Here is a 53,577-nt window from a genome sequence, read left to right on the forward strand (position 1 = left end):
CAGGTGGGGAGGTATAAGGGATTTTAGATATCGCGGCGTTCGAAGCGCGGACGGAAGAAGGGATCTTCCAGAATGTTGCGCTCATCGTCGACGGTCGGGCTCTGGGCCGGCGTGGCGGCGGCTTCGGTTTCCGGCAGGGGGACGTCGTATTCCGCCTGAGCACGTGGCTGAGGCGCCGGTTGCGGCGCGGCCTGGGCTTTCGGCTGCTCCAGCTTTTCCTGGTAGGCGCGCAGGGCGCTCAGGTCCTCGGCAATGCTCAGGACCGCCAGGAAGAATTCGCACGCCGCACGCCACAGCATGATGCAGATGAGGACCGACAGCCAGCCAATGATCAGCAGCGGCAAGGCCAGGATCCATCCCATGACGGTGCCGTCTTTCCACGCCTGGCCAATAGCCACGCCCAGCACGCCGCAGGCCGAAATCAGCAATAGCCCCAGGCCGCACCAGTAGATGATATGAACGATCGGCTTAGACAGAAGGCGATTGAAGGTGAACAGGTCCAGCCAGATGTCGCGCGGCCGCGTGGAGCCGAAAACCTGACGGATAACCTGTTTCATAGACCTAGCCTTATACGCGAAATGGGCGAACTGTGTTCGTCTAGAAGGCGCTTTTGCCCTGAATTGTCAAGGGGTTTGCAGGCGTCGGCCGATCAGATCGGCCATTGTATCCGTCACTTCCGCCGACGCCGCGAAATCCCGCCAGCGGCAGACAGCGGCATTGACCTGGTCCAGAATCGCTTCGGCGGATTTCACCCCATGCTTTTTGGCGAGTTGACGGAGGTGGGCCATGCCCGGCGCGCGCCCTTCACCCATCACCGTTGTGCTCTGCTCGCCGCCCGGTCCTGCGGAGAAGGTCAGGTCGTAGGCCGGTGACAGCCGCCATTCCCCGCCGGCGTCCATGAGAAAGGCGAAGTTCTTGCTATGGTCGTCGCGGTTGTAAGCCAGCACATTGAAACAGGCCAGGGCAAAGGCACGTTCCATCTCACGCATATCGCGGGTCAGACCAGCGGTGACGCGCATAACCATATCGTAGTCGAGGCTTGGGATGCGATGATCGGCGTGGATCAGCCCGCACAGGGAGTGCATGTGTACGCGCCGGCCTTGCTGGCGGTCGAAGCGTTGGATTCCGAAATAGCGGCCGTTGTCCGTCAGGAACAGGTGCGTTGCCGGCATGTCGAGTCCCGCCGCACGCGCCATCAGGCTGTAAGCATATTCGATGGCGCCTATGTCATCCGGGTCGCCCTGTGCCGCGAACTTGATCAGCCAGGGCTCAAAGCCATCACCGGATTTGGCTGAAATCCTAAGGCGGTCGGGGTTGACGCCGACCGTGATCTTCGGCCGCGCCCCTTGAGAAGAGCCGTTCAACGCCAGCAGGGTTTCGATGACCGTTTCGGGCTCCCCGGAGAGCACGGCCCGGGCATCGTCAGCGAGACTGTCCAGATCGATGACCGAGGGGCGATCCGTATCGCTCAGGTCAGGTTCGTACGTCAGTGCCCCCATGCCGTCGCCGCCGACAAAGGCCAGCCGGTCCAGAGCCGTCAAAGCCCTGTGATCGATGCCTTGCGACCTTGCGCGTCGATCCAGCAGAAGCCTTCCCCAGCCGTCGGGCAGGCTGTCGTTGAATAACCCGAACAGGCCTTCGAAACCGTCTTCCGGTGCCCTTGCGGCCGGACCAAGGGCGAGTTTGTAAGGCGACAGTTCAAGACCGGTCGTCATGAAATCCGTGTCGTACTCGAACCAGATGCGCCGGTCAGCCAATGCTAGCCGGCCCATACGGCGGCGCGGCGCGGCGTCGTCAAGGAAGACATGGAGGGATCTTGCCGGCGAAAAGGTCATTTGCGCCGCCCCCGGCGGGGTTGAGTAACCGTATCGTCGAAATCGGCGAGGGTACGCTGCACAGGCTCGGCGAGCTTTTCAGAAAAACGGTGAAAGTCATCGAGGCGCCCCAGCACAAGCGCCAGCCGCAGCAGGCTTTCAAAATTAATCTGGCCTGTCGTTTCAAACCGCTTCAGCGATCCCAGACTTACACCTGAGCGCCTGGCCAATCCTTCCTGCGTCAGACCTGACTCAAGGCGCAACGCTTTGAAACCCTGGCAAATCTCGGTCAGGACATCGTTCGGCGTAAAGAGCGATAGAGCCAATATATTATCCATTATAGTCATAAATAACTATCAATAGATAACATATTATCTGTTAAATGAAAAGCCTCAGACCTGTCCGACGGTCTTCAGGCGCACCTTGGGGTGGATTTCGTTCTGGCTCATCACCACGGTGTTGGCGCGGAAGCGTTCGATGATAGAACGCACGAATGGACGAATCTGGGGCGAGGTCAGCAGCACCGCCACCTCGCCGTTCATCGACACGCGCTCAAACACATCGCGGACCGAACGGATGAACTCCTGAAGGTGCGATGGCGCCATGGTCAACTGGCGGTCCTCGCCCTGGCCGACCAGAGACACCTGGAAGGCGTTTTCCCAGTCGTGCGACAGGGTGACGATCGGCAGGGCGCCGTCGTCGCCGCGGTTCTGCCAGCACAGCTGGCGCGACAGGCGCGAGCGGACGTGCTCGACCATCTGGCTGATCGACTTGGTGTGCGAGGCGATTTCGCCCAAGGCTTCCAGGATGGCCGGCAGATCGCGGATCGAGACGCGTTCCTTCAGAAGCGCCTGCAGGACACGTTGCACCGTCGCCGTCGACACCACGGTCGGGATCAGGTCGTCGACCAGCTTCTTGTCGTCGCCCGGAATGTCGCGCAGCAGCTTGGTCAGTTCGGAATAGGACAGCAGGTCGGCCATGTTGTCCTTGAGAATTTCGGTCAGGTGGGTGGTGATGACGGTGGCCGGATCAACGATGGTATAGCCCAGAAAGGTCGCCTCTTCGCGCAGGGCGTTGTCGATCCAGGTCGCCGGCAACCCGAAGGCCGGTTCCTTCATGTGTTCGCCGGGCAGCTCGACCTGGCGGCCGGACGGATCCATGGCCATCAGGGCGCCAATGCGGACCTCGCCGGCGCCGGCCTCCATCTCCTTGATGCGGACACAGTAGCCCTGGTTGGTCAGGCGCATATTGTCGAGGATGCGCACCGACGGCATGATGAAGCCGTACTCCTGGGCCAGGGTACGGCGCAAAGCCTTGATCTGATCGGTAAGCCTTCGCCCGTCCAGGTCGTTGATCAGACCGAGCAAGCCCAGGCCCAGCTCGATCTTGACGTCGTCTATGGCCAGGGCCGCCGAGATGGGTTCCTCCTCGGGCGGGAGGTTCCTCTGTTCGTCCGCGGCGATTTCCTGGGGCGTCGGCGGTTGCGGCGCCCGGCCGACCTTCCAGGCCAGAAGGCCGGTAGCGATGGCGATGGCGGCGAAGAAGAAGATCGGCATGCCGGGGATGAGCCCCATGACGCCCGAGGCGGCCGACACCATGCCCAGCGCGACCGGGTTCATGGCCAACTGGGACACCAGGGCCTTGTCGGCGGAACCGTCGACGCCCGCCTTCGAGACCAGGAAGCCGGCGGCGATCGAGATGATCAGGGCCGGAATTTGGGTGACCAGGCCGTCACCGATGGTCAGCAGTAGGTAGGTCTGGGCCGCGGCGCCGGCGTCCATGCCGTGCTGCAGGATGCCGATCAGCATGCCGCCGATGATGTTGACCAGGGTGATCACGATGCCGGCGACAGCGTCGCCGCGCACGAACTTGGAGGCACCGTCCATGGCGCCGAAGAAGCCCGATTCCTGTTCGACCTCCTTGCGCCGGCGCTTGGCCTCTTCGGTATCGATCAGGCCCGACGACAGGTCGGCGTCGATGGCCATCTGCTTGCCCGGCATGGAGTCGAGCGTAAAGCGGGCGGCGACTTCGGCGATACGGCCGGAACCCTTGGTGATGACGACGAAATTGACCAGCACCAGGATCGCAAACAGAATGCCCCCGATGATGTAGTTGCCCTGGGTCATCATGCTGCCGAAGGCATGGATGACGGCGCCGGCCGCCTCCTCGCCGTCCTGGCCGTGGGACAGGATGATCCGCATCGAGGTGATGTTCAGCGCCAGCCGGAACAGGGTCGTCACCAGCAGCACGGTCGGGAAGGAGCTGAAGTCCAGGGGCTTCTTGATGAACAGGCCGGTCATCAGGATCAGAATGGACGAGGTGATCGACAGCGCCAGCAGGATGTCAAGGATCAGCGGCGGCATCGGCAGGATCAGGATCACGATGATCGAGATCACGCCGACAGCCATGATGATGTCGCCGCGTTTGATCCACCCGAGGATTTCGGAGAACTTAAACGGCACGGCCGCAGCGTTTGCCACTAAAGGACTCCAGACGCGTTTACGAGAAAGAGCGGGTACGAGAAAGAGCGGGTACGAGAAAGAGCGGGTACAGGCGCAGCTCCGCCGTGGCAGAGCGCTAGGCAAAATCTACCCGGTCGATGGTGAACAAGCGGTTAAGACCGGCCCCCTGGCAGCGTCGATCAAACTGGCTTTTTGCCGCGCAGAGCCGGGCGGGCGCCGGAAAGTCCGTCGATCTTGAGGTAGAATTCCGGCCGGTTAAAGCGTACAGCGGCGCGACGCGGCAAGTCGGCATTACCGCCCCGGCCGTGCTGAAGCGCGATGGGCTGGTCGTCGTCGAGCGTGGAAACATCAGCCTTGCTGGCACGCGCCGACAGGCCCTTTGCCAGCGTGACCGCCGCGGGGCCGTGAGATTTTTGTCTCATGGACTGCCTTTTCGCTTGAAACGCGATGCGGCATGACAATCACACGGCTCACGATGGGCTCCATATGGGGCCGATGGCGGGGAATAGATAGCCCCCGCCGCCGGTATCTTTGCAGCGGTTCAACGCGCCGGCAGGAAACGGCTGTTGCGCAGTAATAGCGCGGTGACCAGGGAGACGAGGACGCCCGCGATCGCGCCGTAGGTCAGGATTTTCTTGAGCATGTGGGGCCTCCCGTGAATGAGCAGATTGCGCCTTCATGGGAGCGCGGGCAAGGCCGGGCTGGGGAAGTTCGCCTGCGAGGCCGGTAGAATCAAACGAAGGAACACAAGGACAGAAACGTAGTTTCGGTCGCGGCACCCCTTGCGCGAAGCGCCTTCCCTCGCACTTTACATCACACCCCGTACTCGTCGCATGTCTTGAATTCCGTGTTTTCAGTGTCGCCGCGCAGCGGCCTCCGTGTTTTCCGTGTTCCTCTTAAAAAGCCTCACACAACCGGAAGCTTTTAACAGGAACACGGAACACACTGAAGCGCCGGCTGTGGCGGCGTGCACGGACGTCACGGAATTCCGGGTGAGGATGCGCCGGTGCGTCACTCGAACCGACAATAGATTAAGGCGCTTCGCGCGGGAGATCGGCCATCCCGGGCTGACGAATTGGGGCGGTCCAAGACGCGCATGCCGATGTAGACACCAAGGCCCAGGAAGGCGATGGCCATCAGCGCGATATAGATGTCGCTGGTGTGGGTCCGTGCCAGGCGCTGGTAGTCGAGCCATTGCAGTCCCAGCGTTCCCGCCGCCAGCAAGGCTCCGTAAATGGCGATGCGTTTCCACATGGTTGAAGGAATAGGCTTTGGGTGAGCTCCGTGCAAGGCGTCCTTGGAAGGCCCCTCACCCGATCGCTATCGCTGCGCTCAGCTCTCGCCCTCTCCCCGCAAGCGGGGAGAGGTAAGTTTATCAAGCCCTTACGCGGCGCTCGCGCCGGACTGCGGGGCCGGGACAGAGATGCCCGCCGCCGAATATTCGTTCAGCTTGTTGCGCAGGGTCCGGATCGAGATGCCCAGGATGTTGGCCGCATGGGTCCGGTTGCCCAGGCAGTGGGTCAGGGTCTCGATGATCAGCTTTTGCTCGACCTCGGCCACGGTCGAGCCGACAAAGGTCCGCGCCGCGCTTTCCGCCGCCAGGCTGACCCGGCCGACATAGTCCGAACCCACCGGGGCCACCGGATTGAGCGGCTGGCCGTCCGGCAGGCGGATAGCTTCGGCGTCGATTTCCGATCCCGACGACAGAAGCACCGCCCGGTGCATGGCGTTCTCCAGCTCACGGACATTGCCCGGCCACGGATGGGCCTGAAGCCGGCGCCGCGCCTCGAGGCCGATCGGCTTGAGGGCAATGGCATTGGCCTCGGAGTACTTCTTGGCGAAGAAGTCCGACAGGGCGACGATATCGGCCGGGCGTTCACGCAGCGGCGGAATGGCGAGGTTGATGACGTTCAGGCGGTAGAGCAGGTCCTCGCGGAAGCTGCCGTCCTTGACCGCCGCGGCGAGGTTGCGGTTGGAGGTGGCCAGGACGCGGATATTGACGGGCACCGGCTTGGCGCCGCCGACACGGTCGATGACACGTTCCTGCAGGGCACGCAGCAGCTTGGCCTGCAGGCGGGCGTCCATTTCCGAGATTTCGTCCAGCAGAAGCGTGCCGCCATCGGCTTCTTCGAACTTGCCGATACGGCGCGCCATGGCGCCGGTAAAGGCGCCCTTCTCGTGGCCGAACAGCTCGGATTCGAGCAGGTTATCGGGGATGGCAGCGCAGTTGACCGAGATGAAGGGGCGGGTGGCGCGGCGCGACTTTTCGTGGACGTAGCGCGCCATGACCTCCTTGCCGACGCCGCTCTCGCCGGTGATCAGCACAGAGGCGTCGGAGCCGGCGACCTGGTCGGCCAGTTTCAGCACAGCCTGCATCGACGGGTCGTTGGTGACCAGGGGACGCGAGTCGTCCGACACGGCGGCCAGGACAGCGGCGATCAGCTCGGCATCGGGCGGCAGCGGGATGAACTCCTTGGCGCCGGCGGTGATGGCGAATGCCGCCTTGCGCGGGTCCGGATTGACGCCACAGGCGATCACAGTGATGAAGATGTGCTCGCGCTCATTGGCCTCGATCAGGCTTTTGATATCGAGCTCGTAATCGACCATCAGCAGATCGGCACCCTGGCCGCGGCGCAGGGCGTCGGTCGCCTGGGACGGCGTGTCGACATGGGCGACCTTGGCGCCGGTGTCCATGGCCATCTTCACCGCGACCGAGAGCTGGCCGCTCAGCTTTCCAACGACTAACAGTCTCATGAGTTGGAGTCCTCGCTCTTGATGATTTCCGTCATGGTCACGCCCAGGCGGTCGTCGACAACGACCACTTCACCGCGCGCCACCAGGCGGTTGTTGACATAGATATCGATCGCTTCGCCGACCTTGCGGTCCAGTTCCAGCACACTGCCTGCGCCCAGTTTCAGCAACTGAGACACCGACATGTAGGACTTGCCCAGCACGGCGGAGATGTTGACCGGCACATCGAAGACGGGGGCGAGATCGGCCGCGGCCTTGTCGCCATCGTCATCGTGACCGCCGGATGGACCGGTATCCTCGAAATCTTCCAGACCCAGATCGGCCATGGGGTTTTACACCTTAACTATGTGCGCCGTGGGCGCGGGATTGATGACCCTAGTGCCCGTCATGACGGGCACGGGATTGATGATAAGCATCGGCGTCGAGCGCTTCGTGCAGCGCTTTTTCGAGCGCCTCGACGACCTGCTGCGGATTGAATTCGGCACGTCCGTCGGACCACAGGATCTCGAAGGCGCCCTTGGGGAAGGAGGGTTTGTCGCGGAACTGGATCTGGCCGGCGAAACCGGCATAGGCGCCGGCCTCCATGGCGGCGGCTTTCAGCTCTTCGGACGGGTTGTTGGCATGGACCACCAGACGTGCGGTGGTTTCGATCTCCTGACCCAGGGCTTCCAGAGTGGCGACGACCGGCGCCTGGGGGAAATGGGCCAGGGATTCGGCGGCGATCTTTTGTGCACAGATCAGCGCCAGGTCGACGCAGGCCCGTTTGTAGTGGTTGACGGAGTCGTTGATCGTACCGAGGCCCTGATGTGCGGCATCGGCCAAGGCCTGAATCGCAGCGGCCTGGGCCATCTGGGCGCGCGCCTGGGCGGAGGTTTCACCGTCGGCATAGGCCTGGGCGCGGATGGCTTCGACCTCGTCGGGGGTGTAGGCCTTCTTTTCGCGCTGCTGTTCGGCCAGGACCCGGCCGCCGTCGCCGAAGACGGTGCCGAACTCGAACTTCTTGTGCTGGATAGGGGCGCTAGTGGGCATGGTGGGCTCCGGAGGTCATTCTTATACCTCCCCGCGCTCTTCGCGTGGTGAGGGGGACCGCTCGAGTGAGCGCAGCCGTAGGCAAAGCGAATGAGGTGCGGTGGTGGGGCGACTTTCTTTCGGAAGCGCCGTAACTCGCTACTCCGACAGCAAGTCGCCCCACCACCATTTCGCTCCGCTTCACTGCGTTCGCTCCACTCATGGTCCTTCGCTTGCCGAGATATATCTCGGCGGCGCTCACCCGCACGCAAGCGCGGGGAGGTATAAGAGAAGAGGCGCCAGCGATCTTAATAAATAAGCTCATCATCGCCTCCCTGACCGGCCAGCATGATTTCGCCCTTGGCCGCCAGATCCTTGGCGACCTGGACCATGGACATCTGCGCCGCGTCGACGTCCTTCAGGCGCACAGGGCCCATCGAGTCCATGTCGTCGCGCATGATCTTGGCGGCGCGTTCGGACATGTTGGACATGAACATGTCGCGCAACGAATCCGACGAGCCCTTCAGCGCCAGGGCCAGCTGGTCCTTTTCGACCGCCCGCAGCAGGGTCTGGACGCCGCCCGGATCCAGCTTCGACAGGTCTTCAAAGACGAACATCAGGGCGCGGATGCGTTCGGCCGACTCGCGGTTGCGCTCTTCCAGGGCGGCGACGAAGCGGCTCTCGGTCTGGCGGTCGAAATTGTTGAAAATTTCGGCCATCAGTTCATGGCTGTCGCGCTTGGAGGTCCGCGCCAGGTTGGACATGAATTCGACGCGCAAGGTCTGTTCGATCTTGTCGAGAATTTCACGCTGGACCGGTTCCATGCGCAGCATGCGCTGGACGCATTCCAGGGCGAAGTCCTCCGGCAAGGACGAAAGGACACGGGCGGCGTGGTCGGCTTTGATCTTGGACAGGACGACGGCCACTGTCTGAGGGTATTCGTTCTTCAGGTAGTTAGCCAGAACGGCTTCGTTGACGTTGCCCAGCTTGTCCCACATGGTGCGACCGGCCGGACCCCGGATTTCCTCCATCAGGGTTTCGACTTTTTCCGGCGGCAGGAATGAGCCGAGCAGGCGCTGGGTCTGCTCGAAACTGCCCATGATGGTGCCGGACGACGACAGGCCGGCGACGAATTCGACCAGCAGTTCCTCGACCACGTTGGACGCCACCGTACCCAGGGAGGACATTGCCTGGGAGATTTCCTTGATCTCCTCCTCGTCCAGCGCCTGCCACAGGGCGACGTGATCTTCGCCCAGGGCAAGAAGGACCACCGCGGCCTTTTCGACCCCGGTCAGACGTTTGCTGTCATCGATGATCGCTTTTCTCATGGCTTAACTATCATGCAGCCAGGAGCGGAGGATGGAGACTGACTCCTCCGGATGGCGGTCGACGAATTCGGAGACCTTCTTGACGGACGAGGCTTTCACCTGGCCCTCGATGCGGGCAATGTCGATGCGCTGTTCCTGTTCCTGAGTGGGCACAAGGCCGGTGGCGGCGATATTGTCGGCTGCCTGATAACTGATCGAAGGGCCGGTCACGGCCGCACCGGCGAGGGCGGCCTGGCTGCCGCCATTGGCCGTGCCCAGGAAATTCCCACCCGCCGCACCGCCGCCATTGATGAATTTCAGCAGCGGACGGGCGATCAGGAAGATGACCAGCAAGGCGACAATGAACAGAACGGCGACCTCGATGGCGCGCATGATGTCGTTCTTGTCGAAATCGAACAGGGGCGGCTTGGCGTCGGTGCCGGCGGCGAAGTCGCCGCGGCTGAAGCGGATATTGGAGACACGGACCTGGTCGCCGCGGGTCTGGTCATAGCCGACCGCAGCCTGGACCAGTTCCTGGATGCGCTGCATGTCTTCGGCCGAGCGCGGGGCGTAGGCGGGCGGGGCCTTGCCGTCGGCCGACGGGGTCTCCACGCCGTCGACGACGACCGCGACCGCCAGCTTCTTGATCTCCCCCGGTGCCTTGACCTCGGTGGTCTTGGTGGTCGAGATTTCGAAATTGGTGACTTCGGAGTCCTGTTGCGAGCTGTTGCCGCTGGTCGACAGGTTAGGCGCCTGTTGCGTACCGGGGATGTTGGCCGTGGCAGTCGTCTGGCCGGCCGAGTTCGGGTCGGCCGTGGTTTCGGTGCCGGAATTGGTGCTGGTCGAACGGACAACCTGGCCGTCGGGGTTATATTCGACCTGCTCACGGGTGGTTGCGGTCTGGTCGATTTCGGCGGTGACCATGACCCGGGCAGCGCCCGGACCGACGACGCCTTCGACAATTTCCATCACGCGCTTGCGGACCGAATCCTCGATCTCGGATTTGCGCGCAGATCCTGCCACGCCCATGGCGCTGTCACTGTCGCCGCCGGCGGCCAGCAGATGGTTGCGGTCGTCGACGATGGTGACGTTGTCGGCCTTCAGGTTGGGTACGGCGGTGGCCACGACATTGCGGATGGCGGCGACCGATTCGCTGCTCAAGGACCCGCCCGACAGGCCCAGCACGACCGAGGCGGTGGGCTGGCCAGCGGCATCTTCAAACAGTTCGCGTTTGGGCATGACCAGGTGGACGCGCGCCGAACTGATACCGCGCAGGGTGCGGATAGTGCGGGCCAGTTCGCCTTCCAGGGCGCGCTGGTTGTTGATGTTCTGGACGGCTTCGGTCTGGCCAAGCGCCGGAGCATCGTCGAAGATTTCGTAGCCGACGCTGGCCTGGGTCGGCAGCCCCTTGGACGCCAGCATCATGCGCGCTTCGGCGACCTGATCGCGATTGACCATGATGGTCGATCCGTCGCCCTTGGCTTCGTACTTGATACCGCCCTGACTGAGGGCAGTCGTAATTTCCGACGCTTCCTTTAGGTCAAGATTGGAATAGAGCAGGGATTGCGGCTGAGCGCTGATGTTCAGCACGATCGCCAGAATCACGGCTGCAATACCGGCCGCTGCGCCCAGGATCGCCGTCAGACGGCCAATACCGAACCTTTGCAAGCCGTTGAAAAAGGACTCCACGTGCAACCACCCTGATCACCAAACAAGCCGGACGTCGCTGTTCGCGTCCGGCTAACCTAGCGTCCTGATTCTGAAATTCGCACGCACTTGATATTGGCCACTGGCGAATTTCAGAATCAGAAGGACGCTAGCTTCCTAAAGCCTCTAGTGTCGTTATTGATTTCGAAGTTCGTCGCGTGGGCCATATCGAAATCTTGCGAACTTCGAAATCACGACACTAGGCAGTAATTTCCCAGTGCTGAGTTAACAGCGGCTTAAGAGGCTGCGTTAAGGTTCAGGAAATTTCCGATATTTTTGCGCGAGTTGCGTTTACATTCTAAGCGAACAGCGGTTTCCGGGACGCTAAGGTTTAAGGTAAAGCCCGCCTATACCAAGCCTCATCAAGGTTGACGCCTGGGATTGGCATTTTTCAGCTCGAACGCCGCTGCGCGGGCGGCCCCGGCCTTAGTTTGCGTCCGGCGGCGGTGCGGTCGATTCGCGCACGATAAGACTATAGTCCAGCCGCCTGGCCGTCTTGGTCCTGTCGGCCAGGTCGCCGCCCAGCCCCGCCACAAGAAGATCCACCGCCGCTTCGCCGATGTCCTCGATCGGTTGACGGATGGTGGTCAAGGGCGGCCAGACACTTTCCGATCCAGGGCTGTCGTCAAAACCGACCAGCGACAGATCTGATGGAATGGTCAGACGATGCTTGGCGGCAGCGGCCATGACGCCCATCGCCAGAAAGTCCGTACCGGCGAAGATCGCGGTGGGACGGTCCTTTCGGGTGACCAGATCCTCTCCCGCCCGGAAGGCCGAGGCGCTGGTTGTGACCGGCAGTTCGATACGGGCATAGGGTGGCGCCAGGCCCTTGTCGCGGAAAAAGCGGGCGTAACCGGCGTAGCGGTCTGCGCTGGCGCCCGTGTCGCGGAACCCGAGATAGGCGATGTGGCGATGGCCCAGATCCCACAGATGCTGCATGATGTCGTAGGACGCGTCCTGGTCGTTCATAAAGGCAAAAGGCGCGCGTTCGAGCTCCAGGGTGGGCGAAATGCGGACGTAGCCCAGGTCCATCTTGTCGAGGATGGTCATGATTTCCGGCATATCGCTGACCGGGGGCGCCAGGATCAGGGCATCGAAATGTGACGCGCGCAGCCGGCGGACGAAGGCTTCTTCGCCGTCGGAAACAAAGTCCTCAATGGTTTCCAGCACCATGTGATAGCCGTGCCGACGGCATCCCCGCATCACGCCCGCATGCAGTCCGTTGAAATAGTAGTGACTGTAGATGCTGCGCGTCAGAAAACCGAGGCTGTAGCTTCTGGTGCCCGGCAAGGCACGGGCCGCGGCGTTGGGTTTGAAATCGTGGACCTGTATAATCCTGGCAACCCGGGCCCGGGTTTCCGGTCCGACGCCGGTCTGATGGTTCAGCACGCGCGACACCGTCTTGATGGAGACGCCCGCCTCGCGTGCAACATCGACTATGGTGAGTTTTCGCACGGCATTCCCATCGATCCAGAGCGTCATATTATTCCCCGGACAGGGCGCATGTAAATGTCCATGACGCGCCTTTAAGCAAGGCCTGCGTCTGCCAGGCGCCGTCCCGGCAGACGCGAAAGGCCTGAGCCCTATTTCCGAGGCGGCAATTTGGCCAGGTCGGCATCGATACGGGCCAGAAGCTCCTTTGTGAGCGTCGGTACATCGGCCTGCAAAGCCAGCAGGGTCATGGATCGTCCCATCCCGATGTTGGGGCTGTTGACAATGTCTGAGATATGGGTGTCGAGCACGGCCTTGGCCGCCGGATCATCCAGCATGTCGCCCAGAGGGGTCAGGTTTGACGCGTAGTGACCGTCGGCCGTGCGTGTCGGTGCTGGCGGCGGCGGCGGCAGGTCGGCCGCTGCGGCGATGACGTCCATGCGGGCTTTCCACGGATCGCGTTGCGCCACCGGCACGCCTTGCGATGTAAACAGCATGAGAATGTCGGCCTCAGGGTCATACTGCGGCCACGCCGCAAGGCCGGGGCCATCAGGCTTGCCCGTCTTGGCAAAGTTGGCCCAATAGCTGTTGGTCTGATCGGCGATTTTGGCGTCCCGGGCGGTCAGCTTGTCACCGTACTTCTCTTTCACCGTGTCCATGACATACGGGATTTCCGTGGCGTGGGGCGCACCGGTCTTCCACTCGGACACCATGGAATCGGCGACGTAGCCGAAGCGGAAATGATAGGCTGGCACACCCTGCCTGGCGAGCGTCGCCGCGACGAAGCGCGAGGGCTCGATCATCATCTTGTCCATGGCGATTTCAGCATTGATCTGGGGCAACGGTTTCGTGCCGTCGGGATCGTAGGCCGCTTTCGCCTGGTCGGCCAGGGTGCCGAACGCCGCGAAGGCCGCCTCCTTGGTGGGTGCGAAGCCAAAACCTATGTCGGCGGTGACGCCGCCGATCATCAGCGGCACCTTGGCCTGGCGCCCCGACTCGTACACCGTCTGCGGCGGTTCCGCGACGATGCGACCGTCGATCATAGGACCTCCGTAGGTTTCCGCGGCCTGGCCCATGGTCATCATGCCGAGACCATCATTGAGCTCCTCCGCGGTCAGGGCGCGCAGGCTGGCGAGGGCAGCGGCGTCGGTTCCCTGGATGCCCTTGCGGCGGGCGAAATTGACACCCAGTGTTTCCGAGGACGGCAGGTTCGGCTTATCGGTCCGCAGTTCGCGGTTGCCCATCAGGTTGCCGCGACCGCCGCCGGACTGGACAATAGCCTTCGCGAACAGGCCCCTGGATTCCGCCGAGGTCATCAGGGTGTGCACCGATCCGCCACCGGCCGATTCGCCAAAAATCGTCACGTTCGACGGGTCACCCCCGAAGCTGGCGATATTGGCCTGCACCCACTTCAAGGCAGCCACCTGATCCATATAGCCATAGTTGCCCAGAAGGCCGCCATCCTTGTTTTCCGCGCTGAGGGCCGGAAAGCCGAAGAAGCCGAAACGGCCAAGACGATAATTGAAGCTCACCATGATCACGCCTTTGCGCGCAAATGCCGAGCCGTCATAAACCGGGGGTGACGAGCCGCCGTTGACGAAGCCGCCGCCATAGATCCAGAAGATGACCGGCAACTTGGCGGAGCTGGATATGCCCGCCGGACGCCAGACGTTGATCACCAGACAGTCTTCCGCCGGCGTCGTTCCCAGTGGCGCCGCGTCGCCGCCGAACGGGGTCTGCATGCAGTCCTGGCCAAAGGTGTCGGCGACACGAACGCCCGACCAACTGGGGGCCGGTTGAGGGGCACGCCAGCGGAGTTCGCCGACCGGCGGTGCTGCGTAGGGGATGCCCTTGAACGACTCGACACCAGCGGCGGTTACGCCCTCGACCTTTCCAGTCGCGAGGTCGACCGGCGTGGCCGCCATGACGGACGAGGCGAACAAGCCGACGGCGGCGGCACCCATGGCAGTGCGCAGACGGTTGGTGAGTTTGATGGATCTGAAACGCATTTTTTCCTCTTCCTGTCCAAAGGCGGACGCCTGCAATCGATCAAAACTTGATACGTGTGATCACCAGCCATGGCGATCCGGCGCACGTCGCTTCGCGTTAACTCCGTGGCGGCACTGCGGCCGTTCGGATCTTTCCTGTTACACGCCCCTTGATATGGGTGCGCTTATGGTTGTCGTGCCTGAACTCAACCGTCATTCACGACCTCAGGCTGCTGGATTGAGACAACGTTGTCAAGCGCTACAGCACTACACATGCGTAGACGACCGATCTGACAGCGCCTGACGCGGAGAGGATCTTCCGGGACATTTGCGGGAAGTTCGCCAATATATTCAATATGAAACATATCGATCAAATACCGGAAAAACTCATTTTTTATCAGTTATTTTGCGCTGCAAAAATCTTCAAGGCGGTAACTTTGCGATATAGTTCAGACCGTTTTACCCCGCGGCGTTGCCAAATCGTCACCTTCAGCCTCAGGCACAGCTTCAGACCCGCCGCGGCGCTCCACGTTCCTCGGCGCCTGCGATACCCAGGTTGACTTTCCACGAAAACGTGAGACATTTACGACAACGTTGTCTCACCTCTGTCCAAATGACCTGGAGCGCGTTTCTATCCGGCGCACCCGGATCGGCACTCCGGTTTTTTGTTTTTTCACGGACGACACAGATGACGCCCGGCGGGCAAGGCTCGTCCAATAAAGATGACAACTCTCAGGGACTCGACGATGACTTTTGGAAACACATTTCGTTCGGCGCTCAAAGCCGTGGTGGCCGCGGCGCCGCTTTTGGCGGCGTTGAGCACAACCACGCTGGCGCAGCCCGCGAAACCCTGGCTGAACACGACCTTGAGTCCGGATGAACGCGCCAGCTTGCTCGAACGCGAACTGACACTCGACGAGCGGGTCAGCCTGGTTCACGGCCCTATGGCCCTCCCATTCTTCTTTCCTGGCGGCAAGTTACCGGATGGCGCCTTGCCCGCAGCCGGTTTCGTTCGTGGCATTCCTCGCCTCGGCATTCCAAACCAGGTGGAAAGCGATGCGTCCCTCGGCGTCACCAACCCGATGGGCGTGCGCCCGGGTGATTTTGCCACGGCCCTGCCCTCGTCTCTCGCTTTGGCGGCGACGTTCAATCCGCAGATTGCCTATGACGGTGGCGCCGTCGTGGGCCTGGAGGCGCGCACAAGGGGCATCAATGTTCAGTTGGCCGGCGGGGTCAATCTGGCGCGCGATCCTCGCAATGGTCGCAATTTTGAATATGCCGGCGAAGATCCGCTGCTAGCCGGAACCCTGGTCGGGGAATCGATCAGGGGCGTTCAAAGCCAGAACGTGATTTCGACGATCAAGCACTACGCGCTCAACGGGCAGGAGACTGGCCGAAACTTTGCCAACAGCGTGATCGATGAGCAGGCCATGCGCGAATCCGATCTTCTCGCGTTTCAGATTGCGATTGAAAAAGGCCAGCCCGGATCGGTGATGTGCGCCTACAACCTGATCAACGGAGCCTATGCCTGCGGACACGATTTCTTGTTGAACAAGGTCCTGAAGCAGGATTGGGGCTACAAGGGCTATGTCATGTCCGACTGGGGCGCGGTCAAGTCAACCGATTTTGCCATGAAGGGCCTGGACCAGCAGTCCGGCGAACAACTGGACAAGGATGTCTGGTTTGGTGCGCCGCTAAAGGCCGCCGTCGAAAACGGCACAATCCCGGCCTCGCGTCTCAGCGACATGTCGCACCGCATCCTGCGGTCGATGTTCGCAGCGGGGTTGTTCGACACTCAGGCCCCGAAAACCTATGACGCAGTACGCCACGCCGCGGTGGCTAAGACTGAAGCCGACGAAGCTATCGTCCTTTTGAAGAACGAAGGCGATATCTTGCCGGTCGCGGCCACGGCCAGGTCCATTCTTGTCGTCGGCGGCCATGCGGACGCCGGGGTGATATCTGGCGGGGGCTCGTCCCAGGTCACGGCAGGTCCGGACCAGTTGGTGATCGCCCAAGGCGGTGAAGGCCCCATGGCGATGTTCAACCGGGTCAATTATCACCCTTCCTCGCCATTGAAGGCTCTGCGTGCCAGGCTGCCGGATACCAGGATCGCTTTCGACACCGGCCTGTACCCGGAAGAGGTCGCCCGCAAGGCCCGGTCATTTGACCTGGTGATTGTGTTCGCCACGCAGTGGACGGGCGAAGGCGAAGACGTGCCGTCGCTTAACCTTCCCCATGGCCAGAATGCTCTGATCGAGGCGGCGGCCACCGCCAATCCGAAGACGATCGTCGTGCTCCAAACCGGCAATGCCGTGAACATGCCCTGGCTTAGTCGGGTGCCTGCCGTTATCGAGGCATGGTATCCGGGCCAGGAAGGCGGCGCGGCCATCGCCGATGTCCTCACGGGCGCGACCAACCCTTCCGGCCATCTGCCCGTAACCTTTCCGGCGTCCATCGAACAGTATCCGCGCGTCAACCTGCCCGGCATAGACGCCGGTCCGACCGAACTGTTCGACGTTGTCTACGAAGAAGGGGCCGATGTCGGATATCGCCGATTCGCCAAGTTGGGCATGAAACCCCTGTTTCCCTTCGGCCACGGCCTGAGTTACAGCGACTTCTCCTATGGCGATCTCAAAGTCTCGGGCGGCAATACGGTCGAGGTTAGCTTTACCGTCACCAATACCGGTAAGGTGAGAGGCAAGGACGCGCCCCAGGTTTACCTGAATGCCACGCCCGGCGGTAAGGCCAAGCGTCTTATCGCATTTTCAAAAGTGGATCTGGCACCGGGCGAAACGAAAACCGTCGTTCTGGCCGCGGACCCGCGTCTGCTGGCCAGTTTCGACACCGCTTCGAACAACTGGGTCGTTGCCGGCGGCACCTACACGGTCGCGGTTGCGGAGGATGCAGACGACGCGGGCATCACGGGCAGCGCCCAAGTAAAGGCGCAAAGGCTTAAGCCGTAGAGCGGCTTGTATTCAGAGCGGCTCGTCGTCAGGCAGACACGTTCGGCAAACGACGAACCGCGCTATACGGCGCGAGCGCGGACATCCCCGGGTGACGCATCGAACCGGCGCTTGAGGGCGCGGAAGATTCTGTGTTGTCAATGCCGGGCCAGGAAGATCCGAAGGCATATTTCGGAACTTTCGGCATAGGCCGTACGCAACGTGGCCACGTCCCGGCCTGGAACGTGGCCACGAGTTTTACCTGATTTTCAGCCGAGATTTATCGGTACTGCTGGATGCGCGTGGTGCGCAGTCCGGCCATGCCATGGCTCTCGATGGCTTTTTGCCAGCCGAGGAATTCTTCGGAAGTGATGTTGTAGCGCTCACAGGCGTCGTCGAAGGACAACAGTCCCCCGCGCACTGCGGCGACAACCTCGGCCTTGCGGCGGATGACCCAACGTTCTGTGCCGGGTGGCGGCAGATCGTTGAGGGTCAATTTGGCACCCGTCGGACCAATCACGTATTTTTCGCCCTTTGCATCGCGGCGTTGCTCTTGCAGCATGGCATTTTGCCTTGTGTTACCATCACCAATTGAAGTGACTATAACGCGCCAGTTTAAATATCAGCTTAATTGCCTTAGTAAAAATTGTCCTAAGGAAAAGCCTTACTGGAGCATTAACTTCAGTAGATATGTGTAATTGGCAAGACTGCAATATTAACGCAGATTAACCCTACTTATTTACTTTACATTTACCGCTTGAGCGCCAGCAATTCCTGCAACATCTCGTCCGAGGTCGTGATGATCTTGGACGCTGCCGAATAGGCCCGCTGGGTGGTGATCAGGCCGGTGAACTCCTGAGCCAGATCGACGGTCGAGGCTTCCAGCGCCGCCGGCGCCAGGTTGCCCGCTCCGCCCTCGCCCGGTTCACGCAGGGTGAAGCCACCCGACTGCGACGACACGGTGAAGGCGTTGCCCGATATCGGGGTCAACCCGTTGGCGTTAATGAAGGTGGCCAGGGCCACCTGCGCCAGGGTGCGGGTATTGCCGTTGTTGTAGATGGCGGTGACAATGCCATCCTTGTCGATCTCGACCTTGGTCAGCAAGCCGAACTCGGTGCCGTTGGCGGTCAGACGCGTCGTGGTCGAGTCGCCGGCCAGGTGGGTGATCTCTGAGGTCGGCGAGGCGCCGCTTAGGCCCATGGACAGGGACTGACCCGCTGCGCCGAAGCTGTTGTTCCAGCGCGGCGCGGCCGTGCTGTTGGAGGCGCCGATGGTGTAGTCGCTCGTAAAGGCACCGGGGGCGCCGGTGGCGTCGTTGGTGGTCGAGGCGGCAAGATCCAGCGTGCCGTCAGGATTGAACGCCAAGGTTCCTGTGGCCAGCTGGGCCAGGCCGGCCGTGTCGGTGACGTCCGGCGACCACACCTCATAGTCCCAGAGCGTGTTGTTGGCCGCGTCGGTTCCCCTCTTGAGCAGCGACATGGTCACCGTATGCTGCTGGCCGAGCGAGTCCGACACGGTCATGGAAACTGTCGAGTCGGGCTTGGTGCCGATTCCTGCCGCTGCATCATAGACCGACATGGCGGCAGTGGCGCTTGTGGCGTCGTAGGTGCCGTTCGCGGCGGCATCCGAAATGTCGGTGCTGGAATCCAGATTGGCATCGAAGCTGACGCGCGTCGTCGATTCCGCGCGGTTGGCGATGTTGGCGACATTGATCGGCCCCAGCCGGGTGATGTCGGTCGACGACGGGTTGACGGTGCCACTGCTGTCAGCCTGCCAGCCCTGAAGGTACAGGCCGGCGGCGTTGCGCAGGTAGCCGCTGGTGTCGGTGTTGAAGGAGCCATCGCGGGTGAACAGCATGGTGCTGCCCTGGTTGATGGCGTCTGAGGTGTCGGAGGTGACGAAGAAGCCCTGACCGTCTATGCCGAGGCTGTAGCCTGACGACGCCGCGTTCAGTTCGCCGCGCGCGGTCATGTTCTGCTGGACCGCAGCGGTGACGCCGTTAGAGGCATAGGTGGCCGTGCCCGAGGTGCCGCTAACCAGGTTTGTGAAGTTGGTCGTGACGCGCTTGTAGCCGGTGGTGTTGGCGTTGGCGATGTTGTTCGAGATGGTGGACAGGGCAGAAGCATTGGCGGCCAGGGCGGTGACGCCCGATTGCATGGCGCGATTGATGGTCATGGCGTGAAATCCCCTTAGGACACTTTGGTGATGAGAGAGAGCGGCACGTAGGTGCCGCCGACCTTCAGGACGACGGCGCCGTCCCGGACTTCGGCGGCATTGGCGATGCCGGTGAGATTGACGGAGGCGGAGACGTCGCCGCCCGCAGCGTTGGTCGCCTTGATTTTCAATGTATAGTCGCCGGAGGTGACCTTGGTGCCCGTGGCGGTTTCGCCGCCCCAGGCGACCGTGTGGCTGCCCTTGCCGGTCTGGTCGGACGTGCCGGTCCACACAACCGCGCCGTTCTTGTCGACCACGGTCAGGTTGACGGCCTCGGCGTCGCCAGCCAGGGTGTAGTCCCAGGCGGCCTGGCCGCTGGCGAAGGTCGCGGTGGCCGTGCCGGCGCTGACCGTCTTGCCGATATAGTTGACGGCCGTGTTCATCGTGTCGCCGCCGTCCAGCGCCTTGGAGATCTTCTCCAGATAGTCATTGCCCTTGAGCTGCTGTTCGACCGAGGAATACTGGACAAGCTGGTTGGTCCATTCGGTGGAGTCCATCGGCGACAATGGGTCCTGATTGCGGATCTGGGCGGTCAGCAGACTGAGAAAGGTCTCGTAATTGGCCGCCAGGCTTTTGGCGTCCTTGGTCGCGGTGGTCTGAGTCGTTGCGTTGGAGGTGACAGCGTCAACCATGTTGAGGTCCTAGACGGTAAGGTCGAGCGCCAGACGGCGGGTGCCGGGGCGTTGACGAAGTTGAGCCAGGCTGGCGTCGAGATCCGCCTCAGCGGCGTTCTGGTCGGCTTGCTTAAGGGCACGCGCGGCCTGACGGGGATGGGGACGCGCCTGCTGGCCGTTTGGCTGGTCAGTGAAGGCGGCGAGGTTGCCAGTCTGGTTTGAAGTCTGGTTTGAAGTCTGGCTTGAGCTCTGGCTTGAGGTCTGGCTTGAGGTCTGCGACGACGGCGACGAGGCGCTTTCCGTCGGGCGCGACGAAAAGGTCAGGGCGTCACCGTCCACCTTCAGCCCGGCTGCCGTCAGTTGCTGGCGCAGCTCGCTTTCGCGCGCGGCAAACGTCGTCGCGGTGATGGGGGTGTCGAACTCGAGGTGGGCATTGACCTTGCCTTCGGCGGTGATGGTCAGGGCGACATCGATGCGGCCGAGGTCAGCGGGCTTGAGTTCGAGCTGGAACTTTGTGGTGCCGGCGCTGAGACGCTTTTGGATGGCGACGCTGAGCTGGTTCAACTGCTCGACGGCCGCATGCGACAGGGCCGAGGCCTGGGCGGCGATGGTGTTGGCCGGCGTGTATGGCGTGGCGGTCGTCTCGGCAGGCACCGGCTGCAGCGAGAAGGCAGGACGTGGCGCCTCGACCGGGGTCGGTTTGATGGCCTCAGGCGTCTCCAGTCTCAGGGCGGAGAGTTCGGTCTTTATAGACTCGATGTCGGCCTTGGGGGCCGTTGCCGCATCGCGGATCTCGTCGGGCTTGGGTTCGGTTGCGGGCAGGTCCGGGAGCTGTGACGTTTCCGGTGCGGTGCCCAACGGAGCCTGAACCGGCGCCGACTTCGGCTCGGGCCTTGCCACCGGCGGCACCAGGACGGACTGGACCAGCGCCGTCAGTTGCGCATCGGCCGGGGTGGTTTCGGCGGCGCGGGCATCTTCGTCTACAGGCTCGTCAGGCGTTTCGCCGTCGGCTGCAACAGGCGGCGACCCAGCCTGCGCCAATGCCGGCATCAGAGCCGACTGGACCAGGGCGGCCAACTGCGCATCGACCGGGGTGGTTTCGGCGGCGCGGGCATCTTCGTCTACAGGCTCGTCAGGCGTTTCGCCGTCGGCTGCAACAGGCGGCGACACAGGCTGCGCTACCGCCGGCATCAGGGCCGACTGGACCAGGGCGGCCAACTGCGCATCGGCGGATGTTGTGTCGGCGACGGCGGGTGCCGGCTCAGCGGGCGTTTCGGCGTCGGCGGTGACCTCTGACGACATAAGCTGTGCCATCAAGCCGGAGAACAGGTTGGCGGCGCCGGTATCCCGAGCCGGCGCAGCTGCGGCCTCGGCCGACGCAGTCGGCACGGACAGGACCTGGAGCAGGGCAGAGGCTGAGGGCATGGGACTCGCAAAGGGTGAACGCCGCACCGGAAACGGGCGGAAAATCTGGGTTCACGCATTTTGCGCAAGGGGATCATTCAACTGTTGCAAACCGGGGGCCAGATTTAAATAATTGATTTTATTGATATTAAGGAATTGGAAAGCTGGGAGAACTTGCCGTGCTGTGGTCAAATTTGCCTAACGCGGCGCGTTTTTTTGCCGTGTGGCGCCGCGCCCGAACCTCTTTCTGATACCTCCCCACGCGAAGGGCGCGGGGAGGTATCAGAAAAGGAAGGGAGCGTCGCGCCCTTTCCTAACACTGGCACGCGACTTGCGACCTTGACTCACAGAAATGGGTCCTAATACCCACGGAAATATTCAACCCTATGAAACCTTTAGGTTTTTCAAAGTCAGCCGTCTCGCCTACCCGGCAAATTTCGCCGGGCAGCGTGAATCCCTTGCCTAGAAAGGGCAGCAAAGCATGTCGCTGACCTCGATCATGAATATCGGCGTGTCCGGGCTGATGACCGCGCAGGAACAGCTGCGCATCACCTCCGACAATATTTCAAACGTCAACACGCCGGGCTACATCCGCAAGGTCTCCCACCAGACCGCCGTCAACATCGGCGGCAAGGGCATGGGCGTCACCTCCGGCCAGGTCACCCTGGCCGCCGACCGCTATCTCCAGGCCGCGCAGCTGAAGGCCACCTCGACCGCCGCCGCCGCCGACGTCACCTACGAACTGCTGGATCAGATCCAGTCTCAGTTCGGCGACATAACCGACACCTCCAACGTGTTCAATCAGGCCGCCAGCGCGCTGTCGACCATGGCCGAGGCCGCCGAAGACCCGACCTCCAACGCCAGCCGCCAGCAGACCCTCTCCAACCTGTCCAGCTTCCTGTCGGAAGGCTCACGGATTTCGGCGCGCATCCAGACCATCCGCGGCGACGCCGATGCCCGCATCTCTTCGTCGGTCAAGTCGGTCAACGATCTGCTGAAAAACATCAGCGACCTGAACGCCACCATCTCGGCCGCGACGGTCGCCGGCGACGACGCCACCGGTGCCCAGACCACCCAGGCGAAATATATCGACGACCTGTCCAAGCTGATGGACGTCAACGTCACCCAGAACGAAAACGGCGGGGTGACCGTTCGCACTGGAACGGGCATGTATCTGTCGGGCGACAAATACGCCACGCTCAGCTACCAGCCCAGCGGCAATGTCGACGCCACCACCAGCTTTGGCGCCATTGTCGTCACCGGCATCAACGGCGAAAAGCGCGACCTGGCCGACAACATCCAGTCGGGCGAGATCAAGGGACTAATGGAGATCCGCGACACCACGTCAGTGGCCGTCAACGACCAGCTCAACCAATATATGACCCAGTTTGCGGAGCAGTTGAACGCGGCGCACAACCAGGGCACCTCCGTTCCGGCGCCCGCCACCATGGCCGGCAAGACGCTGAGCCTGACTCAGGAAGAGGCCGTCACCGGCTTCACCGGCCAGACCAATCTGGTCACGCTGGATGCTTCCGGCAATATCACGCATCGCATGCTGGTAGACTTCAGCGCCGGCACCTGGTCGCTGGACAATGGCGCGACCTCGGGCACCTTCACGCCGGGCAACTTCGCCAGCGACCTGACCACCGCCTTCGACGGCGCAGCGACGGTCGGCTTCGCCAATGGCCGCATGACGCTGAGCGCCAGCGGGACCAATGGCAATACCGGCATTGCCGTGGTCGATCCGGCGGCGTCGGCCACGGTCACCCCGGCCGGCAAGCAAGGCCAGGGCTTTTCGCACTATTTCGGCCTGAACGACGTGGTGACGAGTGAGAAGCCGACGAACTACCGCACCGGGCTGACCAGCACCTCTGACTCGGGGTTTGCCAGCGGCACGGTTACCTTCCAGCTGAAGTCGCCGAATGGCGCTTCCCTGGCCAGCGTTGCCTTTACGCCTACTGCCGGCCAGAGCATGGCCGACATGGTCAATGGCCTGAACAACACCACCTCGGGCATGGGGCGTTACGGCACCTTCTCGCTGGATGGCAACGGTCAACTCAGCTTCAAGGGCTTCGGCAATCCGTCCAACAGCCTGTCGATCAAGTCCGACACGACTTCGCGTCTGGGGACCGGAGCGTCGTTCGGAGAGTTCTTCGGCGTCGGCGGTACACCGGCCACCGTATCTTCGGGCCTGGCGATCCGTAACGCGATCTATAACGATCCCAAACAGATGGCTATGGCCAAGGTCAACCTGAACGCCACCGGCGGGCTGGGCGCCCTGGTCAGCGGCGACGGCTCCAACGGACTGGATATGTCGGATATCGGGTCCAAGACCACGACATTCGCGAAAACCGGCCTGAACAGCGGCGGCGCCTCGACACTGGAACGCTATGGTTCAGACCTGGCCGGCCAGATCGGCAATCTGGCCGCCAACGCCAAAAGCCATAAAGAAAGCAATGAAGCCCTCCTGGCCGAAGCCCAGTCTCGCCGCAGCGCCTATGAAGGCGTCAATCTCGACGAAGAACTGGTCAATCTCACCGTCTATCAGCAGGGCTACAGCGCCGCCGGCCGCCTGATCCAGGCCGCCAAGGACATGTACGACACCCTGCTGGAAATGGTCTAAGGAACACACCATGCGCGTCTCTACCGCCGCCACCTGGTCCAATGCTCTGAATAATTTGATGAAGTCGCAGGAGCGCCAGAACAAGGCCAATGACCAGGTCTCGACCCAGAAGGTCGCGACCGATCTGATGGGCTATGGCCGTTCGTCCGAAATCATCGCCGCCTACCAGGCCTCCGCCTCGCGTATCAACAGCTATGTCGCCGTCAACAAATCGGTCGCCGAGCGGCTGAACAGCCAGGACCTGGCTCTGACGACGACCAGTGACGCCGCCGCCAATGGCAAGGAATCGATCATGAACGCCCTGGCCTCCAACAGTGGCGCCTCGTTGATGGAAACCATGCAGGGGGCGTTTTCAATCGCGCTGCAGGGGCTGAACATGGAGCACCATGGCCAGTACATGTTCGGCGGGGGGAATGACAACAAGGACCCGGTGACGGTTGCGACCCTGTCGGAGCTGGCAGCTACCAATATCGACGACGTCTTTGCCAATGGCAATGTCAAGAAGTCCTCGCGTATCGACGCCAGTACGACCTTGCAGACCGGATTTCTGGCCTCAGATCTGGGCCGCGACATGATGCAGCTGTTCAAGGACATCCAGGAATTCAACAACGGTCCCGACGGCCCGTTCGGTACCCAGCTGACCGATGCACAGAAAACCTTCCTGACCGAGAAGTCGACGCAGTTTTCAGCCGTTTATGACGAACTGGTCGAGCAGACTTCGCTGAACGGCACCTTGCAGAAGCGCGTCGAAACCAGCCAGGCCGCCCTGGAAGGCCAGGCCAGTTCGCTGAACGAACTGATCGGATCGCGTACGGAGGCCGATATGGCCAAGGCCTATTCCAACCTGCAACAGGCCCAGGTGTCGGTGCAGGCGTCAGCCCAGGTCCTGGCCGACCTGCAATCATCCAGTCTGTTGAACCTGTTGAGGTAGGCTGTTCAGAGCACGCCCCACCAACGATGAAGTTTTTCGACGGAGGCCATGAACAGGGCAAGTGCGAGTTTTCCGCCAAAATAGACCCATGCCACAGCCCCTGCGGCGACAGGGACCGAAAGCAGCATAAACAGACCGTCGCGCTGTAAAACACCAAGCCCGGTCAGCACGATGGCCACGCCCGGAATGATGTTGGCCCCCGGCATCGGAAGGATCAGGATGAGCGCCAGAACCAGGGTCTGAATGCCGGCATAGACCATGGCGGGGCGGCGGGTCAGGGCATGCAGACGCGGTTTGGCCAGGAACTCGATCTTGCGCAGCACCGCGCCACAGGCCTTCAGTGCCCCGCGCAGGTGCTGGCCCTTGAAGCTCCACCGCTTGACAAAACGCGGCATCCATAGGGATTTGGCGCCCAGGATCATCTGGATCGCCGGCCCGATCAGCAGCAGGCCGAAAATGGTCGAGATTCCCGGAATGTTGGGGATGCAGATTGGCAGGGACAGGATCAGCAGAACCAGGCCCAGGGCACGGCCTTCGAGATGGGCCAGAAGGTCACCCACGGAGACGCGGTCACCGTCCAGCCGCGCCGCCAGATCAGAAATGATCTTCGACGCCGGAACATCGTCCGAACGCATCATATGTTCCGTAAAACCCATGCCACACCACTCCCTGTCGATTCCCCTCATAGGATATATGCTGTCCGGGTACGACAAATTTTTCGATTGTCGTCGCCATAGCCCGGCGCACTCTGGCAATTTGGCCGGACTTCCCTTATTTACGCGGCATGAAGGCCTGTCCCATCCCGCTGATCGAATCCGCCGACCTCGACGCCGCCATCGCCGCGACGCGTCGCAGCGTCGGCCTGCCCGCCGGTGCGCGCATCGTCGCCGCCATGTCGGGCGGAGTCGATTCCACCGTGGTGGCCGCCCTGCTCGCTGCGGCCGGCTACGAGGTCATCGGCGTGACCCTGCAACTGTATGATCATGGCGCGGCGCTGAAGAAGACCGGTGCCTGCTGCGCCGGCCAGGACATCCACGACGCCCGCATGGCGTCCGAAAAGATCGGCATTCCGCATTACGTCCTCGACTACGAAAGCCGCTTCCGTGACCAGGTGATCGAGGAGTTCGCCGACTCGTATCTGCGCGGCGAAACGCCGGTGCCGTGCATCCGGTGCAATCAAAGCGTCAAGTTCAACGATCTGTTGCAGGTGGCCCGGGATCTGGGCGCCGAGGCCATGGCGACCGGCCACTATGTCGAACGTTCCGACGAGGACGGCGTTGTGTCCTTGCGCCGCGCTGCCGACCAGAGCCGGGACCAGAGCTACTTCCTGTTCGCCACGACCCGCGAGCAACTCGATTATCTGCGCTTTCCGCTGGCCGGAATCCCCAAGCCTCAAGTGCGCGATATCGCCGTACAGTTGGGGCTGAAGGTGGCGCAGAAGCCCGACAGTCAGGACATCTGTTTCGTGCCGGAAGGCAAGTACACCAATCTGATCGACCGTTTGCGGCCGCAGGGACGTGAAAAGGGTGCCATCCGTCATATCGACGGCCGGGTTTTGGGCACGCATGACGGCATCACCGGCTATACAATCGGCCAGCGCCGGGGGCTGAACGTCGCCGTTGGCGAGCCTCTGTTCGTGGTGAAGATCGATCCGGATGCCAAGGAAATCCTGGTCGGACCGCGCGAAGCCTTGCTGACGCGGGCCTTGACCTTGAAGGAAACCAACTGGCTGGGCAGCGAGACCGATGTCGATGCGGCAGCAGGGCTGCGCAAACCGGTGCTGGCGCGGGTACGCTCGACCCGGCCGCCGGTGGCAGCGCGGCTGGTCGCCGGCGTCTCGGGTATCGAGGTCGAATTCGACGACGCTGAAGAAGGCGTGGCGCCGGGCCAGGCCTGTGTGCTTTACGACGTCGAAGATTCCGGTCGGGTGTTGGGCGGCGGCTTTATCGCAGCGACCAGAGCGGCGGTTTAAGAAAGCCGCCCCCCCCTTTCGCCTCCGCTTCGCTACGGCTTCGGGCGGTGCTTCACTTGCCAGAGCTATACTCCGGCTACGCTCACCCTACGCGAAGAGGCGCGGGGAGGTATCACCCTTCTGCGCCTTCCGGCGTTCGTTCGTAAAGCTGGCCAATCGACGGTGCACCGGGATTGAGCCTCTCGGTCACATCGCCACGTTTCAGAGCTTCCTGGCAGTGGGCGCAATGCGACACAGGATGCAGTTCGTGGCCGCAGCTATGGATCAGGCCGGTCGCCGGCACTTCCTCGCCATAGACGTTGCGCTTGCCCCAATCCATCATGTGCAGGATCATCGGACGCAACTCATGGCCCTTGTCGGTTAGGAGGTATTCGTGGCGCTTGGGCCGCTCGCAGTAGATCCGCATCTCGAAGATACCATGCGCCACAAGGTGTTTCAGCCGGGCGGCCAGCACATTGCGCGCCATGCCCAGCGATTCCTGCCACTGCTCGAAACGGGCAATGCCCTTGAAAGAATCGCGAATAATCAACAGCGTCCAGGGCTCTCCGACAATGTCGAGAGTCGCCGCTATGGCGCAATTTTGCTTACTGTAGTCTGCGGAACGCCCCATGGTCAGTCGGTACTCGTCTACTTTTATGTTTGTTATGATCGTGGTTTTGCTCTTGCGGCAAACCTTACACGCAGTACCAATTTAAATCCGTCGCAAGGCCACATTAAGGCCGCGAGGATTACCGGTCTGCAAAACTCTCCGCTTACGGACGAGATACGAGGTCAGGGATTCAAGGCCAGCAGCCCGGCCAGAGCGCGCACCGCGGCAGCGTCATCACGGCGAACGAAGTCCTGCTCGAACCGGCCGTCCTGCCAATGGACCAGGACGCTGGCGCCGCCGTCAAGGCCCAGGATCAGGCTGTCGTGGCGAGTCACAATGGCACCGGCGCAGTCGCTGGCATAGTCGCCGCAATCGCTGGCAAAAGCGCCGGGGGCGACCACCTGCAGGTTCGGGGTCGTGTTGGCGGCCGCTTCCAGGCTGGTGATACGCAGGTCGCGGGTGCCGTTCAGCCGGACATGGACAGCAACGCGGCCGGAGTCCTCGGCAACCAGGTACAGATCGTCGAGTTGACCATTGCCATCGAAATCGCCGTCGCGCAGTTGCGTCTCATGCGTGGTGTGCAGGGGATTCAGGTCTGGCGTCAGCGTCGCCGCCACAGCAGAGCCCGAGACAAAAGCCAAAACGCACACCGCCGCGATCAAACGCAACATTCGACACCCTCACCTGTTTCATTTTCGGCGCCGAAATGTTCGTAAACGAGACATTAACGACGGCCGTGCGTGGTTCCCACGCAGGTTTGGTGCCAGCTTTGCCACAGTTGCGGTTTTGCGACAATAAGAATTTGTTAACCAGTTATATCATTGATCGGATTGGTATTTTCAACATCGTCACGGCCGTTTTCGGTCAAGGCGGGCCCGAACAGCAGCCAGGACAGGTCCGGCCCCGTGGATTCGCGGTGGGCCGACTGTAGCAGGGTGACCAGAACCGCCGGCCCAAGGCTCAATAACAGCATGACGTGCTCCTCATTCTGCAATTGAGAATAACTCGCAATTACGAAACGGCAAGCGGGTAGCTTTCACGTGTGCGTGAAAGCGAACTCTTGCGCGAAGCGCCTTCATGCCAAACTTGATAGCGTTCTGCACCTCAGACGGCTACGCCCTGATTTCCGAGTTTTTCCGTGTCGCCGCGCAGCGGCCTCCGTGTGCTCCGTGTTCCGATGTCTTGTCTCAGAAAGCGCCCCGTCAGCCAGGCTGCCGCCAAGACTTAAGAGGAACACGGAAAACACCGAAGCGCCGCCGATGGCGACGCACACGGTAGCCACGGAACTCGTGCATGGCCGCGATCGGCATGTAAGCTCCCCATTGAAGGCGCTTCGCGCGGCAGGGACCGCCCTTATTGCAGCTTCACCGCGCCGATGACGGCCGGTTCGGGTTCCGGCGCCACAGGATTGCCCTGGCCGTCCAGGTTGTCCCACTGGCTGCGGGCGACAAAGATATAGTGATCCCCCGTGACCAGTCCCTGGGTCGGCTGCGACAACTGCTTCGAGCGCAGGACCGTGTCGACCGCCGTGATTTGCGACCAGTCGTCCGACATGCGCAGACGCACGATCCGGTTGGGCTCGAATCCGGTCTGGATGGCGACAATGTCCTTGCCATGACGAGACATCGAGGAAAAGCCGAGGGTCGAGCCCGTTTCCGGTGGCAGGATTCGCATCATGCTGCCCGCTGTGAGATCGATGCGGTACAGACCGGAAATGAAATCGGCGACGATCAGGATCGTGGCGTCTTCGCTTTCGACAATGCCCATCGGCGCGTCGAGGTAACCTTCCGGAATCAGCGCCTCCAGGGCGCCCTGGTAGCGGTTAAGCCGCAGGATCTCGCCATGAGTCGTGTCGGCGACATAGAGGTCGTCACGCCCCATCAGCAGGTGACCGAAACGGCGATCGTCGCCGGCCGTGAAGCTTTGCAGAATCTGGCCATTGGCCGGATCAATCACCACCACCTTGGAACTTATGGACAGCTTTGGGTCATAGGTCTTGGTTTGGCGCGTCGCGGCTGTGGTTGCCCACAACTGGTTCTCGCGCAGGCCCAGGCCGTAGGCCGCCACCCCCGGCCGGAAGCTGACCACGTCGCGGCTACCGGCGGCCGTCAGGGCCGTCACCTTGCCGGTGCGGACATGGCTCAGGAACATCTGTTCGCTGTTCGGGGCGTAGGTCATAGCGTCGGTCAGCGTGAAACCCGGCAGGGTCGAGGTGACGTGCATCTCGCCCACCGCGCTCTGGTTGCTGACCAGCTGGTCCTCCAGGGCGCTATCCCAGATGGCGTTGAAATCGGTATGGCGCGCCAGGTCCAGGACATAGCCACGGTTCAGGTATTCGGCCATGGTCGTCTTGGCTTCGGCCTTGCGCTTTTGCTGCAGCGCCACCTGCGTTCGCAGCAGCAGGATCGAAGGCGAGTCGGGAATAATCGCGGCGGCCTGGGCCAGGCGCTGCGAAGCCATGGTCAAATCGCCGTCGTCCAGCGCCCGGATGCCAGCGGCGCGGCGGTCGCGGAACTGACCCAGTTCGGAATTGGGATCGACATTTTGCGTGGCGGCGCCGGTCGCGGCCCCCAAAGCCACACAGGCGGCCAGAAGCATTCTGCTCAGATGGCGTTTCATCGTCCCCCCTCCCGGGCCACCAGCTTCGGAGTGTCCTTGCTGTCAGGCTTCAGTGTCAGACGGATCGGCACGGCGGTTGTCGACCGCACGGTGCGCATGACGATCCGTGACTCGACGCCGGAGACCAGGTCCGAGGCCAAAAGTTTATCGCGCAGGAAGTCGTCATAGGCGTGCATGTCGCTGGTCATGACGCGCAGCATATAGTCCTCGTGCCCGGTGACGGTGGCGCAGGCCACGACTTCGGGCCAGTTGGTCAAGCAGGCTTCGAAGGCCTCGAGATTGGTCCGCGACGGCAGGCTGAGCTTGACCGAGACATAGACTTCGAAGCCCAAGCCCAGCTTGTCGGCATCCAGAACGGTGACACGCTTTTTGATGACACCCAGGTCTTCCAGCCGCTTGATGCGGCGCCAGCACGGCGACGGCGACAATCCCACACGCTCGGCCAGGTCGGCCACGGAAAGCGATGCGTCTTCCTGAATCAGGTCGAGAATACGCGCATCCAGTTCATCGATCAGATCGGACAAAATTTACCCCAACAACGCGATACAATGGCACCCCTTGGCACTATAGACCGCAAAATCAGGAAATTTCTACCCCGTTAAGAAAATATGTCGGTCTGTATCGCGCAGGTGGCGGATAAGTGCAGATTCCTGCTCGGGAGGGCTTGAACCCTTTGGGCTTATTGGCTATACGCGGTCGCCTTCGTACGGGCGTTCCGGCGCCACGAAAGACGGTTGGGTAGCTCAGATGGTTAGAGCGGTGGATTCATAACCCACAGGTCGGCGGTTCGATCCCGCCTCCAACCACCAATTTCTGCGAAATTGGTATTTTAGTTGGCGCTCAGAGGCTTCGCCTCCTGGCGGCGCGCAGCCTGCGCTCCCACTTGGTCGCTAGGGACAAGGGCCAGCGCGTTGGAGCCTTGACAGAGAGATCGCCTCTTCGCAGGATCGGAAAATGCGAAATTTGCTTTCCTTCGATATAAAACGTCACGATGACGACGGAGCGATTGTCATCACACCCTGCGTCGATGGGCATCGGCTGTCGGATGCCGTCACGGGTTTTGAGCGTGATTGCGGCATGACCGACCCCGCCGGGGGCTATGACGGCCTCGTTCCAGCTTTTTTCCAATGTGGGGCACTGGAACCGTATTTTCTGGGGCAATCCGTAGCGCCCTACTTTGCGGGCAAGCCGGGACATATTTCCGTTCTGGCATGCGAATGCGGGGAGCTTGGGTGCTGGCCATTGAACTGTGCTGTCCGTTTAACGGGCGATCTCGTCACATGGCACCGGTTTGAGCAACCTCACCGGCCAAAGCGTGACTATTCGTCCTTCGGCCCCTTCGTTTTCAACCTGGAACCCTATCGCCAAACACTGCAAGCGTTGCAAGCGCAGCTAGGCTGATCAGCCCTGGACCTGCGCCATATGCATGAAGCGTAGGTGCTGCTCCAATTGCTGCGCCGACATCCGCGCCGCCGGCTTGAAGCGCACCACCCGCGTTTCGCCCGGCAAGAGGTCGAAATAGTTGTCTTCGAACTGGCAGTCGCCCTCGTCCAGGCTGAGGTACAGGTTCTTCACCAGGGTGGCCGATGTCACCGCCACAGCCAGTTCGTCGCCGACGGCCTTGACCTTGGTCGTCAGTTGAACCGGCGGCAGCGTCAGGTCCTTGACCGGCTTAAAGTACAGTATGTTCTGCGACAGCACCGTGTCCCCGTCCAGAATGCAGACATGCAGAAGTGTCGTTTCCGGCGCGGCGCCATTGAGCAGCGTCGCCGCGGTGGAGGTGACAAGGTCAAGGTTGGTATTGGCCCTCAGGGTCTGCGCCTCGTTGAACTCGCCAATGACCTTGCCGTGGAAATCCACCACCTGCAGCGACACGGTCACCGGCGTGTCGGTCAGGCGATCGCTGATCGCCGTCACAGTCAGAGTTTCACCATCCAGGCGCGGCGCCACCAGGATAGGGGCAAAGGCGTGACGGGTGAAATACTGCTGGGCCTTCCAGCGGCCGTAATAGTCGATGCTGCTCCATGACGCGACCGGCCAGCAGTCGTTGATCTGCCAGAACAGCGAGCCCATGCAGAAGGGCATGCGGCTGCGGTGCGCTTCCATAGCGACCTTTATGCCTTCGGCCTGAAGGACTTGCCCGACATAGAGGAACTGGCGGAAGTCCGCCGGCACCTTGTAGTCACGTTCCATGTAGGTCTTGATCGTGCCGTTGCCGATCGAAGAGCGCTGGTGCGCCTTCATGACCTCTGAGAAGATGTCATGGTCGCTGGGTTCGGTATAGGCCTGGACGGTCTTGAACTCCGGGAAGGACTGGAAGCCGTACTCGCTCATGAAGCGGCCGACGGCGACGCGGTACTCCGAGAACGGCTTCTGGCCCCACCAGACGTCCCAATAGTGCAGGTCTCCGGATTGCTGTTTGGCCAGATGGTCGGCATGGGCGATGCCGTTCTTGCCATCCCAGGCGGCAATCGGCGATGACGGCCAGTAGAAGGTCTGCGGATCGTTGCCGGTGACCGCGGCCGGCAGGATGTCGTGGAAGATGGCGTTGTAGGCCGTGGTCAGGCGGTCGCGCTGGTCCGGGGTGAGGGGCTGTTTCCAGCCCCAGCCGCCGTTGGGGACATCTGCCTGCCAGGCGGCGTCGATCTCGTTATTGCCGCACCACAGGGCGATACAGGCATGGTTGCGCAGGCGGCGGATATTCTGGACGGCCTCCTGGCGGACATTGTCGAGGAAGGCTTCGTCGCCTGGCAGCATCGAGCAGGCGAACATGAAGTCCTGCCACACCAGAATGCCGTTGCGGTCACACAGGTCATAGAAATAGTCGTCTTCGTAGATCCCGCCGCCCCAGACGCGCAGCATGTTCATATGGGTATCGACGGCGGACTGAACGACCTTGTCGTAGACGTCGTGCGTTACGCGCGGCAGGAAGCTGTCATTGGGGATGTAGTTAGCGCCCTTCATGAAGACGGGCACGCCATTGAGCTCGACATGGAAACTTGTGCCATCGGCATCCGGGGCCTGGACGACCTTGATGGTGCGCAGGCCGGTCCTGACCTCGCGGCTGTCGGAGACGCCAGCCGCCGTGACGCGGCCTTTCAGGCTGTAGAGGAAGGCTTCGCCCAGGCCGTTGGACCACCATAGCCTGGGTTTGGCGATGGTGAAGGTGACGGAAACAGTGTTGAGGCCGGCCTTGAGGACAGTTTCGATTTTGGCCGTGACGGATTTGTCGGTCGGGCTGGCGATGTCAAGCATGGCCGGACCGTCATGGCTCGCCAAGATTTCGAAAACAGCGGTCAATTGCGCGGCGTCAGCGGTCAGACTGTCCTGGACGATCCGCACGTCTTCGATGCGGAGACGGCTCCAGGCGCGCAGGGTCACCGGCCGCCAGATACCCGAGGTGACGAAGCGCGGCCCCCAGTCCCAGCCGTAATGATAGCCGGCCTTGCGGGTGAACAGGCCGACCTTCTTGTCGCCGAGGCCACCGGTTTCGCCCTGGTCGTTGGGTGAAGGTACGGCAAAACCGAAGGCGTCGAGCGCCGCCAACCCTTTGGCGATCGGGGAATGGAAGTAGATGCGCAGGCTATTGGCGCCGGGACGGGCGTGCGGCTTGATATCGACCGTCCACTCCCGGAACATGTTGTCGGCGCTCAGGACCTTGGTATCGTTGATATAGACGTCGGCATAGGTGTCGAGGCCGGCAAAGTGCAGTTCGACGTTGTCGTGGGCCAGGGTCTTGGCGTCCAGGGTCAGGGTGGTGCGGTATTCCCAGTCCTTCTTGTCGATCCATTGCTGATCGCGTTCATTGACGCGGTAAAACGGGTCTTCGATCTTGCCGTTGTTCAACAGGTCGGTATGGACCGTGCCGGGGACGCTCGCCTTTAGCCAGTCGTTGCTGTCTGCCTGACGGAACTCCCACCCGGTGGTGATGTCGTTGCGTTTGGTTTTGGACTTGGTTTTGGCTTGGGCGGCAATCGGTCCCACGGCCGACAAAGCGCCGGCGGCGATCAGCAGGTGACGGCGATGGGGTTGGGCCATGATGCGCTCCAGGGACTTTATGCCATAATAGGGGGCGGCCCGAGACAGGCGAACGGCCGTTCACGGCCGTGATAACAGGCTGAAGAAAGCCACTCCCGATTTATTTTTTCAAATTTCTTTAATATATCGGCGCGATTTTGCAAGTCGAAAATCTCGCACCAAGGAGATTTCGGCTTACCGTATTTACAGGCGCGTCGTCAGTTGTCCGCGCGCGTCGAGCGCCAGGTCATGGAGCTTTCCCTGATAGCGCAGCTTAACCGGCGTATCGGCCGGTCCGGTCAGGACCAGCTTCGTCAGTCGCCCGCCGTTCCAGGCGAGATCGGCGGTGATGCCGCCACGCGCCATCAGGCCGGTCACCCGGCCCGATGGCCATGCGGCAGGCAGGGCCGGCAGGACCAGGATCTCGCCGCCCCAGGATTGCAGCAACATTTCCAGAATGCCGGTAGCGCCGCCAAAATTGCCGTCGATCTGGAACGGCGGGTGGGCGTCGAAAAGATTGGGATAGGTGCGCTGCGGCCCCATCAACCCCATCAGGATGCTGTGGGCGTGTTCGGCCTCGCCCATGCGCGCCCACAGGGCCAGCCGCCAGGCCGTCCCCCAGCCGGTCGCCAGGTCGCCGCGCGTGTTCAGGGTCACCTTGGCGGCGGCGACCAGGTCCGGCGTGTCGCGGACATTGATCTGTTCGGACGGATACAGTCCATAGAGGTGCGAAACGTGACGGTGCTGCTGGTCCGGGGCGCGGGCGTCCCAGTCCTCCAGCCACTCCTGGAGCTGACCCTGGGCGCCGATGCGGTCGGCCGGCAGGCGGGCGTGCATGGCGGCGAGTTTGGCGGTGAAACCGTCATCGCCGTTGGCGAGCAGCTTTTGCGCCGCGATGGTGCTGGCGAACAGGTCGCGGATGATCTGGCTGTCCATGGCGGGACCGGCACAGGTGGCGACGCCCTTCATGTGCTCGTTTTCCGGCGAGATGGACGGCGAGGTCACCAGGCCCCTGCCCTTCGGATCCTCGACCAGGGTGTCGGCAAAGAACTGCGACGCGCCCTTCAGCAGAGGGTAGATGCGTTTGAGGAATTCCGGGTCGCGATTGTAGTCGTAGTGGTCCCACAGGGTCTTGCACAGCCAGGCTCCGCCGGTCGGCCACATACCCCACCACGCGCCGTCGATCGGCGCCGATGCGCGCCACAGGTCGGTATTGTGGTGCGCCATCCAGCCGCTGGCGCCGTACATGACCTTGGCCGTCTTCGCGCCAGTCATCGACAGGTCCTCGACCATCCGCACCAAGGGCTCGACACAGACGCCGATATTGGCCGGTTCGACCAGCCAGTAGTTCATCTCGGTATTGATGTTGATGGTGTATTTGCTGCCCCAGGGCGGGTTGACACCTTCGTTCCAGATACCCTGCAGGTTGGCCGGCTGTGTGCCCGGCCGCGACGACGAGATCATCAGGTAGCGGGCGAACTGAACATACAAGGCCGCCAGTTGCGGATCGTCGCTGGCCAGGGACTTGCCGATGCGGATATCGGTAGCGGCGCAGGCAGCCGAGGTGTTGCCGAGGTCGATGGTCATCCGCCGGAACAGGGCGCGGTGGGCGGCAATATGGTCGGCCTTCAGGGCGGCATAGGGTTTGGCAGCGGCGGTGTTCAGCGCCGCCGTACGTGCGATCGGATCGCCGCCGGTGTCGTCGAAGCGGACGAAGCTGGTCGCCGCGGCGATCAGCAGAGTGACGGTCGTGGCACCGCGCACCGTCAGGCTGTCGCCCGCGGCGGTGATGTTGCCGTCACCGATGGCGCGGATGCGAACGGCATAGGTCAGGCCGGCCGGTATTCCCGCCGAGGCGATATTGGCACCGGTGACCAGCAGTTCATTACTGCTGGCGGCGAAGGCCAGGCTTTGCGGCCGGCGTTCGCGGCTCAGGCCTTCGCGCTTGTCCCAGGCTGCCCCCTGGCTCAGGGTGTCGGTGACCTTGCCGTCATACACCGGCGCACCGTAATCGACCTGATCCGGATGGCGGTAGCCGAGGTCGAAGTCGAGTCGCCCCTTGCCCTTGGCGGTCAGTCGGACAACCAAGACCTGATCGACGGCGCTTGAGAAGACTTCGCGGGTATAGGTGGTGGCGCCGATCTTGAAGGTGGTGGTGGCGACGGCGGTGTCGAGGTCGAGGCTGCGGCGGTAGTCCGACGGTTGCGCGAGGCCATGGAAGTCAAGCAGAAGATCGCCGGCCGCGCCGTAGGGCATCTGGGTCTTGGGTTGCGCCATCATGGACGCATTGACCAGGTCCGAGGCGTCCTTGAACTTTTCCGCATCGATCAGGGCGCGGCACTTGGCCAGGTTTTCGAGACAGCCGGGATTGTTAGGATCGTAGGGAGAGCCAGCCCAAAGGGTGTCTTCGTTGAGTTGCAGCCGCTCCTGCGCGACGCGCCCGAAGACCATGGCTCCCAAACGGCCATTGCCGACCGGCAGGGCTTCGACCCACGGTCCGGCGGGTTGAGCGTACCACAGGGTCAGGTCTGACGGACGGCTTTTGGCCTGGGCTACGGAGGCGGTCACACCGCCGCCGATACCGCCGGCCAGGATGGCGCGGCGATCAAGTTTCAATCCCGACATGGTGTTTCCTCCAATGCTCGATCTGACGGCGAGGCCTTTTCGCAACTTTTACACATGGAAGACATTTTTACAAATGCTCATGACACGATCTTTCACAGGGTTGGGTATCACCGACATCAACCTTACCATCTTCGGTTTCGATCGTCATGGGACGGCAACCGCGACGACGCCATGCCTGACGCTGAGCGGCGTTGGTTCGGTGAACAACCGCCTTGTCAAGCAGGACCTATCCGACTATATTTTCATATAGGGTAGCTTATTGCATATATGAATTAAACGCCCAGGAAACGACCGGAACTTTTTACCCATGAAACTAACCAAACGTACCCTGTTACAAGGGGCCGCCGGGCTTGGTGCGGCCGCAACGATTCCGGTGGCGGCCCAGGCATCCCCCGGTCTGGCGGAGGTGGCCAGTGGCCCGTTCCAGCCATCGTGGGAGTCGCTGATCGACGGCTACAAGGCCCCTGACTGGTTCCGCGACGCCAAGTTCGGTCTGTGGGCTCACTGGGGCGCGCAGTGCGTGCCCGAAGCCGGCGACTGGTACGCCCGTCACATGTACGTCCAGGGCCATCCGCAATACGATCACCACGTCAGAACCTACGGCCATCCCGCCGACAACGGCTTCATGGAGATGTATCCGCGCTGGACGGCGGAAAACTGGAATCCCGACGAACTGCTCGACCTCTATGCCGGGGCAGGCGCCAAATACTTCGTCGCCATGGCCAATCACCACGACAATTTCGACGCCTACGACTCGAAGTTCCACGACTGGAACTCTGTCCGCATCGGGCCGAAAAAGGATCTGATCGGCCTCTGGGCCAAGGCCGCCCGGGCGCGGGGCCTGAAGTTCGGCGTCTCCAACCATTCCGCCCATGCCTGGCACTGGTTCCAGACCGCCTATGGCTACGACCCGGAAGGCGCCCGCGCCAACGAACGCTACGACGCCTTCAAACTCACCAAGTACGACGGCGCCGGAAAATGGTGGGAAGGTCTCGATCCGCAGGACCTGTATGGCGGGGCCGTCATGGCCCTGCCCGATGGCCTGACCACGACCACGGCCGCCAGGGACTGGCATGAGGCGAATGACCGCGTGTGGGACGAAAAGCCGCCCTTGCAGAACCCGGCCTTTGTCCGCCAGTGGTACCTGCGCTGCAAGGACCTGATCGACAGCTACAGGCCCGACCTGGTCTACTTCGACAATTTCGACCTGCCCCTGGGACAGGCGGGGCTCGACATCGCTGCCCACTATTACAATGCCTCGATCGGCTGGCATGGCAGCCTGCAGGCGGTCGTCAACACCAAGCATCTGCCGGCCGAGCGGCGCATGGCGGTGATCGAGGACGTCGAACGCGGCCTGCGCCAGGACATCGAACCGCATCCGTGGCAGACCGACACCTGTATCGGTGACTGGCACTACAATCGCAGCGTCTTCGACCGGAAGGGATATCTCGGCGCGGCCACCGTCATTCACCGGCTGTGCGACATCGTCTCAAAGAACGGCAATCTGCTGCTGTCGATCCCGGTACGCGGCGACGGTACCATCGACTCGGAGGAACGCCGTATCGTCGGCGAGATCGGCGGCTGGATGCAGCGCTTCGGCGACGCCATCTACGGAACCCGGCCCTGGCGCATCTATGGCGAAGGCCCGACCTCGGTCGAGGCCGGCATGTTCAGCGAAGGCAAACAGAAGCCGTTCACCGCCGCCGACATCCGCTTTACCACCAAAGGTGCGGCGCTGTACGCCCTTGTCCTCGGGCGTCCCGGCGACAACCTCACCATCACGGCCCTCGGTCGCAAGGCCGGGTCGGTCCGCCGGGTCGAGGTGGTCGGCTCCCCTTCGCCGCTCAGTTTCCGCCAGGATACCGCGGGCCTGCACGTCACCATCCCGGCCGGCGCCAGTCACGACTTTGGCCTGGCGTTGAAGGTCACCGGCAAGGGCCTGGCCTGACGCCGCGACGGCTGACGGTCAAACGGCCGACGGGGATTGGGTTTCGATGGCGATCCTGACTGCCTGGGTCTGATGCGGCGGTTCGAAGGCGGCGATCTTCTCGACCGCTTCGGCCGGGGTCAAAACGTAGGATACCAGTGCCGCGGTCGCCGCTTTTCCGCCGGCCAGCCATAGCTTGTCGAGGAGCCGCTTTACCGGAAGCGTCGGCCGGCTGCTGTCAGTCTGGTCGTCCAGCGTCCAGAAATCGCCCAGGAAGACCATCGGGCTGGACCAGCCCCGTTCGCCCTCGGCCGGCGCGGGGAAGGATTTGTAATAGTTCTGCGCCGCGTCCTGGAACACCTCCTGCAAGGTGCCGGCGCGGCCTTCGCAATAGACAATGCCGTGCGAGGCCGCCGCCAGAAGCCCATCCTCGCGGATCGAGTTCTGGAAATATTTACCGACCGCGGCGGCGAACATCGTCGTCGGTTCCCAGCCATACATCCAGGTCGGGATGGCAATGCCACCGCCGGCCGGATGGTCCTGACGGATTTCCCAGGCGGGCTTGTAATAGTCGCCCAAAGCCTGGATGGCCGCCGGGTTTTCATGGATCGGAGCCTTCGGATCGCCGGTATAGGTGACCGGACGGCCATGACTTTGGGGAACCGGCGCGGTCCTGAGGAGGTTAAGGGCGCGATCGAGGTCAGCACCGGGCCTGCCGATCATCGCGCCCAGGTGCGCCGCTTCCATGGCGCCCGGACCGCCGCCGGTGATGATCAGGTAGCCGCGCTCCGTCAGCATGGCTGCCGTCATCGCCGCCTCGGCATAGGCGGTCAGCGAACGGTTGACCGCGTGGCCGCCCATCATGGCGACCACCTTTCTGCCGGCCAAAGCCTGGGCCAGCAGTTGCAGGATGGTGCAGTCGTGTTCGGCGCGCTTCAACACCATGGGCTTGTGGGTGCTGGCCGCGCCCCCATCGGCGACAAACTGTTTGTAGATCTCGAAATCCGGAGTCTGACCGAAGGTCTCGGTGCGCGCGGGATCGAAGCCGTGAAACAGCTGCGGGATGGTGTAAAGGGCGGCGGGAGAAGGATCGAAGTTCGGCATGGTTCCCGGTTTGCCGCAAACCGGCCGCATCGGCAAGTCGTCAGGCTGCGCCCTCTGGCAAGTCAGGCCGCTTTCGACATGGCCGGCCGGTGGGTGCGCACGCAATTGCGCCCTGACGCCTTGGCGGCACACAGCGCGGTATCGGCCCGTTCCACCAGGTCCGCCAGGTTGGGCGTTTCGGTGTTCGACCAGTGGATACCGAAGCTCGCCGTCACCTGGCCGGGTTTTACCTGGTCTGATTGGCCGAAGTCGAAGTTTTCGATGCAATCACGGATCTTTTCGGCCACGCGCTGGGCGCCGCGGCGGTCGTTATCGGCGCAGACGACGATGAACTCTTCGCCACCCCAGCGCGCCACCATGTCGACGACACGGACATTGCGGCTAATCACGGTGGCGACGTCGGTCAGAACCCGGTCGCCATAGGTATGTCCGAAGGTGTCGTTCAGCTTCTTGAAGTGATCGATGTCGATCAGGATGACGGCCAGGGCGACCGGCCCGCGTCTATGCTCCACCACGCCATCGAAGCGTTCGATCAGGCCGCGACGGTTGAGGATTCCGGTCAGATGGTCGCGGCGCGCCGCCTCCTGGGCTTCGCTCAGGGTCAGGGCGGCCAGCACACGACGCTCATGGTCCGCCCGGCGCAGATTGCTGATGCGGTAACCCAGATAAAGGACGATCATGATCACCCAGATCCCCAGCACCAGCGAATAGAACTGCGCCTCGCTGAGGATGGCTGTGCGGATTTCGATATCGCGGACCTCGAACTCATGGTGGCCCAGCGGCGCTTCCGTGCCGGTCTCGATGATCAGCGAGGTGATATTATCAAAGGTCACGCGGCCGAATTCCGGCGCCAGCTTGTGCTTGCGCATCCACCAGTCGGCGACGCCGAAATCGGCGGCGACGAACTCGGTCCTTTGCAGCACCCCCGGCGTGGTATCGGCCTCGACACGCAGATATTTCGGCGACTCGTCGTCGGCGCGGACACTATAGCGCGCATCGAAATTCTTCATGTGCAGGCGGAACGAGGTCGACCCGCCGCGGTACATCATGGTGATGGCAACCGAACGCATATTGCTGAGGTTCAGCCCATGGCTGCCCTTGTTGGCATCGGTGAACAGCTCATAGCCGCAATAGGGATAAGGATGGCCGGCGCGCAGCTCGCAGTCCCAGGTCAGGGACGCCGTGGCATTGATCGTCGACTTGCCGCCGGCATCGCTGTCGACGAACAGGACGCGGCCGCTCTGGGCCGTGCTGGCTGGCGTGAAGTGCAGGGTGCGGTCGAGCAGCTTGTCCTTGCCGATCACGGCGGCGGCGGTCAGCAACAGAAGGGCCAGCAGCGCCAGTTCGAACTTGGCGTGGGCCAGCAGGCCCAGGCCCGGCACCGTGAAACGTTTTCTCTTGTGCAAGCCCTCAGTACGCAAGGCCATACCCTAACTCAGGTTTTAACTCTGAGAGGAAGGATGCCGGTGAAAGCTGAGAAAGCCATGAAGGCTTAGAGTTAACGTAACGCAATTATGTCAGTTCAACCCGTGAGGGGTCGAAACCGACCACCTCGCGAATAACGATCATAGTGCGGAAGTTGCGTACGCCGCGTTCCGACGACAGCTCGCTTTGGCTGAAGTCCTCGTAGGCCGCCATGGTCGGAACGGCCACCGTCAGCAGGAAATCGGTTTCACCCGTCACATCCCAGCACCCGAGCACCGCCTTCGCCGCGGTCATGGCGCGCTTAAACGCATCGGTGATCGCCTTCTCCTGGCTGCGCATGGTGACCAGGACGTGGATCAGGATATGCGGCGCGATCCGTGCCGGGTCGACAATGGCGATATCGCGCACGATCACACCATCGGCGCGCAACCGCCGCAAACGCCGCAGGACCGCTGATTCGGAAAGCCCCACCGCCTCCGCCGTTACCCGCGCCGGCTCCAGGTTGTTGCGCCGTGCGCGTTCCAGGATCCGGTAATCGAAATCGTCCAGCGCGACTAAATCCGTCATTTTGGCTCTCTTTATGATAATTTCAGGCGCAGATGTGACGGAAATCGCCGGGAAACGCAAATGCGAAAGCGCTATGTTGCGGCGCATGATGACCCGTTTCCTGACCTCCCCCCGCCTCAAGGTGCAGTTCGCTGGGGCCTTGCCCTATCTGGCCCTGCTGGCCGGCATGATTGCGCTTGCCTGTGGCACAGCCTTCGCTAAGACCCTGTTCCCGGTGCTGGGCGCCGAAGGCACCTCGGCGATGCGCGTCGGCCTGGCGGCGATCCTGCTGCTGGCGATCTGGCGGCCATGGCGATTCCGCTTCAGCCGCCGCGACCTGACCGCCATGGTGCTGTACGGTGTGGTCACCGGCGGCATGAACCTGATGTTCTACCTGTCGCTGAAGACCATTCCCCTGGGCCTGGCCCTGGCCATCGAATTTACCGGCCCCCTGACCCTGGCCATGCTGCATGCACGCCGGCCGATCCATTTCGTCTGGATCGGCTGCGCGGTGGCCGGGCTGCTGTTGCTGTTGCCGATCGGCCGCGGCGCGATCCAGCTCGACCCTGTGGGCGTGCTGTTGGCGGGTCTCGCCGGGGTGTGCTGGGCTTTGTACATCGTCTTCGGCAAGCGCATGGCGCACCTGCCGGCAGGACCATCTGTAGCCATCGGCATGACGACGGCGGCGCTGGTCATCCTGCCGTTCGGCGTGGCGCGCGCCGGGCTGGAGTTGTTCAATCCGGCCCTGCTTCTGGCCGGTCTGGCGGTAGCGGTGTTTTCCAGCGCCCTACCCTATTCTCTGGAAATGATCGCCCTGCGAAAGCTGCCGGAGCGGACCTTCGGCGTGCTGACCAGCGCAGAGCCGGCGGTCGGCGCCCTGGCCGGACTGATGTTCCTGAGTGAACAGTTGAGCCTGTTGCAGTGGCTGGCCATCGCCGCCATCGTGGTCGCGGCCTCGGGTTCGATCGCGACAACGGGCCATGACAAGACGGCCGCCGCACCCGTTCCGGCGGAATAGGCTTCCGTCTTCGCGGGTCCACGACGCCACAGCCTTCTGGACGTAGACGTCGGGATCGCCCGCCAGCACATCGGCAACCCGAAAGGTCCAGTCCGTCTCCTTGCGGCGTAGGAAGGCCCAGGTCGCCACGATCGCCGTGCGCCGGCGGTGCGGGTCGGGTCGGGTCGGGTCGGGTCGGGTCGGGCGATTGTGCCAGTTCGATCAAAAGAACACGGTCGCGGCCAAGCATATATTCCCCGATCACCCACGGTGCCGCGCGATCGACCAGGTCCCAGTTGTAGATGCGGTCGTGGCGGCGCGGATAGAGATCGAACAGGGCATGGCGCTGATCGTCGGTCAGCTTTTTGCGCGCCTGGACATCCATCACCGCCACGGCGGCCATGCGCACCTCGTAGCGCGGATCGTCGAGCACGGTCTCGACCTGGTCCAGCGTCAGAGATGCAAACCGTTTGGCCACCGGAAAGATCGACCCGATCGACACGCCCATGATCTGTGTTTTTGGATCATTGCCGGCAAAGAAACGCGCCACCTGGGGGATGGCGGCCGGATCGGCCATGGCTTCCAGTTGGGCGATAAGTTCGGCAGCCGTCATGGGGCAAATCTCATGCCAGCATAGTCGCTCAGTCGGGGCAGGGCTCAACTCGCGCCTCACGATAAATTTTCAGAACACCCGTTGAAATACTCAACCTGTCGGGATATGAAGATGGGCGGGGCTAGGCAGGATATTGCCGCCCCGACTTCCTGTTTTCCAGCGTATCGGCCGCATCGGGCATGGCCCCGTCGCGTCTGCGTTTTCACGGCCACCCGCAGTATTTTTTCGACATTCAGGAGCGACAGATCATGGGCTACAAAGAGGATTTCAACAACGACAAGGGCTGGTCGGCGGTCGATGTGAGCACGCGGCTGAACAGCAGCGGCGGCAAGACCTTCTTCAAATTCCTGAAGCAGAACGGTGTCGACACCGTCATCCGCTACTATGCGAGCTCGGCCCGGCCCAAGACCCTTACGCCGGAAGAGGCCATCGCTCTGTCGGACGAAGGCTTCGCCATCCTGCCCGTCTTCCAGGACAGCAGCCGCGATATCAGCAATTTCTCGGCCGCCATCGGCAAGAAGAATGCCCAGAGCGCCATGGCCTTCGCGAAATCGGTCGGCCAGCCCGCCGGCAAGGGCAGCACCATCATTTTCGCCGTGGACGAAGACTATTCTGCCGCCCAGATCGACGGCCCGATCCTGAACCATTTCAAGGCCATCAAGGCCACTGTGGGCGACGCCTTCCGCATCGGCGCCTATGGCAGTGGCGCGGTTCTGTCCAAGCTGCTGGCCGAAGGGGTGATCGAGGTTCCGTGGATTTCGATGTCGCGCCTGTTCCTAGGCACCGAATCCTTCTTCTACGGCAACAAATGGGCGCTGCGCCAGGTCCCTCCGGAGCACAGGGAGCCCACCAGCCGCATCGGCTATGACCGCAGCGTCGTCCGTATCGATCGCGCCAAGCTGGGCGCCTTCCAGGTCGGCGCCGATGGCAAGGGCATGGTAGCATGGGACGAGATGGAGGACGCGACCGTCACCCCGCCGCCCGTCGTGCCCCCTGTGCCGCCTGTGGCCGCCGACCTGATCGTAACGACCGATGGCCTGCGTCTGCGTCCGGCGCCGGATCAGGCCGCCATCCGCAGTCTGACCATAGGCGAACGTCTGACCGACCTGGGGCCGTCGTCCGTTCCCGGTTGGCAAAAGGTGCGATCGGGCAATGTCCAGGGCGTAAGTTTCGGCAAGTACCTGCGCAAGCCCGGGCGCCCCGAGGTCGAGGCGTTGCTGCGCGTGGCCATCGACGAATGGCTGCGCTTCGAACGCGGCACGGGCAATGAACGGGCGGACCCGTACTGCGGTTATGTCCGGGAGATGTGGGCGGCGATCGGCGAGCCGTTCGACGGCCGTAGCCGCTACCCCAACGGCGAAGAGGTGCCGTGGTCGGCAGCCTTTATATCCTGGGTGGTGCGGCGGGCCGGTCCGGCCTATGCCCAGTTCCGTTTTGCCGCCAGCCATTCGGTCTTCGTCAACAACGCCATCAAGGCGCGGGTCACCGACCGCAAGGACAAGCCGTTCTGGGGCTATCGCATCACCGAGGCCAAACCCGAACTGGGTGACATCATCCAGCGCAATCGCGGCGGCAACACCTACAGCTTCTCCTACGCCGAAAACCATGCCGAATATGCCAGCCATTCCGATATCGTCGTCGAGGTCACCCCGGACGTGGTGCGCGTTATCGGCGGTAATGTCGGCGATACAGTCGGCCTGGGCGCCGGCCTGCAGGAATACGATCTGACGCCGGACGGTCACCTGAAAACGGGCCAGAAGGTGATCGCCGTGCTGAAGAACCGGGCGGGGCTGTAGGCACCGGCTTTGGGACGGGTCGCCGGTCAGGCTTTGAGTGCAGCCGCAAAGCCGTCCGGCGAGACCGGACCAGAGGCCATGGCGGCACGGTGGAAGGCCTTGATGTCGAAGCCGGGGATTTTCCGCGCCGCCGCACGCCGTTCCAGGAAGCTCAGGGCCGAAAGCCCTTGGGCCGCATTGGCGCCAGGCGCCAGGCACATCCGGTCGATGTCCTCATCGATGGTGATGAAGTAGATCGGCCCGCCCTGCAGCCGGTTGAGGTTACGCACCGCCTCCTCACGCGACCAGTCTTCGGTATGCAGCCCGATATCGGCAACGATGCGCGCCGTGCGGAAGGCCTGCCATTGCAGGAAACCGATACGCGCCTCCGGCCACAGATCCAGCGCGCTGATTTCGGCGGCGACGGTTTCGGCATAGACCGGCCAGCCCTCTCCCCAGGCACTGCCGCCATAACGCGCCTGCAGCGCTGAGGCCGGTGTGGTGCGCACCGCCGCCGGCAGCATGTGGCCGGGATAGAGTTCGTGGTGCACGACGCTGGGCAGGGTCCAGACCGGACGGTCGCGGGTGCGGCGCTGGTCGATGATGTAGCTGGTGCCGCTGCGTTTGCCCTGGACCCCGGCCAGTTCTTCGGCCGCCGTCATGCGCTCGACCTGCGACGGCGGGATGTCGACCAGGTCGAACGCCACCGACAGGCGCTCCAGGACGTCGTCCAGCATCCGGTTCATGTCGGCGACCATCTTGGTGCGGCCGGTATCGGACTGCGGATAGAGGTAGCGTGGGTCGCGGGCAAAACGCTGCAACCGTTCGTGCGCCGGGCCGGATGTCAGGCCTTGAGCCTTCAGCAGGTCGTCAAGTTCGTCCCAGATGGCAACCAGCCTCTGGCGCGCCAGCTTCATCGCCGCCTTGGGATCGACCGGGCTCGACAGGGCCAGGCCCAGTTGCGCAGCATAGTAGTCCCGTCCTTGCGGCAGACGCCCGACGCCCGGCCGGTCGCCGGCAACGGCCAGTTGCGCCGTCAGGGCGACGATCTGGCTTTCCAGCGCGGCCTGGACCTGGCTACCAGACTCGCTTTGGGCGGCTTTGAACTGCGCCGTTTCGACGGCTGTCAGGGCGCGTCGCAGCAGAAAGTCGGGTTGAAGGAGGCCGTTGGCGGTGTCGGCGGCAATGCGCGCCGTCTCGAAGTCGATCTCGGCGGCCTGGGCCTTGCCGGCAGCGACCTGGGTGTGCTGACCCGAGCGGTAGGTGACCGGGTAGACGCTGTTGCCGTCGCCATAGGCGAAGTCGGTCAGGCCGGCTTCGCTGCGCGCGCCGTGGATGACGCTGGCCAGGACGATGGCGCTTTCACCGCCAGGGTTTTGCGCCAACGCGGCTTCCAGCGCGGTCAAGCGTGCCTTGGCGGCCTTGCGCCGTTCCTGGACGGCGTCGAAGCTGGCCGACCCGGTGGGGTCTTTCGCCAGGCTATCAAGTGGCGGGATGGCGCCCATCGCTGTTCCCGCTACGGCCAGGGCGGAGGCTCCGGCCAGGAAGCTTCTGCGGTCAAATCCGTGCATGAGTCGTTTCCCGATGTTTGCCGTCTTCTACACGGTTGCGGTCAAACTGTCGCCGTCAGGCCGCCATCGACATACAGGATCTGGCCATTGACGAAGTCCGACGCCGAGGACGCCAGAAAAACGGCGGCGCCGTGCAGGTCCTCCATCTTGCCCCACCGCCTGGCCGGCGTGCGCTTGCGCAGCCAGTCGTCGAACACCGGGTCTTCGTACAGCGCCTTGTTCAGCGGCGTGGCGTAATAACCCGGACCGATGGCGTTGATCTGCAGGCCGTGTTTGGCCCAGTCAGCGCACATGCCCTTGGTCAGGTTCAGAACCGCCCCCTTGGAGGCCGTGTAGGGCGCGATGGTCTGGCGGGCCAGCAGCGCGTTCACGCTGGCGATGTTGATGATCTTGCCGTGTCCGCGTTCGATCATGTGCCGCGCCACCGCCTGGCTGACATAGAAGACGCTGTCGAGATTGGCGCGCATCACCTCGTGCCAGGTCTCGACCGGAAAATCCTCCAGTGGGCGGCGGCGCTGGATGCCGGCATTGTTGACCAGGATGTCGATGGCGGTGCCGTGGCTTTCTAGGTGATCGATGGCGGCCTTCACAGCATCAGCGTCGGTGACATCGAAGGCCGACAGGACGACATCGGCGCCGTGACCACGCAGGGTCGCTGCGGCGGCCTCCAGACGCGCTTCGGCGCGGCCGTTGAGCACGACCTGCGCCCCGGCCTTGGCCAGGGCTGTGGCGATGGCCAGGCCGATCCCCTGACCCGAACCGGTGACCAGGGCCGTGCGGCCGGAAAGATCGAACAATCCCATATGCATCTCCTCACGCTTTTTCGTGCAAGCCTACCCGATTCGTCGCACGATGCCGCACAAGGATGCGGTCTATTCCGACGCCGCCAGCGCCGCCCTTTGACGCCGGGAATCGTGCCGGGCCTGGCGGGCGGCGATCGTGCCGATCAGCAGGGCCAGGAGACCCAACCAACCCAGAGCAGTCAGCAGGGCAATATAAACGGGGTTGCTCAGGCCCAGACCCAGCAGCATCGCGACGTGAAGACCGATCGTGACCGCCTGGCACAGTATGGCCCACTTCGGCCAGGCATGGGGCGATTTCCAGGCGACCACGCATAGCCCCTGCAGGATAAGGGTGTCGGTAACCAGCATGTACATGGCGACATAGTTGCTGGCGACGTATTTCGGGATGTAGGGGGCGGCGCTGCTCAGGGAGATCATGCCGAAACCGAGGCTCAGGGCGTAGGCAGCCATGTAGATGAGGGCGCCGAAACGTTCGCGCCAGCTTCCGGCAATCAGGGCGTAGACGCAAACGACCAGCAGGGCCGCGGCGCTTAGCTGAGTTATCCAGGATTGCAACATACCGGTCCGTCCCCTGCTTCCCGACGATTCGTCGCAGGCCGATAAAACAGGGAAAGGACCGGGATAGCAAGTCGAACGCCGTTACTTTCAGCTATCTGCCGTTCCGGAGACGGCGTCACGTCGCGCATGGGTCACACCGCCGTCACCGCCGCCGCCTTCGGGTCCCTTATCAGGGTCATAGGGCGGGACATGCGCAGCCGGTTCCAGGCGGAATTGCTTCTGGATCCGGGTCAACTCCCGATGGGCGTCGGCCATGTGCGCCTGGGCGTCCTGCAAGGCCTGCATCGCCTTTATGGTGCTGTCATTGACCTTCGTGCCCACCAGGGTCGAGATGCGGAGCGTACGGCGCGAGGTGATGCAGTTTTCGAGCAGGGTCGCGGCCTCCGTCAGGGCGCTGTCGATCGCCTCCTCGGCAATGTGAAGCTGGCTCGTCACCGATCTGGCGACGCTGACTCGAGTCTCTCTGGACATACGGTATTCCTTATGGCTTTACACAAAAGTCCCGGAAACGCTGGACCGTACGCCAAGTGTTGCCAGCAAAGTAATTGCAAACCGTGAAATTACACCCCTAACGTGATTTTAACCACAGTGAAACACTTCTTGCTCTTCTACGACTTCGTCGACGATTACCTCGACCGCCGGGGCGAGTTCCGCGGCGTGCACCTGGACCTGGCGTCGGCGGCGGCCGATCGCGGCGACCTGGTCCTGGGCGGCGCCCTGGCCAACCCGGCCGACGGCGGGGTACTGCTATTCCTGGGTGCCGACTCGTCGGTTGCCGAAAACTTCGCCCAATCCGATCCCTATGTGGTGAACGGTCTGGTCCGCAGCTGGAAGGTGCGTGAATGGACGACCGTTGTCGGAGACAGTGCCGCCACGCCGGTGCGGCCCTGACTGCGCCTTTATGGGCGGACTCGTCTTTTTGATCGAGACCACACGTAAACGCGCATCACCCGCACCGAAACCTTATGGGCCAAGGCCTATCATGGCTCTCACCTTCTTTGCGTGAGTGACTCCCATGATATCCGCCTCACCTGCCTGCACAGATCAGGCCTGGACAGATCAGGCCTGGACCGATCAGGTTGATTTCCGCCCCGCGCCCTATGCGCCCGATCCGCTGCGAAACCTGTTGAAGGCCAGCCTGATCACCGGTGGCATGACGCTGGTGTTCGGTCTGTTCATCATCGGCGGCAAGCTGGCCACCTTGCCCGACATCGACCCTATGGCGGACCCAGGTCTGGCCATCGACTACGCTGCCCAGCCACCGGCCGAGCGCGGCCTTCTGGTGGTGTCCCCTCGCAGCCGGCCGATGCCCTGTATGCCCTGGCGCAAATGCACGCGCCCACCGTACAGGCCAGCCCAGTCAAGGCGACGGTCGAAATCCCGGCCATGCCCGAGATGCCGACCTATACGACCGGCGACATTGCCGCGCCGGAGGTGGTGGCGGTGCAGGAGTCGGTTGTTGCGCCGGTCAGGATCGAAAGCGGCCCGCGTCCCTATTATTCTCTGGCGGCAGGTGCGAACTAGATTTTAGCCACGATAGTCATGCGTGCCGATCTCGCGGAGCATCTTGAGCCGCCCATCAGCGTCGCGGCGCCATAGACGGATACCGCCGCCGGTGACCGTGCCGCCGTTACCCCCCGCACGCCAGTCGACATGGAACTTGAAGTATTCCAGTACATAGCCGTGGCCCAGGTCTTCGAAACCTTCGTTCCACACCTCGACCTTGTCGAATGTCGCCCCGCGGCCGTTATTGACATAGTCGGTCAGGAAGGGCCGAATCTCCGCCATGCCGGTCCTGGCCTTGACGCTGTGGGGCATGATCACCGCATCGTCCGCGTAAAAACTTAGCCGCCGTTCGAGATCGTGCTGCTTTATGCCATCGGCATTGCCGGCGTTCAGGGCAGCCAATTCCCTGGCCAGGGCTGAGTCCGCCACTGGGGGCGCCTCCGCCACCTGCATGGCGACGAAGAAGTCCTCTGCCCCTTTCAGAGGTGCCGTCCAGTTGCGGACATCGGCCTTCAGCCGCAGCGATCCGTCGGAGTCACGCCCCCAGACATGGAGATACTTGCCTTCCGCGGGGCCGGCCGCTTCCCAGGTGATGGTGAAGCCGCCATATTCCAGAAGGGTATCGCCGAAATCGAACACTTCACGTATTTGCGGTACATAGGCCGTCACCCGACGGCGCGTCTGAACGCTGCGATGCCAGGCCTCGATTTGCCCCCTCCCCAGAAGGCGGGGTTGCTGGTCGGGCAGGCTGCGCGCGTCATCGCGGTACAATTCCAGCAAACGCGAAGTGTCGTTGACGATGAGGGCCTGCGCGAGTTCACCGTGCGCGGCCTTGACCACGCCACCGGACGGGTGCGCCCCTTCCCAAGACGTGTTGGGAGGCGTCAGGACGCGAAGGGGTGTGCCGTCCGGCAGCACTTCACCCGAAAAGGATATGCCCGGACATACGGCCAACACACACATAGTTCCGATCAGGTCGCGCCGGTTCATGCCCTTGTCCTCCGGGGTTGCACGCAGAGCCTGACCTAACGTAAGGCCGGTCGCCAACCGGTTTTCGCCGGGCGGGAGGCCATCGACGCCGAACGGGATGGGCCGGACGCACCGGTTGTGGTAAAATGAAAGAGAAACAACGGGGAGACAGGATGCGGGATACCCAGAAGCGGCTGCTGACGCGAGCCGCCACCCTTCTCGGCATCTGGGTCGGCATCGGCCTGCTGACCGCTGGCCAGTGGTACATGTATGACCTGGCCAACAGCCAGGCCAGGCCATGGAAGCACTATATCGGTCCTGCCATGGTCGCCAATGTGCTGTGGGCCTGCGTCACCCCGATCGTCTTCTCTATTGCCAACCGCATAACCCTGCAGCGTGGCCGGGCGGTGCGCTTCATCCTGACCCATTTCGCCATCGGCCTGGTGGTCAGCGTTTGCCACACCCTGATCTTTGTCATGTTCATGAGCCAGATCGACGACGGCTGGTACAAGATGCTGCCGCACAAACTGGCCGGCAGCCTCCAGATCAATGTGCTGATCTATGCCATGATGGTCGCCATCGTCACCACCACCCGCGCCCTGCGGCATCTCAATGACCGGGAACTGCAAGCCGCCCAGATGGAAACCCAGCTCGCCGAGGCCGAAACGGCTTCCTTGCGGGCGCAATTGCAGCCGCACTTCCTGTTCAACGCGCTCAATGCCATCTCGGCCCTGGTGCGCAGCGAACCGCTCAAGGCCGAGCGCATGATTGCCCGGTTGGGCGAACTTCTGCGGCTGTCGATCGACGGTCATCGCGGCCAGGAAAGCAGCCTGGGCGACGAACTCGACTTCACCGAAGCCTATCTGGCGATCGAAGAAGCGCGGCTGGGGGAAAGGCTGACGGTGATCCGTGAGATTGCCCCCGAAGCCCTGACCGCTACCGTGCCGTCGCTGCTGCTCCAGCCCCTGGTCGAGAATGCCATCCGGCACGGCATTTCCGGCCTGCCCCAGGGCGGCACCGTTACCATCTCCGCCAAGGTTACAGAGGCTTGCCTGCATATCGTGGTCGCTGACGATGGCGCCGGCGCAGCGTCGGTGACGGAGGGGGTCGGGCTGGCCAATACCCGGCGGCGCCTGACCCGCCTTTATGGCGAGCGCCAGTCCCTGACGATGGATACAGCGCCCGGCCGGGGCTTTCGCGTCAAGGTCAAGGTTCCCCTATGTACCGCACCCTGATCGTCGACGATGAGCCTCTGGCGCGGCTGAGGCTGCGCACCCTTCTGGAGCCGGAAAGCGATTTCACGATTGTCGGCGAGGCTCATCATGGCGAGATGGCCGTGGCGATGATCGAGGCCGAGCGGCCGGATGTCGTTTTCCTGGATGTCCAGATGCCGGCCATGACCGGGTTCGAAGTCATCGAAGCGATCGGCTTGCGCGCCATGCCGACCACCGTCTTCTGCACCGCCTATGACGCGTTCGCCGTCAAGGCGTTCGAGGTCCAGGCGCTGGACTACCTGCTCAAACCCTTCGACGATATCCGGTTTGGCCAGGTGCTGGCGCGGGTGCGCAAGACGGCGGAACCGCAGGAGAAGCGATTACAGCAGATCATGGAGATCGTTCAGCCCCTGCCGCGGCTGATTGCCCGATCGCGCGGAATCGTGCGCGTTATAGGCTATGACGATATCGACTGGGTCGCCGCAGCCGGCGACTATGCCGAGGTCCATACCGGCGGCCGCGCCTGGCTGGTCAACGATTCCATCGCCGCCCTGACGGCCCGGTTGCCGGAGGCCGACTTCGCCCGTATCCACCGCGCCACCATCGTGCGGCTGGATCGCATCGCCGAAATCCGCCCCGGCAGCCATGGCGACGGCGTCGTGCGGCTGCATGGCGGCGAGGATCTGCGCTTCAGCCGGCGCTACCGGATGGCGCTCGATGCCTGGCTGGTCCTGTAGGTCAAGGTTCCGGTGCGTTGACAGCCGGCGTCCGGCAGGCCAAGGTTAGGGGTATTCTAACGCCCGATGCCAGGACACACGCTTTGGCATGAGGCTTTTGCGAGATCAGTATGAGACGCCAATTCCTCATCGGTTCCCTGGCCGCCACGGCGGTGACCCTGACCGGCTGCGAAGAGCCCAAGCCGGCACCGCCGCCTCCCCCGCCGCCGGCACCACCCCCGCCGCCGCCAGTTTCGGTCGAGCCGGAGCGGATCGACTGGGTCGAGAAGATCACGCCGGAAAACGTGCCCGACACAGCGCGCGTCAGCGTCATAACGGCCAAGGGCGAGATCATCATCGAGTTGAACGGCAAGGCAGCGCCGATCACGGTCTCCAACTTCCTGCGCTATGTCGAGTCAGGCAAGCTGACCGGATCCGACTTCTGGCGCGCGGCCAATTATGACGGCGTCGGTTTCATCCAGTGCACCATGCGCGGCCCCACCTTTCCGCCGATCCGCCACGAGCCGACCAGCCAGACGGGGCTGTCGCACACCAATGGCGCGCTTTCGATGTCACGCTTTGATCCCGGCACGGCGACGGCGGATTTCATCATCTGCGTTGGCGACAACACGGCCATGGATGCCGGTCGCGAAGGCTCGGATGACAAGCTGGGCTATGCGGTTTTTGGCCGCGTTGTGAAGGGTATGGGTGTTGTCCGCGCCATTCTGGCCGGCAAGATCAGCAAGGCCAAGGCCAAGCCGGGACAATGGGACGGCCAGATGCTGGCGCCGCCCATGACCATCACTGAAGGCAAACGGATAGACTCAGTCTAGCG

At 62.6% G+C, this 53,577-nt stretch carries 47 protein-coding genes, 1 tRNA gene and 2 pseudogenes; 15 read left to right on the forward strand and 35 right to left on the reverse strand.

The window, feature by feature from the left end:
- Nucleotides 1–23: 23 nt before the first annotated feature.
- From ABI_RS13770 to ABI_RS13830, 13 genes are all read right to left on the reverse strand, one after another.
- Nucleotides 24–557 carry a DUF4282 domain-containing protein gene (locus tag ABI_RS13770; protein WP_006273629.1) on the reverse strand — a complete coding sequence of 178 codons (534 nt, stop codon included), beginning with the start codon at nt 555–557 and terminating at the stop codon, nt 24–26.
- A 66-nt stretch (nt 558–623) separates the two neighbouring features.
- On the reverse strand, nt 624–1,835 hold the full coding sequence (locus tag ABI_RS13775) for a type II toxin-antitoxin system HipA family toxin (protein ID WP_006273630.1): 1,212 nt from the start codon (nt 1,833–1,835) through the stop codon (nt 624–626).
- Nucleotides 1,832–2,140, reverse strand: a complete 309-nt coding sequence (locus tag ABI_RS13780; protein ID WP_006273631.1) for a helix-turn-helix domain-containing protein — start codon at nt 2,138–2,140, stop codon at nt 1,832–1,834. Before ABI_RS13780 ends, ABI_RS13775 begins: the two co-directional genes overlap by 4 nt.
- A gap of 66 nt (nt 2,141–2,206) precedes the next feature.
- The gene (flhA, locus tag ABI_RS13785; RefSeq protein WP_245531366.1) at nt 2,207–4,222 is read right to left on the reverse strand and encodes a flagellar biosynthesis protein FlhA; all 2,016 of its coding nucleotides are present in this window, start codon (nt 4,220–4,222) and stop codon (nt 2,207–2,209) included.
- Nucleotides 4,223–4,455: 233 nt separating this feature from the next.
- The gene (locus ABI_RS13790) at nt 4,456–4,698 is read right to left on the reverse strand and encodes a hypothetical protein (RefSeq protein WP_006273633.1); all 243 of its coding nucleotides are present in this window, start codon (nt 4,696–4,698) and stop codon (nt 4,456–4,458) included.
- 589 nt (nt 4,699–5,287) lie between these two features.
- The gene (locus ABI_RS13795) at nt 5,288–5,530 is read right to left on the reverse strand and encodes a hypothetical protein (protein WP_006273634.1); all 243 of its coding nucleotides are present in this window, start codon (nt 5,528–5,530) and stop codon (nt 5,288–5,290) included.
- A gap of 129 nt (nt 5,531–5,659) precedes the next feature.
- Nucleotides 5,660–7,030 carry a sigma-54-dependent transcriptional regulator FlbD gene (flbD, locus tag ABI_RS13800; RefSeq protein ID WP_040309264.1) on the reverse strand — a complete coding sequence of 457 codons (1,371 nt, stop codon included), beginning with the start codon at nt 7,028–7,030 and terminating at the stop codon, nt 5,660–5,662.
- On the reverse strand, nt 7,027–7,353 hold the full coding sequence (fliN, locus tag ABI_RS13805) for a flagellar motor switch protein FliN (protein ID WP_006273636.1): 327 nt from the start codon (nt 7,351–7,353) through the stop codon (nt 7,027–7,029). The genes flbD and fliN overlap by 4 nt, the downstream gene beginning before the upstream one ends.
- A 49-nt stretch (nt 7,354–7,402) precedes the next feature.
- Entirely contained in the window at nt 7,403–8,056 is a 654-nt protein-coding gene (locus ABI_RS13810; RefSeq protein ID WP_006273637.1) for a FliH/SctL family protein, read from the reverse strand.
- A gap of 287 nt (nt 8,057–8,343) precedes the next feature.
- The gene (fliG, locus tag ABI_RS13815) at nt 8,344–9,363 is read right to left on the reverse strand and encodes a flagellar motor switch protein FliG (protein ID WP_006273638.1); all 1,020 of its coding nucleotides are present in this window, start codon (nt 9,361–9,363) and stop codon (nt 8,344–8,346) included.
- A 3-nt stretch (nt 9,364–9,366) separates the two neighbouring features.
- Entirely contained in the window at nt 9,367–11,031 is a 1,665-nt protein-coding gene (gene fliF, locus ABI_RS13820; protein WP_006273639.1) for a flagellar basal-body MS-ring/collar protein FliF, read from the reverse strand.
- Between the two features lie 444 nt (nt 11,032–11,475).
- Nucleotides 11,476–12,531, reverse strand: coding sequence for a LacI family DNA-binding transcriptional regulator (locus tag ABI_RS13825; protein WP_006273640.1), 1,056 nt, complete (start codon nt 12,529–12,531; stop codon nt 11,476–11,478).
- 101 nt (nt 12,532–12,632) lie between these two features.
- On the reverse strand, nt 12,633–14,489 hold the full coding sequence (locus ABI_RS13830) for a carboxylesterase/lipase family protein (protein ID WP_006273641.1): 1,857 nt from the start codon (nt 14,487–14,489) through the stop codon (nt 12,633–12,635).
- 725 nt (nt 14,490–15,214) lie between these two features.
- Between ABI_RS13830 and ABI_RS13835 the strand changes: the two genes are divergently transcribed.
- Nucleotides 15,215–17,431, forward strand: a complete 2,217-nt coding sequence (locus ABI_RS13835; protein ID WP_006273642.1) for a beta-glucosidase — start codon at nt 15,215–15,217, stop codon at nt 17,429–17,431.
- Between the two features lie 259 nt (nt 17,432–17,690).
- Here ABI_RS13835 and sciP read toward each other — a convergent pair whose 3' ends face one another.
- From sciP to ABI_RS13855, 4 genes are all read right to left on the reverse strand, one after another.
- On the reverse strand, nt 17,691–17,972 hold the full coding sequence (gene sciP, locus ABI_RS13840; protein WP_006273644.1) for a CtrA inhibitor SciP: 282 nt from the start codon (nt 17,970–17,972) through the stop codon (nt 17,691–17,693).
- Between the two features lie 188 nt (nt 17,973–18,160).
- Nucleotides 18,161–19,585 carry a flagellar hook protein FlgE gene (locus ABI_RS13845; protein WP_006273645.1) on the reverse strand — a complete coding sequence of 475 codons (1,425 nt, stop codon included), beginning with the start codon at nt 19,583–19,585 and terminating at the stop codon, nt 18,161–18,163.
- A 14-nt stretch (nt 19,586–19,599) separates the two neighbouring features.
- On the reverse strand, nt 19,600–20,256 hold the full coding sequence (locus tag ABI_RS13850; RefSeq protein ID WP_006273646.1) for a flagellar hook assembly protein FlgD: 657 nt from the start codon (nt 20,254–20,256) through the stop codon (nt 19,600–19,602).
- Nucleotides 20,257–20,265: 9 nt separating this feature from the next.
- Nucleotides 20,266–21,663, reverse strand: coding sequence for a flagellar hook-length control protein FliK (locus tag ABI_RS13855; protein WP_006273647.1), 1,398 nt, complete (start codon nt 21,661–21,663; stop codon nt 20,266–20,268).
- Between the two features lie 460 nt (nt 21,664–22,123).
- Here ABI_RS13855 and flgK point away from each other — a divergent pair, with 460 nt between their 5' ends.
- The gene (gene flgK / locus ABI_RS13860; RefSeq protein WP_006273649.1) at nt 22,124–24,265 is read left to right on the forward strand and encodes a flagellar hook-associated protein FlgK; all 2,142 of its coding nucleotides are present in this window, start codon (nt 22,124–22,126) and stop codon (nt 24,263–24,265) included.
- Between the two features lie 10 nt (nt 24,266–24,275).
- Complete coding sequence (locus ABI_RS13865) at nt 24,276–25,196, forward strand: flagellin (RefSeq protein WP_006273650.1); 921 nt, start codon at nt 24,276–24,278, stop codon at nt 25,194–25,196.
- Between the two features lie 5 nt (nt 25,197–25,201).
- On the opposite strand, the gene ABI_RS13870 is transcribed toward ABI_RS13865, so the two are convergent.
- Complete coding sequence (locus tag ABI_RS13870; protein ID WP_006273651.1) at nt 25,202–25,852, reverse strand: exopolysaccharide biosynthesis protein; 651 nt, start codon at nt 25,850–25,852, stop codon at nt 25,202–25,204.
- Between the two features lie 128 nt (nt 25,853–25,980).
- On the opposite strand from ABI_RS13870, the gene mnmA reads away from it, so the two are divergent.
- Nucleotides 25,981–27,168, forward strand: coding sequence for a tRNA 2-thiouridine(34) synthase MnmA (gene mnmA / locus ABI_RS13875; protein ID WP_006273652.1), 1,188 nt, complete (start codon nt 25,981–25,983; stop codon nt 27,166–27,168).
- 112 nt (nt 27,169–27,280) lie between these two features.
- Here mnmA and ABI_RS13880 read toward each other — a convergent pair whose 3' ends face one another.
- The 5 genes from ABI_RS13880 to ABI_RS13895 form a co-directional block, all read right to left on the reverse strand.
- Nucleotides 27,281–27,778 (reverse strand): winged helix-turn-helix transcriptional regulator, encoded by a 498-nt coding sequence (locus tag ABI_RS13880; RefSeq protein ID WP_040309265.1) that lies wholly within the window; start codon nt 27,776–27,778, stop codon nt 27,281–27,283.
- Between the two features lie 161 nt (nt 27,779–27,939).
- The gene (locus tag ABI_RS13885; RefSeq protein ID WP_006273654.1) at nt 27,940–28,428 is read right to left on the reverse strand and encodes a hypothetical protein; all 489 of its coding nucleotides are present in this window, start codon (nt 28,426–28,428) and stop codon (nt 27,940–27,942) included.
- 134 nt (nt 28,429–28,562) lie between these two features.
- Nucleotides 28,563–28,730, reverse strand: a complete 168-nt coding sequence (locus ABI_RS25245) for a hypothetical protein (protein ID WP_006273655.1) — start codon at nt 28,728–28,730, stop codon at nt 28,563–28,565.
- Nucleotides 28,731–29,110: 380 nt separating this feature from the next.
- A complete protein-coding gene (locus tag ABI_RS13890) occupies nt 29,111–30,376 on the reverse strand; it encodes a YncE family protein (protein ID WP_006273656.1) in 1,266 nt (421 codons plus the stop codon).
- Nucleotides 30,373–30,900: an Lrp/AsnC family transcriptional regulator gene (locus tag ABI_RS13895; protein WP_006273657.1), complete on the reverse strand. Its 528-nt coding sequence runs from the start codon at nt 30,898–30,900 to the stop codon at nt 30,373–30,375. Before ABI_RS13895 ends, ABI_RS13890 begins: the two co-directional genes overlap by 4 nt.
- A gap of 208 nt (nt 30,901–31,108) precedes the next feature.
- Here ABI_RS13895 and ABI_RS13900 point away from each other — a divergent pair.
- Together ABI_RS13900 and ABI_RS24510 are read left to right on the forward strand one after the other, a co-directional pair.
- A tRNA-Met gene (locus ABI_RS13900) sits at nt 31,109–31,185 on the forward strand.
- A gap of 145 nt (nt 31,186–31,330) precedes the next feature.
- Nucleotides 31,331–31,777: a hypothetical protein gene (locus tag ABI_RS24510; protein WP_083811508.1), complete on the forward strand. Its 447-nt coding sequence runs from the start codon at nt 31,331–31,333 to the stop codon at nt 31,775–31,777.
- Here the strand turns inward: ABI_RS24510 and ABI_RS13910 are convergent, their stop codons facing one another.
- Together ABI_RS13910 and ABI_RS13915 are read right to left on the reverse strand one after the other, a co-directional pair.
- Nucleotides 31,778–34,414 (reverse strand): glycoside hydrolase family 2 protein, encoded by a 2,637-nt coding sequence (locus ABI_RS13910; protein ID WP_006273658.1) that lies wholly within the window; start codon nt 34,412–34,414, stop codon nt 31,778–31,780.
- A gap of 183 nt (nt 34,415–34,597) precedes the next feature.
- Nucleotides 34,598–37,018, reverse strand: a complete 2,421-nt coding sequence (locus tag ABI_RS13915; protein ID WP_006273659.1) for a glycoside hydrolase family 95 protein — start codon at nt 37,016–37,018, stop codon at nt 34,598–34,600.
- 13 nt (nt 37,019–37,031) lie between these two features.
- Between ABI_RS13915 and ABI_RS25250 the strand changes: the two genes are divergently transcribed.
- A complete protein-coding gene (locus ABI_RS25250) occupies nt 37,032–37,268 on the forward strand; it encodes a hypothetical protein (protein WP_157138896.1) in 237 nt (78 codons plus the stop codon).
- Between the two features lie 57 nt (nt 37,269–37,325).
- On the forward strand, nt 37,326–38,966 hold the full coding sequence (locus ABI_RS13920) for an alpha-L-fucosidase (protein WP_006273661.1): 1,641 nt from the start codon (nt 37,326–37,328) through the stop codon (nt 38,964–38,966).
- A gap of 18 nt (nt 38,967–38,984) precedes the next feature.
- Here ABI_RS13920 and ABI_RS13925 read toward each other — a convergent pair whose 3' ends face one another.
- From ABI_RS13925 to ABI_RS13935, 3 genes are all read right to left on the reverse strand, one after another.
- Nucleotides 38,985–40,049 carry a hypothetical protein gene (locus ABI_RS13925; protein ID WP_157138897.1) on the reverse strand — a complete coding sequence of 355 codons (1,065 nt, stop codon included), beginning with the start codon at nt 40,047–40,049 and terminating at the stop codon, nt 38,985–38,987.
- A gap of 62 nt (nt 40,050–40,111) precedes the next feature.
- Complete coding sequence (locus ABI_RS13930) at nt 40,112–41,476, reverse strand: GGDEF domain-containing protein (protein ID WP_040309267.1); 1,365 nt, start codon at nt 41,474–41,476, stop codon at nt 40,112–40,114.
- 85 nt (nt 41,477–41,561) lie between these two features.
- Entirely contained in the window at nt 41,562–42,041 is a 480-nt protein-coding gene (locus ABI_RS13935; RefSeq protein WP_040309268.1) for an Lrp/AsnC family transcriptional regulator, read from the reverse strand.
- A gap of 85 nt (nt 42,042–42,126) precedes the next feature.
- On the opposite strand from ABI_RS13935, the gene ABI_RS13940 reads away from it, so the two are divergent.
- Entirely contained in the window at nt 42,127–43,038 is a 912-nt protein-coding gene (locus ABI_RS13940) for an EamA family transporter (protein ID WP_006273664.1), read from the forward strand.
- Nucleotides 43,039–43,059: 21 nt separating this feature from the next.
- Here the strand turns inward: ABI_RS13940 and ABI_RS26670 are convergent.
- Both ABI_RS26670 and ABI_RS26675 read right to left on the reverse strand, forming a co-directional pair.
- Nucleotides 43,060–43,179 (reverse strand): annotated as a pseudogene (locus ABI_RS26670) (DNA alkylation repair protein); the annotation flags it as partial.
- A 97-nt stretch (nt 43,180–43,276) separates the two neighbouring features.
- A pseudogene (locus tag ABI_RS26675) lies at nt 43,277–43,630 on the reverse strand (DNA alkylation repair protein); the annotation flags it as partial.
- A 248-nt stretch (nt 43,631–43,878) separates the two neighbouring features.
- Between ABI_RS26675 and ABI_RS23760 the strand changes: the two are divergent.
- A complete protein-coding gene (locus ABI_RS23760) occupies nt 43,879–45,426 on the forward strand; it encodes a DUF2272 domain-containing protein (protein ID WP_169313734.1) in 1,548 nt (515 codons plus the stop codon).
- A 26-nt stretch (nt 45,427–45,452) separates the two neighbouring features.
- Here the strand turns inward: ABI_RS23760 and ABI_RS13960 are convergent, their stop codons facing one another.
- From ABI_RS13960 to ABI_RS13975, 4 genes are all read right to left on the reverse strand, one after another.
- The gene (locus ABI_RS13960) at nt 45,453–46,976 is read right to left on the reverse strand and encodes a DUF885 family protein (protein ID WP_083811510.1); all 1,524 of its coding nucleotides are present in this window, start codon (nt 46,974–46,976) and stop codon (nt 45,453–45,455) included.
- A 41-nt stretch (nt 46,977–47,017) separates the two neighbouring features.
- A complete protein-coding gene (locus ABI_RS13965; protein ID WP_211211170.1) occupies nt 47,018–47,779 on the reverse strand; it encodes a glucose 1-dehydrogenase in 762 nt (253 codons plus the stop codon).
- 69 nt (nt 47,780–47,848) lie between these two features.
- Nucleotides 47,849–48,337: a hypothetical protein gene (locus tag ABI_RS13970; RefSeq protein ID WP_006273668.1), complete on the reverse strand. Its 489-nt coding sequence runs from the start codon at nt 48,335–48,337 to the stop codon at nt 47,849–47,851.
- An 87-nt stretch (nt 48,338–48,424) separates the two neighbouring features.
- A complete protein-coding gene (locus ABI_RS13975; RefSeq protein WP_157138899.1) occupies nt 48,425–48,808 on the reverse strand; it encodes a hypothetical protein in 384 nt (127 codons plus the stop codon).
- Between the two features lie 117 nt (nt 48,809–48,925).
- Here ABI_RS13975 and ABI_RS13980 point away from each other — a divergent pair, with 117 nt between their 5' ends.
- Both ABI_RS13980 and ABI_RS13985 read left to right on the forward strand, forming a co-directional pair.
- Nucleotides 48,926–49,228 (forward strand): YciI-like protein, encoded by a 303-nt coding sequence (locus ABI_RS13980; RefSeq protein ID WP_006273669.1) that lies wholly within the window; start codon nt 48,926–48,928, stop codon nt 49,226–49,228.
- A 438-nt stretch (nt 49,229–49,666) separates the two neighbouring features.
- The gene (locus ABI_RS13985; protein ID WP_006273670.1) at nt 49,667–49,861 is read left to right on the forward strand and encodes a hypothetical protein; all 195 of its coding nucleotides are present in this window, start codon (nt 49,667–49,669) and stop codon (nt 49,859–49,861) included.
- Between the two features lie 3 nt (nt 49,862–49,864).
- On the opposite strand, the gene ABI_RS13990 is transcribed toward ABI_RS13985, so the two are convergent.
- Complete coding sequence (locus ABI_RS13990) at nt 49,865–50,833, reverse strand: YybH family protein (RefSeq protein ID WP_006273671.1); 969 nt, start codon at nt 50,831–50,833, stop codon at nt 49,865–49,867.
- A gap of 152 nt (nt 50,834–50,985) precedes the next feature.
- Here ABI_RS13990 and ABI_RS13995 point away from each other — a divergent pair, with 152 nt between their 5' ends.
- The 3 genes from ABI_RS13995 to ABI_RS14005 all read left to right on the forward strand — a co-directional run bounded on the left by ABI_RS13995 (nt 50,986) and on the right by ABI_RS14005 (nt 53,575).
- Entirely contained in the window at nt 50,986–52,047 is a 1,062-nt protein-coding gene (locus ABI_RS13995) for a sensor histidine kinase (RefSeq protein ID WP_006273672.1), read from the forward strand.
- On the forward strand, nt 52,032–52,763 hold the full coding sequence (locus ABI_RS14000; protein ID WP_006273673.1) for a LytR/AlgR family response regulator transcription factor: 732 nt from the start codon (nt 52,032–52,034) through the stop codon (nt 52,761–52,763). Before ABI_RS13995 ends, ABI_RS14000 begins: the two co-directional genes overlap by 16 nt.
- A 110-nt stretch (nt 52,764–52,873) precedes the next feature.
- On the forward strand, nt 52,874–53,575 hold the full coding sequence (locus tag ABI_RS14005) for a peptidylprolyl isomerase (protein ID WP_006273674.1): 702 nt from the start codon (nt 52,874–52,876) through the stop codon (nt 53,573–53,575).
- The last annotated feature ends 2 nt before the right edge of the window (nt 53,576–53,577 follow it).

Source organism: Asticcacaulis biprosthecium C19 (assembly GCF_000204015.1).
GTDB classification, from domain to species: Bacteria; Pseudomonadota; Alphaproteobacteria; order Caulobacterales; family Caulobacteraceae; genus Asticcacaulis; species Asticcacaulis biprosthecius.

Coding starts and splice junctions, on each gene's coding strand:
- ABI_RS13845 (WP_006273645.1), bottom strand. CDS start 19,585: ATGACCATCAATCGCGCCATGCAATCGGGCGTCACCGCCCTGGCCGCC.
- ABI_RS13960 (WP_083811510.1), bottom strand. CDS start 46,976: ATGCACGGATTTGACCGCAGAAGCTTCCTGGCCGGAGCCTCCGCCCTG.
- flhA (WP_245531366.1), bottom strand. CDS start 4,222: ATGGCTGTCGGCGTGATCTCGATCATCGTGATCCTGATCCTGCCGATG.
- ABI_RS13825 (WP_006273640.1), bottom strand. CDS start 12,531: ATGACGCTCTGGATCGATGGGAATGCCGTGCGAAAACTCACCATAGTC.
- ABI_RS13925 (WP_157138897.1), bottom strand. CDS start 40,049: ATGCCGAACTTCGATCCTTCTCCCGCCGCCCTTTACACCATCCCGCAG.
- ABI_RS13770 (WP_006273629.1), bottom strand. CDS start 557: ATGAAACAGGTTATCCGTCAGGTTTTCGGCTCCACGCGGCCGCGCGAC.
- ABI_RS13865 (WP_006273650.1), top strand. CDS start 24,276: ATGCGCGTCTCTACCGCCGCCACCTGGTCCAATGCTCTGAATAATTTG.
- ABI_RS13795 (WP_006273634.1), bottom strand. CDS start 5,530: ATGTGGAAACGCATCGCCATTTACGGAGCCTTGCTGGCGGCGGGAACG.
- ABI_RS13870 (WP_006273651.1), bottom strand. CDS start 25,852: ATGGGTTTTACGGAACATATGATGCGTTCGGACGATGTTCCGGCGTCG.
- ABI_RS13985 (WP_006273670.1), top strand. CDS start 49,667: ATGCACGCGCCCACCGTACAGGCCAGCCCAGTCAAGGCGACGGTCGAA.
- ABI_RS13975 (WP_157138899.1), bottom strand. CDS start 48,808: ATGTCCAGAGAGACTCGAGTCAGCGTCGCCAGATCGGTGACGAGCCAG.
- ABI_RS13880 (WP_040309265.1), bottom strand. CDS start 27,778: ATGGGGCGTTCCGCAGACTACAGTAAGCAAAATTGCGCCATAGCGGCG.
- ABI_RS23760 (WP_169313734.1), top strand. CDS start 43,879: ATGGGCTACAAAGAGGATTTCAACAACGACAAGGGCTGGTCGGCGGTC.
- ABI_RS13775 (WP_006273630.1), bottom strand. CDS start 1,835: ATGACCTTTTCGCCGGCAAGATCCCTCCATGTCTTCCTTGACGACGCC.
- ABI_RS13830 (WP_006273641.1), bottom strand. CDS start 14,489: ATGCGTTTCAGATCCATCAAACTCACCAACCGTCTGCGCACTGCCATG.
- flgK (WP_006273649.1), top strand. CDS start 22,124: ATGTCGCTGACCTCGATCATGAATATCGGCGTGTCCGGGCTGATGACC.
- ABI_RS13935 (WP_040309268.1), bottom strand. CDS start 42,041: ATGACGGATTTAGTCGCGCTGGACGATTTCGATTACCGGATCCTGGAA.
- ABI_RS13990 (WP_006273671.1), bottom strand. CDS start 50,833: ATGAACCGGCGCGACCTGATCGGAACTATGTGTGTGTTGGCCGTATGT.
- sciP (WP_006273644.1), bottom strand. CDS start 17,972: ATGCTGCAAGAGCAACGCCGCGATGCAAAGGGCGAAAAATACGTGATT.
- ABI_RS13835 (WP_006273642.1), top strand. CDS start 15,215: ATGACTTTTGGAAACACATTTCGTTCGGCGCTCAAAGCCGTGGTGGCC.
- fliN (WP_006273636.1), bottom strand. CDS start 7,353: ATGGCCGATCTGGGTCTGGAAGATTTCGAGGATACCGGTCCATCCGGC.
- ABI_RS13930 (WP_040309267.1), bottom strand. CDS start 41,476: ATGGCCTTGCGTACTGAGGGCTTGCACAAGAGAAAACGTTTCACGGTG.
- ABI_RS13970 (WP_006273668.1), bottom strand. CDS start 48,337: ATGTTGCAATCCTGGATAACTCAGCTAAGCGCCGCGGCCCTGCTGGTC.
- fliG (WP_006273638.1), bottom strand. CDS start 9,363: ATGAGAAAAGCGATCATCGATGACAGCAAACGTCTGACCGGGGTCGAA.
- ABI_RS13940 (WP_006273664.1), top strand. CDS start 42,127: ATGATGACCCGTTTCCTGACCTCCCCCCGCCTCAAGGTGCAGTTCGCT.
- ABI_RS25250 (WP_157138896.1), top strand. CDS start 37,032: ATGCTCGATCTGACGGCGAGGCCTTTTCGCAACTTTTACACATGGAAG.
- ABI_RS13890 (WP_006273656.1), bottom strand. CDS start 30,376: ATGAAACGCCATCTGAGCAGAATGCTTCTGGCCGCCTGTGTGGCTTTG.
- flbD (WP_040309264.1), bottom strand. CDS start 7,030: ATGAGACTGTTAGTCGTTGGAAAGCTGAGCGGCCAGCTCTCGGTCGCG.
- ABI_RS13920 (WP_006273661.1), top strand. CDS start 37,326: ATGAAACTAACCAAACGTACCCTGTTACAAGGGGCCGCCGGGCTTGGT.
- ABI_RS13790 (WP_006273633.1), bottom strand. CDS start 4,698: ATGAGACAAAAATCTCACGGCCCCGCGGCGGTCACGCTGGCAAAGGGC.
- ABI_RS14005 (WP_006273674.1), top strand. CDS start 52,874: ATGAGACGCCAATTCCTCATCGGTTCCCTGGCCGCCACGGCGGTGACC.
- ABI_RS13885 (WP_006273654.1), bottom strand. CDS start 28,428: ATGTTGCGTTTGATCGCGGCGGTGTGCGTTTTGGCTTTTGTCTCGGGC.
- ABI_RS14000 (WP_006273673.1), top strand. CDS start 52,032: ATGTACCGCACCCTGATCGTCGACGATGAGCCTCTGGCGCGGCTGAGG.
- ABI_RS13915 (WP_006273659.1), bottom strand. CDS start 37,018: ATGTCGGGATTGAAACTTGATCGCCGCGCCATCCTGGCCGGCGGTATC.
- ABI_RS25245 (WP_006273655.1), bottom strand. CDS start 28,730: ATGCTGTTATTGAGCCTTGGGCCGGCGGTTCTGGTCACCCTGCTACAG.
- ABI_RS13850 (WP_006273646.1), bottom strand. CDS start 20,256: ATGGTTGACGCTGTCACCTCCAACGCAACGACTCAGACCACCGCGACC.
- ABI_RS24510 (WP_083811508.1), top strand. CDS start 31,331: ATGCGAAATTTGCTTTCCTTCGATATAAAACGTCACGATGACGACGGA.
- ABI_RS13910 (WP_006273658.1), bottom strand. CDS start 34,414: ATGGCCCAACCCCATCGCCGTCACCTGCTGATCGCCGCCGGCGCTTTG.
- ABI_RS13810 (WP_006273637.1), bottom strand. CDS start 8,056: ATGCCCACTAGCGCCCCTATCCAGCACAAGAAGTTCGAGTTCGGCACC.
- ABI_RS13995 (WP_006273672.1), top strand. CDS start 50,986: ATGCGGGATACCCAGAAGCGGCTGCTGACGCGAGCCGCCACCCTTCTC.
- mnmA (WP_006273652.1), top strand. CDS start 25,981: ATGAAGGCCTGTCCCATCCCGCTGATCGAATCCGCCGACCTCGACGCC.
- ABI_RS13965 (WP_211211170.1), bottom strand. CDS start 47,779: ATGGGATTGTTCGATCTTTCCGGCCGCACGGCCCTGGTCACCGGTTCG.
- ABI_RS13855 (WP_006273647.1), bottom strand. CDS start 21,663: ATGCCCTCAGCCTCTGCCCTGCTCCAGGTCCTGTCCGTGCCGACTGCG.